Here is a 57,671-nt window from a genome sequence, read left to right as displayed (position 1 = left end):
CTAAGGGTCAGAGATCACCGTTGGAAAACCTGACGGCGCTTGGTTGGTCGGTTGAGCCATTTGCCACCGCACAACCGAAAGAGCGCGCGCGCCATCTGGAGTTGCGCCAAAGCCCGGAAAGCCGCGCTTTGCGCTACGCGTTTTTTGCTGAGCGGGCCGTGTCCAAACCTTCTTTGATCAAAGACGTGGCCGTCCGAGACATAACACGGATCGCCGTTGTTGGAGGTGGGTTGATGGGGGCAGGGATCGCAACTGCCGCCCTGAACGGCGGGCTGTCCGTGACGTTGATCGAGCGAGACGCTGACGCCGCGGCCGCAGCGCACAATCGGGTTGCGGGTCTGCTGCAAGGCGCGGTCAAGAGAGGCAAGATGTCCGAGGCGCAGCTTCGGGATCGCCTTGCTGCGTTTCGTGCGGTGAACAGTTATGCAGACGCTGCGGATGCCGAACTGGCGATCGAGGCCGTCTTTGAAGACCTGTCCGTCAAGCAACAGGTATTTGACGAGCTGGCAAGCCATATGAGCAGCGATGCGATTTTGGCCACCAATACGTCCTATCTGGACCCGCGCGAAATTTTCGCGGACGTCGGCAATCAGTCCCGATGCATCGGGCTGCATTTCTTCAGCCCGGCCCATGTCATGAAGTTGCTCGAGGTCGTGGTAGCTCCGCAAACCTCTGCTGAAGTGGTCGCAACCGCGGTCGCGCTTGGGAAGAAGCTTCGCAAGGTTTCGGTGCTGTCGGGTATCTGCGATGGGTTCATTGGCAACCGCATGTTGGCCGCCTATCGGCGCGCGGCCGATTATCTGCTGGCAGATGGGGCGCTTCCCTATCAGGTGGACCGTGCAATGCGGGCGTTCGGGATGCCCATGGGGCCTTACGAGCTTCAGGATCTGACCGGTCTTCAAATTGCCTGGGCGAACCGCAAACGCAATGCCGCCAACCGCGACCCGAACGAACGTTATGTCACCATCGCGGACCAGCTTTGTCAGCGTGAGCGTTTCGGCCAGCGTGTCGGCAAAGGGTGGTACCGCTACGAAGAGGGCAGTCGTAATCCGGTTCGGGATCCCGAAGTTGAGGCATTGATCGAAGCTTATTCCGACCAGCAGGGCATCACCCGCAGGGATTTTTCGGACGAGGAAATCTGTTCGCGGTTGCTGGCGGTCTTGGCCAACGAGGGCGCTTTGATCATTGAAGAGGGGATCGCGGAAAACGCCGAAGCTGTCGATATGGTTCAAATCCATGGATATGGCTTTCCCCGCTGGAGAGGAGGACCGATGAACTATTGCAACGAAATCGGCATCAGCCGGTGCGCTGCAAATATGCTAACCGTAGTGAAAGAAAGCCCAGGTTCGTGGCGCCTCGCGGGCCAATTGGAAAACAATTAACATGTTGATGGTTACAAAAGTGACCATTAACGCATTCTCGAGTCATGTTTCACAGGGAGGAGACAAAACCATGAAGTTCACCAAGTTGAGCACTCTTTTGGCCTCGGCCGCGCTGGCTGTTTCGGGCACAGTGGCGCTGGCGGCGGATTATACGCTGACGATTTCCAGCTGGGCACCGCCGACCCACGGCATCAACGCGAAGATGTGGCCGAAATTCGTGGAAATGGTCGAAGAAGCCACCGACGGCAAAGTCACTGCTGAACTGAAGCTGGGAATTGCCCCGCCGCCGGCGCAGATGGATCTGATCATGGATGGCGCGGCGGATGCGTCGATCATCTTCCATGGTTACCAGCCCGGTCGTTTCGTCACCACCAAGATGATTGAGCTGCCCGGATATGAGGGCTCGGCCGAAGCGGCCTCGGTCGCGTATTGGCGTACATACGACAAGTATCTCAAGGCAGCGGACGAACATCGCGGTGTGAAAGTGATCGCCCTGCACACACACGGCCCGGCACAGCTTCATTCCAGCAGCTCCGTGACCAACCTCGACGAGGTATCAGGCCTCAAGGTGCGTATCCCGGGTGGTGTGGGCGGAGATGTCGGCACGGCGCTGGGCGCAACCGGAATCCAGGTTCCCGCGCCGAAAGTATACGAGACACTCGCGTCGAAAGCTGCTGATGGTGTGGTTATGCCATTTGAATCCCGTAAGGGTTTCAAGCTGACTGAAGTGGCGCAGAACGTATATGAAGTTCCGGGTGGCCTGTATCGCGGTTCATTTGCGTTCATCATGAACGAAGACACTTTTGCGGATCTTCCCGCCGATGTGCAGGCCGCTTTGGAAGAAAAGGTCTTCGGCGAACCGCTGAGCCGCGAAATCGGTAAAATCTGGGATGAGATCGACGCGATCGGCCGTGAGGCGACCGAACAGACCGAGGGCAACGCGATCAATGCAGCCTCTGCTGAAGATCTTGAAAAGTTCAACGCGATCGCTGCCGATGTGCGTGCCAAGGTCATCGAAGAGGTCAATGGCACCGGTGTTGATGCGCAAGCCGCTTATGACATGATCGTTAACGAAATGGCTGCCCAGTAACACAGCCCGGCTGGCGGGGTTGACCCGCCAGCCATCTTCACCCGTTGGGGGCCAATCATGCAATCTATCGTGACCTTCGCGCGTCGCGTCAGTATCATTCCGACGGTGCTGGCCTGTGTGGCGCTGTTCATCCTGATGGTGATGACCTTTTTTGACGTCATCCTACGCTCAGTCTTCAATGCTCCGATCGAGGCGGCAACCGAACTGACGCGGATTCTGATGGCGATCCTTGTGTTCTCGGTTCTGCCGATGATTTCGGCCGGGAAAGGGCAAATCGCCGTTGACCTGACCGATGGGTTTTTTTCCCGCCTGCGGCTGAGCAGGGCACGCGATGCAATTGTCTATCTGGTGTCTGGCATCATGCTGATCTGGCCGATTCAGCGCGTTTGGGTTCTGGCTGAACGTGCACGGGATTACGGGGACGTCACCGAATACCTGTCGATCCCTGTCTTCTATGTCGGCTGGTTCATCGCCGCCTTCACTGCAATAACGGCCGTTGCGATGGTCATCACCGGTCTTTTGCACATTTTTGCCCCCCAAACCTTGTCGGAGCACGCCTGATGACTGCCGCACTGATCGGTTTCGCCCTTGTCCTGGTTCTTGTGTTGGTACGCTTGCCCATTGTGTTTGCGATGGGCCTCGTGGGGACGCTTGGGTTCGCATATGAACGCGGTGGCAGCATCCTGTCCGAGCGCGGGCTGAAGGCCGCCATGTCGATGGTGGGTCGCCAGATTACCGATACGGCACAGGACTATGGCCTTTCGGTCGTGCCACTGTTCATCCTCATGGGTCTGTTCGTGAACAAGGGCGGGCTCGCGCGCGAATTATACGCGGTTTCAAACGCCTTCCTGGGCCACTTCCGAGGTGGTATCGCCATGGCGACGGTTGCCGCGTGCGGCGGCTTTTCGGCCATTTGCGGTTCCTCGCTGGCAACGGCTGCGACCATGTCCAAAGTCGCGATGCCCGAGATGCGCCGGTACCGCTACGCGGATGAGTTGTCGACCGCGTCGATTGCCGCCGGTGGCACGCTGGGTATCCTGATCCCACCGTCGGTCATTTTGGTGATCTACGGCCTGTTGACCGAAACATCGATCGGCAAACTCTTCGTTGCGGGCATAATTCCCGGTGTACTTGGTATCCTCTTCTATCTGTTCGCCGTGCGCTGGACCGTTTGGCGCAGGCCCGAGGCCGGCCCCGCCGGTGAACGCCACGGCTGGGGCGAACGCCTGTCGGCCCTGCGCTCGGTCTGGGCGGTGTTGCTGTTGTTCTTCCTGGTGATCGGCGGCTTGTACGGAGTGTTCGATTTCCATCCTTTGAACCTGACCTTCAGCCCGACCGAAGCCGCTGGTATGGGCGCGATGGGGGCGTTCCTGATCGCATTGTCGCGCGGCGGGCTGACCCTAAGATCGACCTTTGAAGTGCTGAAGGAAACCAGCTTCACCGCCGCAGCGCTGTTCTCGGTTCTGATCGGCGCGCAGATCTTCTCGAATTTCATCAACCTGGCCGGTCTGCCCGAAGCATTGATCGCCCTGGTCACCGCATATGAGGTGGAGCCCTTCGTCGTGATCCTGATGATCCTCGGGATCTACATCATTCTGGGATGCGTCTTTGAATCGCTGTCGATGCTGTTGCTGACGGTTCCGATCTTTTTCCCTCTGGTCACGTCATTGGGATACGATCCGATCTGGTTCGGCATCGTTGTCGTCGTCGTGACCGAGATCAGTTTGATCACGCCGCCCGTGGGTCTGAACGTGTTCATTCTGAAAGGCGTGGTCGGGGACGTATCGACCGGAACAATCTTCAAGGGGGTCACACCGTTCTGGGTGGCAGACATCTTCCGTCTGGCTCTGATCGTTCTGGTGCCTTGGCTGGTTCTGGTCCTTCCCGAACAAATGGGAGCGATGGGTCACTAATGTTCTCTCTGACTGCGCTTTCGGACGGGTTTCATGCGGATCCCTATCCAACCTACGCCGCGTTGCGCGAAGACACGCCCGTCTGCTGGCAGCCCGATGGTTCGGTGGTCCTGTCGCGGTATGACGATCTGGATCTGGTGTACCGGGATACCGAGCGTTTCATTTCGGATAAAAAGGCGGTTTTCGGCCCCAAATACGGTATCGATAGCCCGCTGTACGAACACCATACCACCAGCCTTGTGTTCAACGATCCGCCCCTGCATACCCGCGTCCGCAAGGTCATGGTCGGCGCTATGAACCCACGGGCGCTGGCGCAGATGGAACCGGGCCTGATTGAACTTGTGGATGGGCTGCTGGACGAGATGCAGGCCAAGGGCTCGGTAGAGTTGATCGAGGATTTCGCCGGTGCCATCCCGATCGAGATCATCGGCAACCTGCTTGGCATTCCCAGATCGGAACGTAGCCCTTTGCGGGATTGGTCTTTGGCTATTCTGGGCGCTTTGGAACCCCAATTGACGCCCGAGCAGGAAGAGTGGGGCAACCGGTCGGTATCTGATTTCAAGGACTATCTTCGGCATGTCATAGAAGATCGCCGGGCCAACCCCGGAGATCCTGCGACGGATGTCCTGACACGGTTGATGCAGGATGACACCGATGGTGGCTTGACCGAGGTCGAGCTGTACCAGAACTGCATCTTCATTCTGAATGCAGGGCACGAGACCACCACCAACCTGATCGGCAACGCATTGGAACTGTTGGAACGGCACCGCGACAAGCGGGCCGATCTTCTGGCCAATCCGGATCTGATCAACACGGCAGTGGACGAGTTTCTGCGGCTGGAAAGCCCAAATCAGTTTGGCAATCGTCTGACCACCGAAGATGTAACGTTCCACGGTCAGACCATTCCGGCAGGTACGGACATTCACCTGTGTATCGGCGCGGCCAATCGCGATCCGCGGCAGTTTGAACAACCTAATGAGGTTATATTGGATCGGCGCCCCAACAAGCATCACGCGTTTGCCGGAGGTCCCCATACCTGCGTCGGCCTGACCCTGGCCCGTATGGAGGGGCGCGTGGCCGTCGGACGGTTTCTTGCGCGATTCCCGACCTATCGCATCACTGACGGCGCCGAACGGGGCGGGCGCATCCGGTTTCGGGGTTTCGCGCGACTGCCAGCGCAAGTCTGAGATGTGCGGTTTGGGTGACAATTCGCCAATTTATTGACCGACCGTACGGTTTATATTATGATTTCGTGAGACGGGCATATGGCCGCGCGAAGTTCACACAACAAATGAGGAGACGCTCATGACAATCCAACAGATTTCCAGCTTCGCGGCCGGTAAATGGGTTGCGCCCGGTGCGGGTGCCCGCAATATTACAAGCGCAGTCACCGGCGAGGTGATCGCCACGGCCGGCAATAGCGCGTTGGATGTGCAGGGGATGCTGGACTATGCGCGCAATGTCGGCGGGCCGGCGCTGCGGCAGATGACGTTCCACCAGCGGGCCAAGATGCTCAAGGCGTTGTCCGTTCATTTGGGTCAGCACAAACAGGAAATGTATGACCTGTCTTTCAGCACAGGTGCGACCCAGTCCGACCACTTGATCGACATAGACGGTGGTATCGGCACGATGTTCGTCTTCGCTTCGAAAGGTCGACGCGAGATGCCGGACGGATATGTCTATCTGGACGGTGAGGTCGAGCAGTTGTCGCGCAATGGCACTTTTCTGGGGCAGCACATCTGCACCCCGTTGCATGGGGTGGCGGTTCACATCAACGCGTTCAACTTTCCTGTGTGGGGGATGTTGGAAAAGCTAGCTCCAACGCTTCTGGCAGGCGTTCCGGCCATCGTAAAACCGGCGACGAACTCGTGCTACGTCACCGAACTATGCGTCCGGCTGATGCTGGACTCCGGCATTTTGCCTGCAGGTGCGTTGCAGCTGGTTTCGGGTGGTCTGGGCGATATGCTGGACCGTCTGACCATGCAGGACGTGGTCAGTTTCACCGGATCCGCGGAAACGGCGTCGAAACTGCGTTCCAACCCGGTCATCCTGGAGAATTCTGTTCGTTTCGTGGCCGAGCAGGACAGTCTGAACTGCTCGATCCTGGGCCCTGATGCCGAGCCCGGAACGCCGGAATTCGACCTTTTCGTCAAAGAAGTCCAGCGCGAGATGACCACGAAGGCCGGGCAGAAATGTACGGCGATCCGCCGGATCATTGCCCCAGAGCCTCAGGTGCAGGCGGTGATCGAAGCTCTGTCCGCGCGGTTGGCAAAAACGGTCATCGGCGACCCGCGGCTGGAAACCACACGCATGGGCGCGCTGGTCTCGAACGGTCAGAAACGCGATGTTCTGGAAAAGGCGGCAATCATCGGGCAGGAAGCCGAGCGCGTTTTCGGCAACCCTGACGATTTTCAGGTTGATGGGGCGGATGCCGAGAAAGGCGCGTTCCTGCCGCCGATGTTGTACCACTGTGCCAATCCGGATGCGGCCCAACGCGTCCATGACACCGAGGCTTTTGGCCCGGTCAGCACGGTGATGGGGTATCGCGATCTTGACCATGCGATCGATCTGGCGAACCGCGGGCAGGGGTCGCTGGTGGCATCGGTCATAACTCGTGACGCGGATGTGGCGCGGCAAGTTGCCCTTGGGGCCGGGGTCTATCACGGGCGGCTGTATTTCAACAATCGTGACTCGATGAAGGAATCCACCGGCCACGGCTCTCCTCTGCCGCATATGGTTCACGGCGGACCCGGACGCGCTGGTGGCGGCGAGGAGATGGGCGGTGTGCGTGGCGTGAAGCACTACATGCAGAGGACAGCCATTCAGGGGTCACCCGATTTGCTGACCGCGATCGGGAACAAATGGGTTCCCGGCGCGACCGAGGTCGCAGGGCCAGCCCATCCGTTCACGCGCCGGTTCCACGAGCTGGCGATTGGCGAGACCCTCCACACGGCGCCCCGTACAATCACGATGGAAGACATCGAACACTTTGCCAATTTCACCGGCGATACGTTCTACGCACATATGGATCAGGCAGCGGCGGAACGGAACCCGTTCTTCCCGGGCCGTGTGGCCCATGGGTATCTTCTTCTGTCATTTGCAGCCGGATTGTTTGTTGAACCGAACGAAGGCCCGGTTCTGGCAAACACAGGTCTTGACGGGTTGCGATTCATGAAGCCCGTCGAGGCGGGTGATACCATCAAGGTGCGGTTGACGGTCAAGGCCAAGACCAAACGGAACGAAGAATACGGCGAAGTCCGCTGGCATGTCACCCTGACCCAACAGGATGATGAAATGGTTGCGGAATATGAGCTTTTGACGATGGTCGCCTACTAGGCCCGGAACCCATTGAATTCGGCAGGTCAGCGTGTTCACGGTTCGAAAAACGAGCGGTGAACATGTCTGATCTTCGGGATGCGTGCCAGAATCCGGGGGCGCAAACAGTGCGGGTTGCCTGCAAAGCACGCTAAGCGGCGCAATCGCGTCAAGATAATGTTCGACAGAATCAAGGGCTGGCTGCGCGCCACGACCCTTTGCGACCGAGGCTCAAAGGTCCTCTCGCCCGCGCCGCCATGAGTTGGCTGTGAAACCTTATCCCGGCGCGCGTTAAACATGCACATCAACCTGAGTTCGCAGATTGGCCGGGCGCGTTCCATCAGGGTGGAAAAACGGCGGTCTTCTTTACCGTTCCATAAACAAAGCTGGTGTCGATCGAGGCAATCCCACCGATCGGGTGAATTCTGTTTCGTATGAATTCTTCATATGCCTCGAGATCCGATACCAACACCCGCAGCTGGTAGTCCATCGCCCCGGTCAGCACGTGGCATTCAAGAACTTCGTCGATCATCCGAACGCGTTTTTCGAAATTCTGTACGTCCGTTTCATTGTGTCGCTCCAACCGGACCCGCACAAAAACGGTAATGCCTATGCCGTATGCGGCGGCGTCCACATCTGCGCTGTAACCCTTTATGATCCCGCGCGCTTCGAGGTTCTTGACCCGGCGCAGACACGGCGACGGAGACAGGTTCACCTCGTCGGCAAGGTCCTGGTTCGTCATGCGCCCGTCCTTTTGCAGCGCCCGAATGATCTGTCTGTCTTTATCGTCCATTTCAACCTTAAAATTGGCAGAATCTGCCAATATAGATCGCTGTCTTGATACTATTTGCAAGCACAAGCCCAAAGTAAAGGTGCAAACTGGCGTCAGCTTGAAACAGGAGCTTGCAATGACTCGTTCAACCGGATTTGCCACCCGCGCCATTCACCACGCTTACAACCCTCTGGAAAATGACGGCGCCCTTACCCCACCGCTGCATTTGACGTCCACGTTTACCTTTGAAACCGCAGAGGCTGGTGGAGAGATGTTTGCCGGTGAACGCGCAGGTCATATCTACAGCCGTATTTCTAACCCCACATGTGACCTTCTGGAACAACGCATTGCGGTGCTTGAAGGGGCCGAGGCCGGACTGGCACTTTCCAGCGGCATGGGGGCGATCACGGCAGTGCTTTGGACCCTGCTGTCGCCGGGGGACGAAGTCATCGTGGACAAAACACTCTATGGCTGCACCTTCGCCTTCATGCGCCATGGACTGGCAAAATGGGGGGTCACGATCACCCATGTCGACATGACAGACCCAGAGAACCTGAAAGCTGCCGTTTCAGACAAAACCCGCGTTGTCTATTTCGAAACTCCGGCCAATCCGAACATGCGCTTGGTGGACATCGCCGCCAGCGCCGAAATTGCGCATTCGGTCGGTGCAACGGTTGTCGTCGACAACACCTATGCCAGCCCCTATCTGACCCGCCCGATCGAGCACGCGGCGGATATCGTTCTGCATTCTGCCACCAAATATCTCGGTGGGCATGGCGACGTGGTCGCTGGTCTGGTTGTCGGCACCGCCGAACAGATCGCCGAAATCCGCCTGGTCGGAATGAAGGATATGACCGGTGCGGTCATGGCCCCTTTCAACGCGATGCTGATCCTGCGTGGTCTAAAAACACTGAACCTGCGTCTGGATCGTCATTGTGACTCTGCCAAAGTCGTCGCTGATTTCCTCGAGGCGCACCCCGCCGTCGGTGAGGTTTATTTTCCCGGGCTGAAAAGCTTTGCTCAGCATGATGTCGCGCAGCGGCAAATGTCCCAACCCGGCGCCATGATCGCGTTCGAGATCAAGTCCGGCCTGTCCGGTGGGATCGAATTCATGAACCGCCTGAACATGATCCAGCGCGCGGTGTCCTTGGGCGATGCCGAAACGCTGATCCAGCACCCTGCATCCATGACGCATTCGACCTATACCCCGGAAGAACGGGCCGCGCATGGGATCAGCGATGGTTTGATCCGTTTGTCCGTCGGGCTTGAGGATGTCGAAGATATCCTCGCAGACCTGGAGCAAGCTTTGCCGTATCCTGCCCGCAGCGCCGCCTGAACCCGGAGACCGCCATGCACATTGATCCCACTCAGTTGAAGATCGTTGAACAACGTCTGCTATGGTTGTCGCATTGGATGATCCACAATGCCAACCAGATCCGACCAAAGGTGGATGGGATCAAGGTTGGTGGCCATCAGGCGTCGTCTGCTTCGATGGTGTCGATCATGACCGCGCTCTATTTTTCGGCCCTGCGCGCTGAAGACCGGGTGGCGGTCAAACCCCATGCCTCGCCGGTTTTCCATGCGATGCAGTATCTCATGGGCAATCAAACGCGCGAGAAGATGGAAAACTTCCGTGGTTTTGGCGGTGTGCAAAGCTATCCCAGCCGGACCAAGGATATCGACGACGTCGATTTTTCTACCGGGTCTGTGGGTTTGGGTGTCGCGATCACCTCGTTTGCTTCGATCATTCAGGATTACATCAAGGCCAAGCGCTGGGGCTCGGATGCTCCGATGGGGCGGATGGTGGCCCTTGTAGGCGACGCAGAACTGGACGAAGGCAATGTGTACGAGGCTTTGCAGGAAGGCTGGAAGAATGACCTGCGCAATACGTGGTGGATCGTTGACTACAACCGGCAATCCCTGGATGGCATCGTCCGCGAAGGGCTGTTCGAACGGATTGAAAAGATCTTCGATGCGTTCGGTTGGGATGTCGTGCGCGTGAAATATGGGGTTCTGCAACGCGCGGCCTTTGAAGAACCGGGTGGCGATCGCCTGCGCGACTGGATCGATGCGTGCCCCAATCAGGAATATTCGGCTTTGACCTTCATGGGTGGCGCAGTCTGGCGGCAGCGTCTCATGGACGATCTGGGGGATCAGGGGGATGTGACCGCCCTGATCGAACGGCGGACGGATGCAGAGCTGGCTGCCCTGATGGAAAACCTTGGCGGCAATTGCGTCGAGACCATGGCCCGGACATTTGCCGCCATCGATCATGATCGCCCGACCTGTTTCCTGGCCTACACCGTCAAAGGGTGGGGCACCCCCATCGCAGGTCACAAGGACAATCACGGCGGGCTGATGAACAACAGCCAGTTCGCCGCGTGGCAGTCGCATATGGGCGTGCCAGAAGGTGAGGAATGGGAGCCGCTTGCGACAGTGCAGGACCCAGCCGCATTCAAGGATTTTCTGGCAAAGGCACCGTTCTTTGCCAAGGGTCCGCGCCGCTATTTCGATGACAAGCTGGACGTGCCACGGATCGAGGTCGACACCAGCCGTGAAATCTCGACCCAGATGGCGTTTGGCAAGATCCTTGACGATCTGTCAAAAGGTGATGGCCCGTTGACCGAACGCATCGTGACAACCTCTCCGGATGTCACCGGCACGACGAACCTGGGGCCTTGGGTTAACAGGCGCAAGCTGTTTGCCCGATCCATGCAAGCCGATGCCTTCATAGAACATCGGATCCCTTCGACGGCGAAATGGGAGTTCACTCCGGAAGGGCAGCATATCGAGCTTGGTATCGCCGAAATGAACCTGATGCTACTTCTGGGAGCGGCGGGTCTGTCGCATTCCCTGTTTGGCAAACGGTTGATCCCGATCGGCACCGTCTATGACCCCTTTGTCAGTCGCGGCCTCGATGCGCTAAACTATGCCTGTTATCAGGATGCACGCTTTATTCTCGTCGGTACGCCATCGGGCGTGACACTGGCACCTGAAGGCGGAGCGCATCAATCCGTTGGTACCCCCCTGATCGGCATGAGCCAGGACGGGCTGGCTGCATTCGAACCCGCCTTTGCTGATGAACTAGCGGTGATCATGGAATGGGCCTTCGACTATCTGCAACGCGACGGTGAAGGGCAACCGGACGAGCGCACATGGCTGCGCGATGAAACCGGCGGTTCCGTCTATCTGCGTCTGACGACCAACCCGATTGAACAGCCTGGAAAGCGTGTCGACGATGAGTTCCGCCAAGGTGCCATCGATGGGGCCTATTGGTTGCGAAAACCGGGGCCCAATTGCGAAGTTGTAATCGCCTATCAAGGTGCCGTCGCGCCCGAGGCAATCAGGGCCGCCGGTATCATCGGCGAGGGCCGTCGCGATGTCGGCGTTTTGGCCGTGACGTCCGCGGATCGGCTGAATGCCGGTTGGACGGCTGCACAACGCGTGCGGTCGCGGGGCAACCCCGCCGCACTTTCCCACATCGAGGCCCTGATGTCTGGCCTGCCGGCGCATTGCAATCTGGTCACCGTGATTGATGGGCATCCTGCAACATTGTCGTGGCTGGGCGCTGTGCGCGGTCATCAGACCATTCCGATGGGGGTCGAACATTTTGGCCAGACAGGAACGATCGGTGATCTCTATCGCCACCACTGCATTGATGCCGATGCCATCATCGAAAAAGTGAATGGTTTGACCCGTGGCAGAGTACTTCTTAGGGCAACAGGGGCTTGAGATCGGGCCAACAAGATCAGGAACGAACCCGCTCGGGCTCTTGTTTGACCCATGTCGCATCGACGACGGTCACGTCATCGAAATGATCGGCAAGATTGTGTGTGTCCGGTGCGTTTCTCCGACGCCCAACGGCAGGCATTTGCCAGCAAGATGTCGAATTGCGTACCCGCGTTGACCCAGGCTTGACGCGGCCCGGCCCTGGCGGTTGCGTCAGGGTCTGACCTGTCAGGGTGTTCCCTTATTGGAAGCTTTTCGGCGAAAATGCCCGTTTTCCCGTCTATACAACCGGGATGGCAGCCGGTAAGGGGCTGTCTTTACCCTTGGATGATCCGCTGATCGCAATTCCGCACAGCGCCTATCACCTGGCCGATACAAAGAACCACCACCGTGAAACAAACCATTGCAGATGCGCTAGCGCGCAAGGGCTATGATACATTGACCCAAGTTCAGCGAGCCGTCACCCAGCCCGAACTGGAAGGGCGCGACATGTTGGTTTCGGCCCAGACCGGATCAGGGAAGACCATTGGGTTTGGTCTGGCGATAGCACACAGGGTGCTCGGCGATGAAGAAACGCTCGGCAAACCCGAAGCGCCGTTGGCGCTGGTTGTCGCACCGACCCGCGAGCTGGCACTTCAGGTGAAACGGGAACTTGGTTGGTTGTATTCCGGAGCGGGAGCGTTTCTGGCCTCGTGCGTTGGGGGCATGGACATTCGGGATGAAAGTCGCGCGTTGGCCCGAGGCGCCCATATCGTTGTGGCCACTCCGGGACGACTTCGCGATCATATCAATCGAGGGTCAATCGATCTGACAGCTATCCGAGCGGTTGTCCTGGACGAAGCGGACGAAATGCTGGATCTGGGGTTCCGCGAGGATCTTGAGTTCATCCTTGATGAAACACCCGCAGATCGTCAGACCTTGTTGTTTTCTGCCACTGTGCCACGCGCAATTGCCAATCTGGCCAAGCGGTATCAGCGCGACGCGGTACGTGTGAGCACGGTCGGCGAACAGACCCAGCACGCGGATATCGAGTATCGGGCCATGACGGTGGCGCCGCGTGATGGTGAAAACGCGATAATCAATGTGCTGCGATATTACGAGGCCCCCAATGCCATCGTTTTCTGCAACACCCGAGCAATGGTTTCGCGCCTGACCGCTCGCCTGTCGAACCGGGGGTTTTCTGTCGTGGCCCTGTCCGGTGAGCTGACCCAGAGCGAACGATCCAACGCGTTGCAGGCCATGCGTGATGGACGGGCCCGGGTCTGTGTCGCAACCGATGTTGCGGCCCGCGGCATCGATCTGCCCAACCTTGATCTGGTGGTCCATGCCGAACTGCCCAACAGCCATGAAACACTGCTGCACCGGTCTGGCCGCACAGGTCGCGCCGGGCGCAAGGGCGTCAGCGCCCTGATCGTCGCGCCATCATCGCGAAAAAAGGCAGAGCGCATTCTGAAATTTGCCAAGCTGACAGCAGAATGGGGATCGGCCCCGTCTGCCGACGACGTGAACGAGCGTGACCAGGTTCGGATGCTGGCATCAGAGGACTGGCAGGTAGAGATTACGGAAAGCGAACGGCCGTCTGTTGAAAAACTGATTGCTCGCTTCACGCCCGAACAAATCGCGGCCGCTTACCTCAGGCAATACAAACTGCGCCATTCCGCCCCGGAAGAGCTGTCGGCGGTCGATCAGACCACCCCAAGACCACGGGCATCCTTTGGGCCCGGCGTCTGGTTTTCATTGTCCGAAGGGCGCAATCAGAATGCGTCCCCCCGTCATATGCTGCCGATGATCTGCAAGGCGGGCGATCTGACAAAAGACGACATCGGTGCCATTCGGATTGCCGAGGACGTAACTTATTTCGAAATCAGTGAAGCCAGTGTCGACCGCTTTTTGACCGCCATTGGTCCAGAGATGAAAATCGAAGAAACCAAAGACCTTGTGCGGTTGGATAAAGCACCGGACCTGTCGTCAACCGGTCGGTCCGGTCTCAAAAGTAAGTTCAAAGGCAGACCTACAGGACACAAAAAGGAAAACTCTCCGGCTGAGCGGAAAGCGCACCGCCGCCAATCCAAGCCCGAGGCTCAGCTTGCCCAGACCGTGCCCGCGACCGAAACCCGCCGAGCGTCGGATGACGACGCAAAAAGCCAGTTCAGGGCTTCGGGCGCAAAACCTAAAAAGCGCAAGCCCGACAGTGTCGAGCAAAAGAGGGGTCGTTCCAAACAAGGCGGAGACGCGCCGAAAGGTCCGCCGCCACCGAAGGGCAAGCCAAACAGCAAGAAGAATCGTGCACGCGCGGCGGCCGTCAAATCCGCCAAGGGTGGCAACGCAGTTCCAAAACGTCGCAAACCCGGACCCAAGGGCAGTTGATTTCCGCCACGGACAAGGTTTGTCCTCTGGCCATTGGCAAGTGACTAGGTGCTGTTGATTTCGGTCCCGGCATACACATGTGCTTAACAGTTGCGTGATTTTTAGGGGTTGGAGCAAACTAAGCTTTGCTCTTCTTGCCATCTCAACCGAATACTGTGGTACAGGACATTCTTTTCGGGGTTTTCATGCGGTTCAGTGTCGGCATTGCTGTATCTATGCTGGTCGCCGTATCCATCGGCGTGTCGACCTTTGTTGTTCATTCGCTGTGGTGGACGACCGCGCGGGACAACAGCCGCATGCTTGCCGCTGAGATCAACAGCCAGATTGCAAACGCGGTCCGTATCGAAGTCGGGGCAACCCTCAGATCCGCCGAAGCCGCATGGTCGGCGGTGCGCACGATTTTTGTACAGAATGTCATCGCAACACGGCAGGCCGATAAACGAGAGTTCGTGTTTCTGTCTCAGTTGCAGGCGCAGCCGAATATTTCCTGGATTTTCTTCGGTTGGCCGGACGGCAATTTTTTCGCGTCGCATCGGTTGGGCGACAGCGGGCTTGAGATGATCGAGATCGACAAGGCCATCCGCGACCGGAACCTGCGAACCGATCGATACATTTTTGTTCCCGGGGATATTCAGTTCGAAGAAAGGACCTTTGTTCCGACCTCTTATGATCCTCGCGATCATGCCTGGTTCAACAATTTCATGTCCCTGGACACGATGGGATGGATCGAAGCGCGCGATCTTCCGGGCAGTGACAAGACCGTATACGCATTTGCGGGGCCGATCGATGTCAACCGGGCACGGCAGGGTGTCCTTGCGGTCGCAATAGAAACCGACCGTTTGTCACGCTTTCTGGCGACGCTTGAGCCCGGCGAATTTGGAGCTGCCTTTATTCTGGATGCTGATGGCAAAGTAATTGCCGTTCCCGACGCAAAAGCGGACGAAGTTACACCGGCGCGCATGGGCGAGGGTGAACTGTACGAGGTTGCCAAGATCTCGGGGGAAAAACTGTTGGGCGATCCGGATGGCAAGACAGCGGGCAGTTCGACGAAGCGCGTGGTGATCGACGGCGTCCCCTATGCGGTGGCCCTGACACCTTTGGGTTTTTACGGGTGGCGCGTCGCTACGGTCATTCCGGAGGCGGCGTTTTTGTCGGGTATCAATGCAACCTTGATAGACCTGATCTATATCCTGATCGGGGTCGTGATCGTCTCAACCGCTCTGGCGATCTGGTTGATCCGTCGAATTGTAGCCAATCCTTTGGCGCGCATTGCCGAGGATCTGAGCAAGATCGAACGCTTCGACGTCGAACGCATTCCACGCCGGCCTTCAAACCTTTCCGAGCTTGCCAATCTGTCTGCGGCAACGGCCAGCATGGCAGCAGGATTGTCCGCGTTCAGAAAATACGTGCCGACCGATCTTGTGAAGATGCTGGTCGCTGAAGGCATCAAAACGCAGCCCGGTGGCGACATGAAGCAGATATCCGTATTGTTTTGCGATGTGACCGGATTCACCGGGTTGTCGGAAAAACTCGGCCCCAAAATCATCCAGTTGATGGAGCCCTTTTTCTCTGCGGCCGCAGCTGCCGTCGCGCGCCATGACGGGACGATCGACAAATTCATGGGTGACGCGGTCATGGCGATCTGGGGGGCACCGCGCAAGGATGCTCTCCATGCCGAAAATGCCTGCCGCGCGGCGCTGGATCTTGTCGCGACCGTGGAAGATGCGGGCATCAAAGACGAGGCCGGAAATTCCCTGCGTGTCAGGATCGGGTTGAACAGCGGTGAAGCACTGGTTGGCAACATTGGGTCAGAGCAGCGGTTGAACTACACGGCGATCGGTGACGTCGTGAATGTGGCCAGCCGATTGGAAGGGGCCAACAAGGAGTATGGTACGCGCATTCTGATCGGTCCCGAGACCCGGCACGAAGCCGCCGATGCAATTGTCGTCCGAGAGCTGGACACGCTCGCGGTCTTTGGCCGGACCGAGGAGCTGGTGGTCTATGAGCTGATTGCGATGGCCGACGGTTTTGAAGGATCCCTTGATTGGATCGAGACCTACGAACAAGGTCTTGCGCATTATCGTTCCGGCCGGTTCGAGCGGGCGATAGCTGCGTTTGAGGCCGCGGACAAAACGCGGGGCGGGGACCCTGTGTCCGTCGCCATGAAGCTGCGCGCAAACAAGCTTTTGACCAACCCTCCCTCGGGGGATTGGCGCGCGGTTACGCATACGAACAAGACGTGAGAGTGCAGGCAATGAGCGCATGCTAACAGCACCCATTAACAGAAAGGTCTGAGTGCCCGGGAGAGGGTTTCGGGTCGTCGTATCGATTTCGCAGCGAAGATGAGAATGAGATCCGGAAATCAGGGTGCAACGGTAGAAAGACTCCTCAAAGATTTCGGCAGAAAGACACTGTTGACATTAGATATTGTATTTTGGATACATTAGGCAGAGGGATCGCGACGACCTGTGCTGTCACTGAATGCTCTGGCGACAAAGAGCCATGCGATTGTCTTTCAAAGTCCTTTTCTGGGAGAAAATCATGAACCTCAAACTTCTGGCCGCAACCACTGCGATCGCCCTGACGGGCGCCGTGGCGCAGGCAAATACACTTGTATATTGTTCCGAAGGATCGCCTGAAGGGTTCGATCCTGCGCTGTACACCGCGGGGACGACCTTTGATGCGTCTTCACATCCGATCTACAATCGGTTGCTTGAATTTGAAACGGGCACGACCAATGTGGTCCCCGGCCTGGCCGAAAGTGTCGAGGCCAGCGATGATGGTCTGGAATACACTTTCAAGCTGCGCCAGGGCGTCAAGTTCCACTCGAATGACGCGTTCACGCCGACCCGCGATTTCAACGCGGATGACGTGATTTTCTCCTTCATGCGTCAGAAAGACGAAAACCACCCTTATCATCAAGTGTCAGGCGGAACCTGGGAATATTTCCAGGGTATGGGGATGCCTGATCTGGTCGAGTCCATCGAAAAGATCGACGACTACACGGTGAAATTTACCCTGTCCAAGCCCGAAGCACCGTTTGTCGCCAATATGGCGATGGACTTTGCCTCAATCGTGTCGGCGGAATACGCTGCGGCAATGATGGAAGCCGGTACGCCGGAAAAACTGAATACGGCACCCATCGGCACCGGACCTTTCTCGTTCGTGGCATATCAAAAAGACGCGGTGATCCGTTACGCGGCCAATGATGCGTATTGGAACGACCCGGCGCAGGTCGAAAACCTGATCTTTGCCATCACGCCGGATGCGTCTGTGCGCTATCAAAAGCTGAAAGCAGGCGAATGTCATGTGATGCCCTATCCGAACCCTGCCGACATTCAGGCAATGAAGGATGATCCGGACATCAACATGCTGGAACAAGAGGGCCTGAACGTTGGTTATCTGGCCTACAACACCACCATGGCGCCATTCGACAATCCGAAGGTGCGCAAAGCGCTGAACATGGCGATCGACAAGCAGGCGATCATCGACGTGGTCTTCCAGGGCTCGGGCCAGGTGGCCAAGAACCCGATCCCGCCTACCATGTGGGGCTACAACGACGCCATCGTGGACGATCCCTATGATCCCGAAGCGGCCAAGGCGATGCTTGAGGCCGAAGGTGTTTCGGACCTGTCGATGAAAATCTGGGCCATGCCCGTCCAGCGCCCCTACAACCCCAATGCCCGTCGCATGGCCGAATTGATCCAGGCGGATTTCGCCAAGATCGGTGTGGGCGTCGAAATCGTCTCGTACGAATGGGGTGAATACCTGTCCCGCTCGAAAGAACTGAATCGGGACGGTGCCGTTCTGCTGGGCTGGACCGGGGACAATGGCGACCCGGATAACTTCCTGGCGGTTTTGCTGGGCTGTGACGGGGTCGAAGCATCCAACCGGGCGCAATGGTGCCATCAGCCATTCGAAGACCTGATCCTGAAGGCCAAGCAAAGCACGGATCAGGCCGAGCGGACCAAACTGTATGAAGAAGCGCAGGTTGTGTTCAAAGAGCAGGCTCCGTGGGCAACCATCGCGCATTCGGTCGTTTACATGCCCATGAGCAACAAGGTGCAAGGCTATAAGGTGCACCCTCTGGGCGGTCACATCTTCTATGGTGTGAGCGTCGAATAAACCACCACTCACAAACCGGAGCCACCTGATTGGTGGCTCCGGCTTTCTTATTGAGGAGGTCGGGCAGAATGCCGGATTTGTCCGAATACCGCCAATTGGCAATGGATATGTCAGTGGACGCAGTGGCCCTGGTGCCGGGTCCAAATTTCACCCGCGCATTGGGCAAATCCTTCATGAGCCACGAGCGCCCTTTTGTCGTGGTGATTCCGGCCATGGGTGATCCGGCGGCGATCGTGCCCAATCTGGAACTCGCCTCATGGGATCTGGTTGGATTTGAGGGTGCCGTATTCGACTGGCGCGATCAGACCGGCTATGACCGCGCATTTTCCGCGCTGGCAGCGCATAGTCCTATCAGATCGTTGGCCGTCGAAGGTCAGGTGATGCGGTTTTTCGTGTCAGACGCGTTTACCCGCGCAATTCCGGATCTGCGGATTGTGGACGGCGAGCGCGAAATCTCAGGCCTTCGCATCATCAAAACCGAAGAAGATATCGCCGCGCTGCAAGCGGCCATCGATATTTCGGAACGCGCGTTGGAGCGTGTGATTGCAGGTGTTCGTGCAGGTCAGACCGAAAAACAGATCGAGCAGGCGCTGATACAGGCGCTTTTTGCGGAAGGCGCCGAGTCGTTGGCCTTTTCCCCCATCGTGGCTGCGGGGGACAACTCGGCACGACCGCACGGAAAGGCGCGCGCCGACTACCGGATCAAAGCAGGCGATGCCTTGCTGTTCGACTTTGGCGCTCGAAAACATGGTTTTGCGGCCGACATCACGCGAACTTTTTTCGTTCAGGACGTCCCGGACGAAGGCCGGGATGTCTACGACACGGTTTTGCGCGCCAACAAAGCCGGGTTCGAAGCCTGCCGCCCCGGCGTGACAGCGCATGACATCGACGACGCCGTCACAGGCGTGCTTGAGGCCTCGCCCTTTGCCGATCGTATCCGGACCAAGACAGGTCACGGTCTGGGCCGGGATGTGCATGAGGCGCCGTATATCATGCGCGGCAACAGCCAGAAAATCCTGCCGGGCATGGTCTGGACCAACGAACCCGGTCTGTATGCATTGGACAAGTTCGGCGTTCGCATAGAAGATGACGTTCTCGTCACCGGGGATGGCTGTCGGTCACTGACCTGCTTTCCCAAAGAACTTACAATCATAGGTCGCTGATGCTTGGCTATTTCCTTACCCGTCTTGGCCTGTTTGTTCCGACATTTCTGGGCGTGACGTTGATTTCGTTCATGTTCATCCGGGTGCTGCCCGGCGATCCGATCATCGTGATGGCCGGGGAACGCGGCATGACGGAAGAACGTTATCAGGAAATGGTCGAAAAGCTGGGTTTCGACAAGCCGGTGTTGCAGCAGTATTGGGATTACCTCACCGGAGTGCTTCAAGGTGATCTGGGCGAAAGCTTTGTCACCAGGAAACCCGTATGGGATGAGTTCTTTTCGCTGTTCCCCGCAACGCTGGAGTTGTCCCTGTGCGCCATGATCTTTGCCGTTGCGCTGGGTCTGCCCGCAGGTGTGATCGCGGCGGTGAACCGAGGGAAGTTCTTTGACCGGGCGCTGATGTCCTCGGCGCTGGTCGGGTACTCGATGCCCATCTTCTGGTGGGCGCTGCTGTTGATCATCATATTCTCGGGCAATCTGGGCTGGACGCCGGTCTCGGGCCGCATCGACCTGTTGTATTATTTTCCCAGCGTCACGGGCTTTATGCTGATCGACAGCCTCTTGTCGGGTCAGGAAGGAGCATTCGGATCAGCCGTGCGCCATCTGATCCTGCCGACGATTGTGCTGGGAACGATTCCGCTGGCGGTTATCGCACGCCAGACCCGGTCGGCGATGCTGGAAGTTCTGGGCGAAGATTACATCCGCACCGCGCGCGCCAAGGGTTTGTCACCTTCGCGGATCAATGGATTGCACGCGCTGCGAAACGCTTTGATTCCGGTTGTTACGGTGATCGGCCTGTCGGTGGGCACGTTGCTGGCGGGGGCCATCCTGACCGAAACCATCTTCAGTTGGCCGGGCATAGGAAAGTGGATGGTCGACAGCATCTTTCGCCGTGACTACCCGGTTGTTCAGGGCGGATTGCTGATGATCGCGGTGATCGTGATGCTGGTGAACCTGCTGGTCGATGTCCTTTATGGCATCATCAACCCCAAAATTCGGAGGCGGTGATGGCCGAACTATCTTCAACCCCGCCCAGAACGGAAGACCGCCCCAGCGCCCTGCGAGAGTTCTGGTACTACTTCAGCGAAAACCGCGGCGCTGTCATCGGGCTTTGGGTTTTTGCAGCCTTTGTGTTTTGTGCAGCTTTTGCGCCCCTTCTGGCCCCCTATGACCCAACCGAACAGTTCCGCGATCATATCCTGCAACCGCCTGCTTGGCAGGAGGGCGGAAGCTGGGCTTTCCCGTTGGGTACCGATCCGCTGGGTCGGGACATGCTGTCGCGCCTGATCATGGGCTCGCGCTATTCCTTCTTTGTTGGAATCGTCGTCGTCTGTGTGGCGGTGTCGGGCGGCGTGATGATTGGCCTGCTGTCGGGCTTTGCCCCCAAATGGGTCGATACGCTGATCATGCGGGTGATGGATATCGTTCTGGCCTTTCCGTCGCTGCTGTTGGCACTGGTGCTGGTGGCCATCCTTGGCCCGTCGCTGACGAACGCGATGATTGCCATCGCCATCGTTTTCCAACCCCACTATGTGCGCCTGACCCGCGCGTCGGTTCTGGCGGAACGTCAGAAGGATTATGTCACGTCGGCGCGCGTGGCAGGCGCTGGCAGGTCACGGTTGATGTTCATCACCGTGCTGCCCAATTGTCTGGCTCCCATCATCGTCCAGGCGGCGTTGTCCTTTTCGACAGCAATTCTGGATGCAGCTGCCTTGGGCTTTCTGGGCATGGGCGCTCAGCCGCCCACTCCGGAATGGGGTACCATGCTGGCCGAAGCGCGCGAATTCATACTGCGCGCCTGGTGGGTGGTTACTTTCCCCGGTCTGGCGATTCTTGTCACCGTTCTTGCCATCAACCTGATGGGTGATGGCCTGCGTGATGCGCTTGACCCGAAACTGAAACGGAGCTGATCGCATGAGGCTTTTGCAGATCCGCAACCTGACTGTTGAATTCGCCACGGCCTCGGGCAAGTTCCGCGCCGTGGACGGTGTCGATCTGTCGGTCGACAGGGGCGAGCTGATGGCCATCGTCGGCGAAAGCGGCTCGGGCAAGTCGGTGTCGATGCTGGCGCTGATGGGGTTGTTGCCCTGGACCGCGACGATCACCGCTGACGAGATGCGTTTTGAGGGGCTGGATCTGGCCGGTCTTTCGGCCCGCGATCGCCGCAAGATCATCGGCAAGGACATGGCAATGATCTTTCAGGAGCCGATGTCGTCGCTGAACCCCTGTTTCACGGTGGGATTCCAGATCAAAGAGGCCCTGCGCATCCATCTAGGTTTGAACCGCAAGGACCGCCACCAGCGCGCGATTGAGCTGTTTGACCAGGTCGGCATCCCGGCCCCGGAAAGCCGTCTGACCACCTTTCCACATCAGATGTCAGGGGGCATGAACCAGCGCGTCATGATCGCGATGGCCATCGCCTGCAAGCCCAAGCTGCTGATTGCGGACGAACCGACCACTGCGCTGGATGTCACCATTCAAGCGCAGATACTCGACCTGCTGGTTCGGTTGCGGGACGAGCACGATATGGGCCTAGTGCTGATCACTCATGATATGGGGGTGGTGGCCGAAACCGCCGAACGGGTTCAGGTGCAATATGCCGGACAAAAAGTCGAAGAGCAGCCCGTGCGTGATTTGTTCCGCACGCCGCGTCATCCCTATACATCGGCCCTGCTGAGCGCCTTGCCCGAGCGCGCGACCTCCAAGATCCTCCCGACGATTCCCGGCGTTGTGCCGGGTCAATTCGATCGCCCCGCAGGGTGCTTGTTCAGCCCCCGATGCCGGTTTGCTGATGCAACTTGCGCTGAAATACCGCCGACCCCCCATGCCGACGCCTTCGGCAAGGCGCGTTGTCACCACGTAGAAAAAATTGCGGCCGGAGAATTGGCATGACCGACCCCATCGTTCAGGCGAAAGATCTGACCCGGTTTTACACGGTGAAGGGCGGGTTGCTGTCCAAGTCAGCGACGGTAAAGGCCCTTTCTGGGGTGGATTTCGAACTGAAACCGGGAAAGACTCTGGCCATCGTCGGAGAGTCCGGCTGTGGCAAGTCAACATTGGCGCGATTGGTCACGATGATTGAAGAGCCGACGTCGGGCAGGCTGACGATTGATGGTGTCGACATTACCCCGTCGCGGTGGAGCAAGATGCGGGAAACGGTGCAAATCGTGTTCCAGGATCCGTATGGATCGCTGAATCCACGTCAACGCATCGGCCAGATCTTGCAGGAACCGCTGATCATCAATCGTCCGGACATGTCCGCCGCAGACCGCGAGACACAAGCGCGCGACATGATCGAGATGGTGGGATTACGCCCCGAGCATTATGATCGCTATCCACATATGTTCTCTGGCGGGCAGCGTCAGCGTATCGCCATTGCACGCGCGCTCATGTTGAATCCCAGGGTCCTGGTTCTGGATGAGCCGGTTTCGGCACTCGACGTCTCGATCCAGTCGCAGATCCTGAACCTGCTTGTGGATTTGCAGGAACGGCTTGACCTCGCCTATCTGTTTATTTCGCACGATCTTTCCGTGGTTCGACATTTTGCAGACGACGTGATCGTGATGTATCTGGGGCGCGCTGTTGAAAAGGCGCCCAAAGAACAGCTGTTCGCCGCGCCGCGCCACCCCTATTCCAAGGCGTTGCTGTCCACGACGCCCCGAGCAGACCCTATGGCCCGAAAAGAACGGATCAAGCTTGAGGGCGAACTGCCGTCGCCAATGAATATTCCAAAAGGTTGCGCCTTTGCGCAAAGATGTTGGCTGGCAACCGATCAGTGCAGGGCAACATTGCCTGAACTGGCCGGAGAAACGCATCAGGTCGCGTGTCTGTACCCCTTGTAATGCAAGTAGGTTTTTGCGTTGGTGTGAGACGGTGGCAAACAGGGCGGCCTCAAGAAAAGCGACGTTGACTTCTTGTCGGAGAACCTCCGTGCCCAGGCGCTGGCAGGAACGGCGCGCCGGCGTGGGCGACCATGCCACATGTTTGTGTCGCTATCGTCGAGACCGCCATCTTCGAACCCGTACGTAAGACAGGACCGTCTATTTCCCCAAGTGCGGCCCGAGCGGCCATATCCCTTGGGCGGCTTGGGCCTGATGACTTCGATGCTCGGACGCGCGTGACAAGAATACTCCGCCCCTCTTCCGGACGGGTCTTGCCCGGAGAAGGGAGGCATGTGCCAGACCGAATGCAGGGGCTACTCTGCCACTTCCGCCGAGGGTTCGTGTTTTTTGAATTGCTGATCGAACAGGTTGCGGAAGGCTCCGTTCTTTTTCATCAACTCGTCCAGATTGCCCTGTTCCACGATCGAGCCATCCTGAACCACGATAATCTTATCCGCTTCCAGAACAGTCGAAAGTCGGTGCGCAATGACGACGACGGTCACATCCTTTGTCAGGGTGTCCAGAGCCTTTTTGACAAGCGATTCCGATTCAGCGTCCAGCGCGCTTGTGGCCTCGTCCAAAAGCAGGATCTCGGAATTTCTCAGTATTGCGCGTGCAATCGCAATTCGCTGTTTCTGACCACCTGACAGGAAGGTTCCGTTTTCGCCGACTTGCGTTTCGTACCCTTCCGGCAGGTCCATGATGAACTCGTGCGCATGTGCGGCTTTGGCCGCGGCAATGACCTCTTCCTCGGTTGCGTCAGGGGCCGAGCAGCGCAGATTGTCCATGATCGACGTCGAAAACAGAAACGTATCCTGACCGACATAAGAGATTTTTTTTCGCAGGGACGCAAAGCTGACCTCGCGCAGATCCTGGCCATCAATCTCGACGCTGCCCTCATCGGGATCGTAGAACCGCATGATCAGCCCGAATATCGTAGATTTGCCACCGCCGGACTGACCAACGAGCGCGGTGGTCTTGCCGGCCTCGAACGTGACGTTCATGTCTTCGATCACAGGTACGGCACCTTGATAGCCGAAAGTCACATCGCGCAACGTTATCTGGCCGGGGCCTTCGATCAGGTCATGGGCTTCGGGGCTTTCCACCATCGTGTCGTCCTGATCCAGCAGGCCGAACAACATGCTGATACCAACCATGCAGGTTTCGATCTGAACGCGCATTTTCGACAGCCGCTTGGCAGGTTCATAGGCCATCAGCAACGCCGTGATAAAGGACATCAACTGGCCAGCGCTGGGTTGTTCCGTACCTGCGATTCCCATCGTGCTGACCACTAGTACACCCGCCACGGCGAGGCCGGCCAGAAACTCCATAAGAGGGCTGGCAATGGACTGCAACTTGGCGATATCGTTCGACCGCTGTTCAACTTTCCGGATGGCGGTGTCCATGCGGTTGATCATCCGGTCTTCGAGCGAGAAGACCTTAATGACCTTGATCCCTGCCGAGGTCTCTTGCAGCACCCTAATGATTTCCGCCAGTGACTTGAATTCGGCCTGCATGATCGTTCGTACGCTCTTCAGCAGATAGCGAACACCCAACAGGGCAATCGGACCCACGACAAAGAACAAGACGGACAGAACGGGCTGCTGATACACCATCACAGCAACCAGCCCGACCAGAGTCAGAGCGTCGCGGACGAACCCGGTGACCAGCACATCGATCAGGTTTCTGGCTGCCTGCGCGCCATGGGTGGTGCGCATCAGAAGGTCCGACGATTCATTGGTCGAAAAGAACGCGACCCCATGTTTGAGCAGTTTGCGGTAAACCTTGTCCTGCTGTTCTGCCACGATCCGATTGCCTGCGCGGGCAAGGTAAATAGCCTGAATATAGGATGCGACCGCTTTGACCAGAAACAGGAGGACAACCCCCAACGCAATTACATGTGCCCAACCCTGCAAGTCGGGGCTGGTCATGGCATCGACAATGTATTCCATCATATATGCGGAGCCGGCCGTGGTGACCGCCACGGCAATCATTGCCAGAACCGCAATACCATACAGCTTGCCTTGCGCGTAAAAGCTTTCACCTACAAGGCGGCCCATATAGCCTGATCGCCACTTGTTCCAGGCGCGCTTTATCATTGCGTTCTCCAAATCGTGAAACTGTGCGCACGCTCAGTTAACCTATATTTTGTCGGGCCTAAAGGACAGATGCCAAGCTGCGGCAGAGCGGCCCATCCCGACTGTCTGAGCTGTACGCCCGCTAAATAATGGCTGGTTGACGATCGGACAAGAGTTGGAAAGCGCAAGGACAACCGGGATTTGCCTCTTTGTACGGTCGCAGGCAGGGTTGGTGGCGTGACAGGATTCGCAAAAAACGCCGTAAAACACGGGCTTTTTTGCCACAAACGAGTCGTATGTCCGGCATGTACCCGCTAACAAAGGGCTGTATTTCCTGACATTGAACACGTGTTGATCCGAAAACCAGACAGGGAACGGGCACAAGTATCGTATCCGATCCTGTCCGGGGCCGGTTGTTGGAAATCGAAATTCAGCGCTGCGGCCAGGTCTCTCGGGCGTTGCCTTCACCCCTCTTCTTGCAAGTATGCAAGAAGGTTAACAATATCTTCGTTCTTTTTCAGGCCGCGAAACTGCATTCGATTGCCCTGAAGATACCCTTTGGGATCCGTCAGGAACGCGCTCAGGGTCTCATGCGTCCAAACGATGTCGGAACTTTCCAGCGCTGTCGAATACTTGAATCCCTCTGCCTGTCCGGCCTTTGTGCCGATAATACCGTGCAGGGACGGGCCAACACCATGGCTGCCTTCTTTCAATTTGTGGCAGGCACTGCATTTGCGAAACACCTTTTTGCCCGCCGTCGCGTCCCCCTGAACATCTGCGGCAGCAACATCCTCTGTGGCTTCCGATGCCGTCGAGGCCTGCTCTTCATCCGTGTTAAAGATCAGCCGGGCCGTAATAGGTACCGTTCGGGTGATGCCGGGCAGGCTTGCCAATTCCATAAGCTTGTCCACGCCGGCGTTCACACCGGCGTCTTCCGTGCTGAGAAACACCATGTCGTTTGTCGAAACAAGCACTGACGTCTCGGACAAGCGTGCGACGAACATTTCCGCGTCAAATTCAACTTCCGTGCCGGCCAGCGAAAGCACGGAAGCAGCTTCCAGAGTGGTGGTTTCACCCACGGCCAGCCCTGAAACCTTCGCCATGTCGAATTCGGCCGTCAGGCGCGCAGTGGGTGCTTGGCGGAATACAAATTCGATCATTCGTTCGTTGCGAATATCTATGTTGGTCTCGACCGAGGACAGGTCGATTTCGATTTCGGCTATGCCCTCCTGTGTCACGTGTCCGCTCAGGCCGGTGAAACTGTTGACCTCGCCCACCGCGTTTTTCTTGATCGTTCCATAGGCCAGATGCGAGTGGTCGGACTCCAGTGTCCAATCTGCTGCCCAAATGGGTGTTGCAACAATTGCCGACGCAAACGTGACTGCCTTCAACAGAAGTTTCATTTCTTTCCTCCGCGGTTTATGTCAGTTTTGGCCCTGCGGGCCGGGTCCGTTTCTGACAAACACACACAGGTCGCGTTTTATTCGATGAGTGCCGAGATGACTTCCGAACAGGCCGTTCGTGACGCCGTACAGATGCACTCAAGACGCGTCTGGCGGTTTGCTCTGGCGTTGTCGGGGGCATCAGATGTGGCGGACGATCTGGTGCAGGCTACATGCCTGCGTGCGCTTGAGCGGCATCATCAGGTAACATCGCATGATCGTCTGGACAGTTGGCTGATGACGATCTGCCGGTCAATCTGGTTGAACGAAGTGCGGTCTCGTTCCGTCCGGCGGGCACAGGCGCTGTCCGTGACCCCGGAAGCGGAACTGGTCGCAACTTTGCCGGATTCAGAAACGAATATTTTTGCGGCTGAAGTGTTTACTCAAGTGATGCAGCTGCCAGAAGCGCAGCGGGAAACGGTCATGCTTGTGTTCGTCGAAGGGTACAGCTATCGCGAAACCGCTGCATTGCTGGACGTTCCCATCGGCACAATCATGAGCCGGCTATCGAATGCCCGGCGGAAACTGAAAACCGTGATGCAGTTTGAGGCGGCAGACACCGCGCGACGGAGTGGCAAATGACGTTTTCCGACGAGACGCTGTTGGCGTATCTGGAAGGCACGCTGGATGAGGCTCAGAGCCGCGCCATCGAGGCCGCGGTTGAGGATGATGTCGAGCTTGAACGCCGCTTGATGGCGCTGGATCCGTTTGCGCCTGTCGTTGGGCAGGTCTTTGAGAAACTGCCCACCGCGGCGCCGAAGGTCGATTTGCCGGAACCCGTGGCGCAAAACACCAATGCTGGGTTTCTGCGCCTTCTGGTCGTGGCCGCGGGCGTCGGGGTTGCAGCCGTCGCCCTGACATTCTGGGCGACGCGTCCGGCGGAACCGGGCTGGGCGCAGCAAGCGGCGATCTATCAGTCGCTTTATGTGCCCGAGACGATTGTCTCGCTGGACAGTTCCGAGGCATCGCTGGACAAGCAGTTCGCGATGGCCGAGGCAGCACTTGGCAGGTCTCTGAACCGTGAAGCGCTGGACTCCCTGCCTGGGCTGGAGTTGAAGCGAGCACAGGTTCTTTCGTTCAAGGGAAAGCCCTTGGTTCAGGTCGTTTTCGCCGATGAGCAGGGTCAACCTTTTGCCTTCTGTGTTATCCGTCAGGGGCCGAACGCCCCGAAGGCAGGGGTCAAACAGGTCATTCTGAGCGGTTTGGCAACAGCGACCTGGGCGCAGGATGGCTATGGTTACATGCTGCTGGGCAGCTCTCCGCAGACCGATTTGAGCAGCGAACTGGATGTTCTGACCCGAACCTTTGCGGGCTGACGGAATACCCCTTGTGAACCAACGGGAATGCCCGAAGAATGCGGGGTATGACGTCGAAGAAACCCTTGCCCCTTCCTGAAGACGAGGCCGAAGATCTTGGCCCCGCCAGCATCTATGACGGCGATCCGTCCGAAGAGGACGACCTGTGGTTCTTGCCGCCGGATGAAGTCGAGGAAGACGAGGGATTCTTTTTGCCCGGGCCGCGACGCGAACAGCGCCTGCTGTTCGATCCGCGTGATTGGCGGGCAGCGCAGTCCGACCTTTCTGCGGAACTTGCAGATCTGGCCCTGACTTTTGGCGCGCTGGATGAACGGTTGCGAGCGGGCCCCGAAGGCTGGACGCATCGCTTGGCATTGATGGAGACGTCCGATCTGGGGTGGTGGACCGGAGACCGGATCAGCGTGGATCGATTGGCCTTGTGGACCGGTTTGCGGATCGGCGCGACTCATGATGACGTGCAGGCCCTGTTCCGGGCCGGATGGGCTGTACGACGCTTGAGTTCGGGCGCGCCGCCTGCTGCCGGCGGTTGGGAACGGGGGCTGACCGCGTTTCTTGACCGACTGGCTCAGGGGGCCGACGCGACCCCGGAATCCATCATTGATCTGGCCGAGGTCATGCAAAACGCCGAAGGGCTGCATCCTGTGACGCAGTCGGCAATTGCGTTTCACGCGTGGCGGGCGGTGTCACAAGGCATCGGACAAGACACGGAAGCAGCCGTCATAGCCGCGCGGCATGCGGCCTCCATGGGGCGTGGCGGTGCGCAGTTTATGCCCTTGGCCTTGTCCGGGCCGAGCGCGCTGCGCGGCTCGGGGGATCCGGCGGAAAAACTGAGCGCATGGATCGGCGGCGCAGGTCAGGCTGCCCTTGCAGCGTTATTGCACCTGGACCGGATCAGCGCGTGGGAGGCGAAAGCCAAAGAGGTCACGCAGGATCTGAGCGGCCGCACCCCACCGCGCCTGATCACTGCATTGACGGCCTGGCCCATGGTATCCGCGCCTTTGGCAGAAGACCTGACCAAGGCTTCCCGCGCGGCGGTACAGCGCAATTTCGACCTGTTCGCGCAGCGGGGTCTGGTTCGCGAGGTCACCGGGCAGGGGCGTTACCGCGTCTGGACGGCGGCGCTGTAATCCATCAGCCAATCGCGAAACGTACGCGCTGCCGGGCGCAGCGCCGTGCGGGAGGGATAGACCAGATGATAAGCTTCCTGCCCCGGGCAGGAGATGTCCGGCAGACAAGGGACCAAGCCCGACAGTTTCATAATGCGATCTGACGCGGGCGCGCGCGCCAAGGCAATGCCGCATCCGCTGGCGCAGAGCTCGGCCGCCATCACCGAATTGTCGGCAAAAAAATACCGTGCCTGGCCTGCTGGCAGCCGCTGGTGTTCGAACCAATGCGGCCAGCTTGCCCGATGGGTCGAAACTTCGATCAAGGTGAAGTCGAACAAGTCCTTTGCCGTCTCGATCCGGGCAGCAATCTCGGGCGGGGCGATGGGATAGAGATGTTCGCGCATCAACTCGTCACTTTCCGAGCCGAACAGCGCGGGGTTTCCGAACACGATCTGAAGGTCAGTGAACCGATTGGCAAAATCCGACATGACATTGCCGGTCGAAAGCGAAAGGTTGATCTGAGGATGCGCCGCCTGAAAATCGGGAACACCCCCGGCCAGAATGCCATGTGCAAACAGCAGCACCGACTGCACGTAAAGCCTTTGCTCGCGGGTTTCACCGAACAGACCGGCGGTTGCCGTTTCCAACATGAGCAAGGATTGCTGTACCGACGGCAGATAGGCGCGCCCGGTCTCGGTCAAAGTGACCGCATGCGCGTGACGGTGAAACAAGGGTGTGCCCAGTCTTGTCTCCAGCGCCTTGACCTGCTGGCTGACGGCGGCAGGCGTCATGTTCAACTGGGTCGCGGCGCGGGCAAAGCTTTCGGTTCGGGCCGCAGCCTCGAATACGCGCAGCCAGTTGAGGGAAGGGACGCGGGCGTTCATTCCGACAGGCTAAGCAGAACTTAGCCTCACCGGCAAGACAATTAGGTCTGAGCTTTTGATCCCCCGCCTTAGGCTTGTAATCAGTGAACAGATGAAATGAGCCTTCTATGTCAGACCCCGCCCTGCTGCCACGAGCCAAGCGCAAGATCTGGAATTACACGCCTCAATTGCCGATTCAGACCGCGCCCTATTGGGATTGGCCGATGAAACCTCTGGCCGCGTTGAAATACCTGCTGCAAAGCTGGAATCCGCTTGCATTGCGGGCGCTGCTGCTGGTCTTTGCGGTCATCAGCTGGACCTATCTGACGCCTTCTTTGAGCAGGATCGAGACCTTCGGCTGGGATTGGGTTGCGGAAATCTGGTTCCGCAATTTCTGTATCCTGATGGTGGTCGCAGGCGGTTTGCATCTGGCCCTTTGGAAGTTCCGCACGCAGCAGGACGAATACCGCTATGACATGCGCCCGATGATGAAGGGCGCCAAGGTGTTCACATTCAAAAATCAGGTCTGGGACAACATGTTCTGGACCTTGGGCCCGGCATTGACGTTCTGGACGTTCTGGGAATGTCTGATCCTGTATTCCTATGCCAATGGCTGGATCACGATGATCACGTTAGACGGCAACCCGATCTGGTTCATCGCCATGACCGTCTTCGTGCCGATCTGGGCCGGGTTCCATTTCTACTGGCTGCACAGGCTGCTGCATGTGGGTGTGCTTTATACAAAAGTCCACGCTTGGCATCACCGCAACATCAATACCGGCCCTTGGTCGGGGCTTTCGATGCATCCGGTCGAAAGTTTCTTTCTGATGTTCGATACGATGATCTTCTTCCTGCTGCCGTCTCATCCGATCCACGCCATTTTCCTGCTGTTCCATCACGGCATCGGCGCTCCGACCTCTCATGCCGGGTTCGAGCATGTGAAGTTCGGCAACAAGGCCAAGTTCCAGGTCGGGGATTTCTTTCACCAGCTGCATCACCGGTTTTTTGACTGCAATTACGGCACCTGGGAAACCCCTTGGGATGAATGGTTCAACACATTCCACGACGGCACCGATGAAGGCAATGACATGGTCAAGGAACGCCGCCGCAAGATCTGGGCCACCGAATAGCCCGTGAAGGCAGATCCCTGCCGGACCCAAGCGGGTCCGGTGGGCGCGTTTGATCCAACAGGCGGTGTGCGTTCAGCGTCCAACGCCGACATAGGTTTCAAAGCCGGATTTCAGCGCCTGTGACTTTGAATAGATATTGCGCAGATCCACCATTCGGGCAGAGTTCATGGAACCGGCCAGCTGGGTCAGGTTCAACGCGCGGAACTCGTTCCACTCTGTCAGCAACACCACAACGTCAGCCCCTTGAACCGCTGCATAGGGATCGTCGCACCATTCGACTCCGGGCAATAATGCATCGCCTTCCGCTTTGCCCTGCGGATCGACGACGCGCACTTTGGCCCCTCCGCCGATCAAAGCGGGAATAATGGACAGTGATGGCGCGTCGCGCATGTCATCCGTGTTGGGTTTGAAAGTGACACCCAGAACCGCCACCGTCTTGCCGTAAAGGCGGTCGTCGCAGGCGTCGCGGATTTTTTCGATCATCCGCTTCTTGACCTCGTCATTCACCCGAATGACGGTTTCCGTGATCTGCATCGGATATGCATGATCCTGCCCGATCCGCGCCAGCGCGGCGGTATCCTTCGGAAAACAAGACCCACCATAGCCCGGCCCCGCGTGCAGGAATTTGTTGCCAATTCGTCCGTCCAGACCGATGCCGCGGGAAACTTCCTTGACATCCGCACCGACCTTTTCACACAGGCCCGCGATTTCATTGATGAAAGTGATCTTGGTCGCCAGAAACGCGTTGGCGGCGTATTTGATCATCTCGGCGCTTTCCAGATCGGTGGTCAGGATCGGGAAGTCACGCAGATAAAGCGGTCGGTAAATCTCGGCCATCACTTCGGCGGCGCGATCGTTTTCCACACCCACCACGACGCGATCGGGGCGCATGAAGTCATCGATTGCAGCGCCTTCGCGCAGAAACTCAGGGTTCGAGGCCACGTCGAATTCGGCTGCGGGGTTGGCGGCCGCAACGACCTCCTGAACTTTTCTGTTTGTTCCCACCGGCACGGTCGATTTGGTGACAATGACCGTGTAACCGGTAACCGCTTGGGCGATCTCTTCCGCCGCCGCCATCACATAGGTCAAATCCGCGTGGCCGTCTCCTCGTCGGGTCGGAGTTCCGACCGCGATGAAAACCGCATCGGCGCCATCAACTGCTGTTTTCAGATCGGTTGAAAAACTCAGGCGACCAGCAGCAACGTTTTTTGCCATCAGCACATCCAGGCCCGGTTCATAGATCGGCACTTCTCCGGCCTTGAGCATGTCGATCTTTTGCTCAGCCTTGTCGACGCAAATCACGTCATGACCAAAGTCCGAAAAGCATACACCGGACACTAAGCCAACATAACCGGTGCCGATTATTGCAATACGCATCCAAAAATCCTTCTTACCAATTACCACGGACGGCGTGGGCACAATCAAAGAAACTGACGCCGGTTTCAATGGCCGTCAGCAGTTGTGTGGTGCATCCCATAGATTCTTGCGGATATTGAGGCAATAAGAACGCAGACGGTGCAAAGCCCTTCGAAACCGCGACCATGTCCGTTTTGTTTAGCGGAGCCGGGGATCAGGAAGACCGGTTGGTGTTGAAATTCGGTTGAACAGAGGGTGTTGTTGATGGCTGGAATAGCTCCTGCCTTAAGTATTGATGAGACGCGGGGGTGATCGCGCGTTCTCGCCACCAACAAGACGGCGTAAGGGATAAAAGGGGCCGCGTGACATGGCCCGGCAAATGACAGGTCGATCAGCTGTCCATTTTAGCGGCGGCTTGCAACAGCCAATTCTGAAACAGCCGGACCGGTGGCGAAACGGGTTTTTCCTTGAGACGCATGAAATAGGTCCAGGGGCTGTTCAGATCAAACCGGAAAGGCTCGATCAGCAGCCCCCGCTCGACATAGGACCGGGCCAGCGACCGGGGCAGGGCGACGCATCCCAGTGACTTGGCGGCCATTTCCATCGCCAGATTCGAGACATTTGTCCGCAAACCGCCCTTCTGGCTCAGATCGGACAATCCGAAATGCCGCGCCGCGTGCTCCCAATAGGAGGGGCGGCCCAGGATATGGATCAGCGGTGCATTCTGCAATTGCTTGGGGTCGGTCAGCGGCTCGCCATCGACCAGAAAGTCGGGCGCACAGACCAAGGCCAGTTTTTCGACCCACAAACGATGGGCGTCGGGCAACACATCGTCGACATGATTGATCGTCAGCGAGATGTCCGAAACATTTGGTTCGACATCAGCCCAGACAGTGCCGTGAACCGTCAGATCAATATCGGGATGCACCGCGTTGAAACCGCGGATCACATCCGGCAACCAGTTCTCGGCCAGACTGACCGGGCAAGATACCACCACTTTGCGGGTATGCGACCGCACGATGACCGATTGCGTGGCAGCGTTGATTTCCTGGAGGGCATGGCGCACTGACGGCAGATAGGCCTCACCCACATCTGTCAGCGACAGCGACCGGGGATGGCGCACGAATAGGGGGCGCTGCAAAAACTCTTCCAACGAGCGGACATGATTGCTGACGGCAGATTGGGTGCAGTTCAACTCTTCGGCTGCAGCGGTAAAGCTCAGGTGCCGTGCCGCCGCTTCGAACGAACGCAGAAAGGTCAGGTGTGGAAGATTCATCATGACGGATGTTTCTCAGGCAAGGCACATTGCAAAGAACTAATAAGCCCAGGGCTTGCTGTCTTGCCCATGAGCGACTCACACGTATGGTTCTGCCTCGAAACGCGATCTGGTCCTAGTCACAAATAATCCGGGGCCATTGCCCCATGATTGTTTTCGTGCCGCTATGCGCAAATTCACATAGGCTTTTTCTTGTATCCGGAACCCGAAAGAAAAACCTCGACTGGACACCGTGACAGATACCTTTCAGACCGTTGCAGATTTTGCGCTGAAGCGTGCCGCGCAGGATTTTCCCGACACCGCACGCAAGGCAGCGGCGTTGATGCTGCTGGATACGCTGGGGATCACCATAGGATCGGGGCCGATGCAGGCCGGACAGATTGCGCGCGAGAGTGCGGTAGCGCTGTTTGGCGCGGGCGATCCGGGGCTGAGCGCGCGCATGCTTTTCGACGGTCGTCGCGTCAGCGTCGCGGGTGCGGCCTATGCAGCGGCCACACAGACCGACAATTTGGACGGACATGATGGATACAATCCGACCAAAGGCCACATCGGGGTTGTCGTCGTTCCCGCACTGGCGGCACTGGCTGAAACCGTTCAAGATTTTTCAGGCCTCGAAGCGCTGGCGGCGGTGATCGTTGGATACGAGGTCGCGGGACGCGCGGGCATTTCTTTGCATGACACCGTCAGCGATTATCACACATCCGGAGCTTGGAACGCGATTGGCGTGGTGGCCGTGGCGGCGCGTTTGCGCGGTTTGAAGGCCGAACAGATGCGGCAGGCCATGGGGATCGCCGAATATCATGGCCCGCGCAGCCAGATGATGCGCGAGATCGCCAATCCCACCATGCTGCATGACGGTTCGGGCTGGGGCGCGTTGGTTGGCATTTCTTCAGCGGTATTGGCCGAGAAAGGCTTTACCGGGGCACCGGCCATCACCATCGAAGCGGCAGACGTTGCCCCCCATTGGCAAGATCTGGGCGATTTCTGGCAAATGGAGCATCAATATGTCAAACCCTACCCGATCTGCCGTTGGGCCCACGCCGCAATTGATGCCACCCGTGCACTCATGCGTGAAAACGACCTGACTCACCGGGATGTTGCCGCGATTCATGTAAACACGTTTCGGGAAAGCGCTTGCCTTTTCAGGGGCATGCCGGATGATACGTCCAAGGCGCAGTATTCGCTGCCATTTGCCGTCGCGACAATGGTTGCGCATGGCCGGATCGGGGTCGAGAACATCACCGGCGCGGGCCTGGCCGACCCGCTGGTCGCCTCGATCGTCGAGCGTATCTCGGTTGCAGAGGCCGCACGCCATTCTGACCGTTTCCCCGAAAGCCGGTTCGCCGATGTCAGCATCACCCTGACCGACGGGCGGATACTCGAGTCGGGCGACGTACATGCACGCGGCGGACCCGAGGCACCAATGGATGAGACAGAAGTGATCGACAAATTCATGGAATTTGCGACACCATCACTGGGTGCATCCCGTGCTGCCGCAATTCGTGACGCGGTTCTGGGGCTGGGCGCGCCAGGTTCGAAATTCTCAGACCTTGGCGCGTTGATCTACGCCCCCGCCGACCAGACGTAAAATCTGCCGAAGCTGCCGTATATACGCATTCCGACCGGCACATCCGCACCCTTGATCCTGATGACGGCGCGGCGACGGTCTTGCCGCCTGCTGCACAGGTTGAATTGGAGCTGGGAACAAGTCTGGGTGATCCAAGACCGGTTCGAGGTGAGTTTGATCCGTTAAACTATCGCCTTGCGCCCTGATCCGGTCAGAGCAGGTCGAACAATCGCCCCGGCAGCGCGTCGTGACGCGGTAGGTTCAGAGCCCGCATAAGGCAGAACATCATCGCCTGATTTGAGGTGACAACCGGCTTGCCCAGCGTTGCTTCAATCCGGTCGATCGCCTCGACCGAACGCATGTCGGTGCAGCTGAGAATTATGGCCTGTGCCTGCGGGTGATCGGCCTGACAGGCCAGTTCATAGACGTCGTCCGGGGTCAGCTCTCCCTGACCGTAATTGCCCAGCTTTCGGCCGACATCGGTGCATCGAACGGTCTCGATTCCGTTCTGGGCCATGAAATCCATCGCCTGAACGTTTATTTCGCCCAGATAGGGCGAGGAAAAGCCGACCTTTGTGGCCCCCAGTGCCTTGATTGCGGCGATTAATGATCCGGCCGCGGTCAGCGACAGCGCACCGGATTCCGATTTTATCTGTTGCGCCAGCTCAGCGTCGAAAGACGGCCCATGGGTCAGGGTGGCCGAGGTGCAGCCGTACAGCACCACATCGGGCCGCACCCCCGAGATCATCCGCAGATCGTGGCTGATATCCGAAGCACCCAAACCTGCCATTTGATCCGAGCCGGGAATTTCATCCACGTCATAGCCGCCCATGCGCTGGAAATGGATGGTGGTGTTTGGCGGTCGCAGCATCTCCATATCCGGTTCCAGATTGGTGTTGGTGAAGGGCACCAGAACACCGATCTTGGCGGCTGTGCGGGTCTCGGTCATGTCAGCGTTCCTTTCAAGACGTCGCGGGCCTTGTCCATCACCTCGGGCGCACAGATCGTGGCGCGCAAACAGTCCGACAAACCATAGCCGCCCATGCCGCGCATCATCAGGCCCTCCGCCCGCAGGGCCGTGTCGGCGCGCTGTGCCTGCGCGGTCGAAGCAAAGCGGATCAGCACGAAATTGGTGTGGCTTTCCGGCACGCTCAGGCCCAGTTCGCGGCATTCCTGCGCAAACCGGTCCCGAATTTCGGCTGTCCGTGCGACCACGTTGCACATATGGGCCTGATCGCGCATCGCCGCCGCCGCCGCTGCCTGCGAGGCAATCGAGATATTGTTGGGATTCAAAAGCTTGCGGACCTCGCCCGAGATTTCGCTTGGGAAACAGCCCCAGCCGGCCCGCGCCCCAGCCAGCCCGTAGGCTTTGGAAAATGTACGCGTGATCACCGTGTCGCCCCGATCCACCAGCGCAAAGATCTGCGCAGGATCGTTCGTGGCATCGGCAAATTCCGCATAGGCTTGATCCACCACCAGCAGTGTATCGCCAGGCAGATCCGATCGCAGACGGACAATTTCGTCATTCGGGATCAGCGTGCCGGTGGGGTTGCCCGGATTGCAGACGAACACAATGCGGGTGGCAGGTGTGACAGCGGCCAGAAGCGCGTCCACCGATACGGTCAAATCGACCTCGGGCGCTGCCACATATTCGGCCTGTGCCTGAGCTGTCGCCGAGGCGACAAAGGCATAGCCATATTGTGTGCCCAGCACCTGATCGCCCGGCCCGGCAAAGGCGCGGATCAGACAGCCAATCAGTTCCATCGAGCCCGCCCCACATAAAATGCGCGCGGGGACGAGCCCGTGCACCTCGGCAATGGCCGAGCGCATTTCGGCCCATTCCGGATCGGGATAAAGGGCCAGATCCGCCAGCGCTGCCTGCCCGGCCGCAACGGCGGCGGGGCTTGCGGGAAAGGCGCTTTCGTTCTGCGCCAGTGAAACCGTGTCTGCGCCGTTCGGATCAGCCAGCGCATAAGCGGCCATGGCGCCAATGTAAGGAACCGGTCGGATCATGCGTCACCCGCGTAAATCCTGGCGCCTTGCGCAGTTACCAACCCGCGTTTGATGTCCAGCGCCAGCGCATCCGGGTCGCGTTCGGCAGGGTCGCCAAATCCACCGCCGCCCGGTGTATCGAAGATCAGATAATCACCGTGTTCCACCCGCAACTCTCCTTTGCCCGGAATATCGTTTGCGCCGTCCCTGAAACAGATGCGACCGGGCGCGCCGGGTCTGCCGCCCATACGGCCAAGCGCCGGGTATTTCAGCCGTTCGACCGAAAGGAAAACGATAAAGGGAGCACCGTTGGACGAGGTCATCTCGATCCGCTGCCCCAGCCCGCCGCGATACTTGCCCGCGCCGCCGGAATCTGGGCGCAGTTCGCGCCGCCAGATCGTCACGGGTGCGACGCTTTCGGTGATCTCGACCTGACTGCCGAACACCCCGGACGGATAGGCCGTGGCCGACAGTCCATCGGCATGAGGTCGCGCGCCGGTTCCGCCATTGTGTACGGGTTCCACCGCGAATTCGCGACCGCCATCACGAGCCACTTCGGGCGCGTGACGCATGGGCAGGTCGAACATGCAACTTGCACCTTCGGCCGGGACCGCATCGGGCAGGGCCTGATGCAGGCAGCCCAGAACCAGATCGGGCGTGACCTGACCCAAGGTATGCCGCATCGCAACCGGCACCGGGCGCTGCGCGTTCAGGATGCAGCCCTTTGGCCCGTCAATGGTAAACGGCTCCAGCGATCCCGCATTGTTGGGAATGTCCGCGCCGACAATGCAGCGCAAGGCAAACACCGTATAGGCGGTGGCATAGTTCAGCGGCACGTTGATGCCCTTGCGCGAACAGCCCGAAGTGCCCGAGAAATCCACATGCATGCCGTCCTTCCTTACGGTCAGGGTGGCGTGCAGTTCCAGCTCATTCTCATAGCCGTCCATCTTCAGAACATTCTTGTAGACACCTTCGGGCACGTCGGCGATGGCCTCCAGCGTGCCGCGGCGCGACGTGTCGATGATGTACGAGCCGAGCGTCCCTAGATCGTCGAGACCAAATTCCTCCATCATCGACAGCAGCCTTGCAACCCCGGCTTCGCAGCAGGCGATCAGTGCATAGATGTCGCCATCGTTGGCGACGGGTTCGCGGCTGTTGGCGCGGATGATGTCCAGCAGCAAATCGTTGGGGGTGCCCTGCTCAACCAGCTTGCAGGGCGGGATCAGCAGGCCCTCGTCATAGATGTCGGAACCTTCGGGGCCCATGCCTAACCCACCCAGATCAACGAGATGCGACGTGCAGGAGGTAAAGCCCACCACCTTGCCATCCTTGAATGCGGGCATCATCAGCAGAAAATCGTTCAGGTGCCCCGAGGCAAGCCATGGGTCGTTCGTCATGTAGATGTCGCCCGGCTTCATGGTTTGAACCGGGAAAGCCCGGCGCAGGTGCTGCACCGCCTCGGCCATGGTGTTGATGTGCCCCGGCGTGCCGGTCACGGCTTGCGCCAGCATCCGGCCATCGGCGTCAAATATCCCGGCAGAGATGTCGCCGCATTCGCGTACGATCGGGCTGAAGGCGGCGCGGATCAGGGTTTGGCCCTGTTCTTCGACCACGGCCAGCAGACGATTCCACATCACCTGCAATCGGGCGGGCGAAAGATCGTGTGAAAGATCGGACGACATCATGCGCCTCCTTTCTGGTCCCGAACGAGGACGAGGTTTCCAATGGCATCCACATGGGCCGAGAAGTCGGCGGACACGAGCGTGGTTGTCTGCGGCTCGGTGATCAATGCGGGGCCGTGAAGGTGGTCGCCGGGCTTCAGATCCGCTCGGGCTACGAAGGCCGCTGGTTTCGACACTCCGTCCACGTCACAGGTGATCGGACAGGTTTCCGGCGCCGAGATTGTCTTCAACCGGGGCGTTTCAGGAACCGCCGGCACGACACTGTCACAGGTCGCGACACGTACCGCCCAATTGAGAATCTCGATCTGCATCCCCGGCACCGGGCGCGAGAATTGCTTGCGGTATTCCTGTTCGAATGCAGAGGTCAGCGTCACGATATCTTCGGCGGTCAGGGGGCGGTCGGGAAGGGTGATCTCGATCTCGTGCCCTTGTCCGTTGTAGCGCATGAAGGCAGTGCGCAGCGTCTGGGTCGGGACATCGCCGGCCCCTTGGAAGACGACCTCTCTAGCCTCGGAAATCATGGCTTCGAACAGCGTGTTGATCCCGTTCAGGTCCATGCTGCCCAGCAACGAATAGCGCGAGCGGACGATCTCGAAAGACACCGGAGCGAACAGGAAGCCGACGGCCGATCCTACACCGGGATCGGGCGGGATCACGATGCGGCAGACCCCGGCGGATCGCGCGACCCGGCTGGCGTGCAATGGCCCGTTGCCCCCAAACGCTATCATTGTTCGTGGGCCAAGGTCCTTGCCGGATTCCACCGCATGCATCCGACCCGCGCTGGCCATGCTTTCGTCGACGATACGGCTGACGCCATCGGCGGCGCCTACGGCATCCAGATCCAGTTTTGACCCGATCACCCGGCTCAGCGCCCGTTTCGAAGCTTCGGGATCAAGCTGAATATGCCCCTCGGCAAACGTGTCGGGTACGATATATCCCAGTGCAATATCACTGTCAGTCACCGTGGGTTCGGTTCCGCCGCGCATGAAGGCGACGGGGCCGGGCTCGGATCCGGCTGATTTTGGCCCTACGGTCAACCGTCCTAGCCGGTCAACCCCGGCAATCGAACCGCCTCCGGCGCCGATCTCGATCATTTCGATGACCGGTATTCGTACCGGCATTCCGGACCCTTTGATAAACCGAGCGGCGCGGGCAATTTCGAACTGGCGCGAGGTCTGGGGACGGGCGTTGTCGATCAGGCATAGTTTGGCGGTGGTACCGCCGACGTCAAAGGACAGAACCTGATCCAGACCGGCGTGGGCGGCGACGCGGGCAGCCAGAATGGCACCACCGGCAGGGCCGGATTCCACCAGCCGGATCGGAAACCGCGCGGCGGTTCGCATGGTGCACATTCCACCACCCGCTGTCATCATCAGGATCGGACAGGTGACGCCCTGGGCCTCGAATTGTCGGACAAACCGGGCCAGATACGTTGCCATCAGAGGCTGGATATAGGCGTTGGCGACTGTCGTGCACAGCCGGTCGAATTCGCGCGCTTCGGGGCTGACGTCCGACGAAATCGAGACGGTCAGATCGGGTCGCCTGTCCGCCAGCGTATCGCGCAGCCTGCGCTCGTGCTCGGGGTTTGCATATGCGTGCATCAGGCAGATGGCGATGGCTTCTGCTCCGCTGGCGTCGATGTCCTTCAACAACGCGTCGACGGCTGTGTCTTCCAGCGAAATCAACACCTTGCCTTCCGCGGAAACGCGCTCGCGGACCGTCAGCGCGCGCTCACGCGGCACCAGCAGATCAGGTTTTTCCAGATTGATGTCGTATTGCGAATAGCGCCGCTCGTAGGCGATTTCCAGAATGTCCCTGAACCCTTCGGTGGTCACGGTTGCCACGACCGCGCCGCGTTTTTCGATCAGCGCGTTGGTGGCCAGCGTGGTGCCGTGAATGAAACCGGTGACTTCGCTCAGACGGTGCCCTGTCTGTTGCATCACGCGCGTCGCGCCTTGCATGGCTCCGTCGGCGGGGTTGTGATGCGTGGTCAGGGTTTTGGTCGAGGCAAGTATCGTCTCTTCGCCAGAGACAAGAACCGTATCCGTGAACGTGCCGCCAATATCGATGGCCAGGCGCAGCGCTTGAGTTGTCATGAGGTTATCCGAAAAATCCGTAATCACAGCGTGATGCATATGGGCCAGACGCCCTGAGATCAGGCTGGGATCACAAGGTCACAGCCGGTGGCACGGCGGTCCATGGGATTTGGAAAACAACTCTTCATACGTAGGTATTCTTGTTCACACCAGCATAGCGCAACAAGCCGGAAAGCGACAAAAATGCCTGCAAACGACAAAATTCGTCACGCCTGGCCGATTGCGGGGCTTGCAGTTGAGGGTCTTGACCCCTCGCACATCACCTGTGGTCGTCTATTTTGTGTGACCCAGCCGATGCAGATGTGTGGTTCGCAAGGGTGATCCTCTGCAAGACCCATTCGAACCACATGCCGTCACTCTGAGATAGGCGGGAGAAAGATCTGCAAGCAACCGCAGGGCAAACTCTGCCTCTTGAACGGCCACGATTGAACGGGAAGGGATGGTTTCTGGGGCAGCCATTCGACTGCCCCGTTGCCGATCAGGCCTGCTGAGCGGGTGAATCGTCATCGATGAGGTCGGGCTCGTCCGGCACGATGATGCGATGCTCAAGATCCTCTTTGGGGGCGAACACCGGGTAGACGTACAGAAACGCACCGATGATCAGATAGCCGATGGTTATCCCGTCGAACTGAGGCATCTGTAGCGTGTAGGAATGGATGATGCCGATCGAAGACATCAGCCCACCTGCGACAGCAAACGCGCCGGCCATCCGGAAGCGCCCGTCAATCACATCGGCCACGATGGCACCCCAGACCAGACCGGTGATGATCGCCCCCTGGCTCAGGGCAAGGTGCCCCTCGTAATGAGCCCCTTCCATCAGAAGGGCCGAGGTCAGATCAGGATCTCCCAAGGATGGCAGCCCTTCGACACCGCTGCTGCGCAGCGCGTTCATCAACGATCCCCATTTGACCATCAGGAAGGCCGAGATATGGGGCAGGATCGCGAAGGATACCGCAGCCATGTGCATCGGTTTCACAGCCCAGGCCGTGTTGGTGATCAGGCTGACTGATACAAAGACCAGTACCGGTGCGGCTGCGGCGATCGGGATCAGCCCCGCGAGGAAGGACAGGAACCCCAGAAAGGCGGCGGCGGCAATTACAACGGCCACACCGACAATATACCCCGCATGGGCATCCAGCCGTTTATAGGCCGGATGGCCGATGTAGACGGTTGTCGGGAATGGCGAACCAAACAGAGCACCCAGCATCGTGCCTGCGCCGTCCGTCACCTGGCAGAGCCCGACAGGGTAATGGTCGCCTGCCGCTTCGGCGGATTCCACGTTGTTCATCGTTTCGATGAAATTGTAGATCTGCACGGGGATCAGCACCAGGAACAGCTCAGGGTTGGCGAACAGGTATTGCACACCGGCGATCAGGTCACCGAAATACGGGATCGGCGGGTAGAACCCGATGCCGCTGACATCAATTTTGGACTCGCCAAGCAGAAGGGCGATCACGGTACCGGCAGCAATCGCGACAAGGCCGGCCGGAACATTGCCCGGCAGGCGGAAACGGCCGATCAAACCCCAGAGGATGAACAGCAGCGACGTAAAGCCGATGATGGGGTTCTCGAACACTTCGGCCAGCGGCACAGAGCCGATGAAGACCAGGGCAATGCCGCACAGCGTCCCCAGCATCCCCGCACGTGGCGTGATCCGCTTGAGATACGGTCCAACCACGGCGCCCAGAGCCGCGACGATGCCGCCCATGAACCCGGCGCCGATGCCTACTTGCCAGGCTAGCATTGGATCATTTGTCGCCCAATAGATGGGTCCGATCACCCCGAACAGGTAGACGAACATAACCGGCGTCGAGATGCCGTAGGGCAACGCGGTTACGTCTTTGCCCTGCGCGTTTGCCGCCCATTTGGCGAGGTAAGTGTAGACAGCGACACCGGCCAAAATCGCGATGGCAGCGCCGGGAACGATGCGGCCAAAGACGATGTCCGCAGGCATTTGAAACACGAATTGGCAGACCCCGGACAGGATCAGCAGGTTGACAAGGTTGTCGGTAAACAGCGCCCAGAAAGCGCTGAAATCGTTGCGGGTAAACAGCTTGTATTCATAGGTCCTCCCGTCCATGACGGTCTCCTCCTCTGATGTGACCGGTTTGGCCCGACAGGTGTCAGGCCGATCTCCCTTTCCGGTCGTGATGGTGGCCCCGCAGGGGTGCCTGGTTTGCCCCGGTCAGGGCGGTCGCGGCAGTTTCAGAGGTCAATTCAGCCATCACCTCGGCCGCCACGAAGGCGGCGATGACGCTGGGCCGCTTGTCGCGGCTACCGCTAGCCCCGATGGGGCATTTCAAATGTTCGATGGACTGTCCGTCACAGTGTTTCTGCGCCCAGTTCCTGAGCTTTATCCGCTTTGTGGCGGACCCGATCATCCCTACATAAGCGGCATCCTTTCGTTCCAGCGCGGCGGTCGTCAGCAGGAAATCCAGCCCGTGATCATGGGTCAGAACGACAAAGGCGCTGCCTGCGGGCGCGCGCCAGATTTCGGCTTCGGGAATCGCGCTGACCCGGGTTTCGACATTGGCTGTGCAAAGCTCGACCTCTTCGGGTCGGGTGTCGACGAGGATGCAGCGCACCGGCAGATGCTGAAACTGATTGGCCAAAGCGCGTCCCACGTGGCCCGCGCCCATGACATAGACGTGTGGCAAAGCCTCGTCGCGCTGGGTCGCGCGCTCTGTGGCGGCCCATTTGTCGGACGCACGCATGCGGGTCAGTTTCATCTCGACCCGCCCACCGCAGCACTGGCCGATTTCGGGGCCAAGCGGCACATCCAGATCCTGATGCAACACCCCGTCGCGCAGCATGTCGCGGGCGGCGTTGATGGCCATGAACTCCAATTGGCCACCACCGATGGTTCCCCACAGTGCCCTGGGTGCCACGAACATCTCGGTCCCTTCGTTGCGCGGCGACGACCCGCGCACGCGTGTCAGCGCAATGCAGATCACACTGTGCTGCGTGGACAGGAATTCGCTAAGGGAACCGGGGGCAGTCATGGCTCAGGGCCCCGCTTGCAGCCGCGCAACTGCCATTAGCACACGTTCGGGGGTGGCTGGCGCGTCAAGGCGCGGACATTCGCGGTAGTCAGCTACAGAGGCTACGGCCATCGACAAGGCCTCAAACACCGAAATGCCCAGCATGAACGGCGGCTCGCCAACGGCCTTGGACCGTTTGATGGTCAACTCGCGATTTTCCGACCAATCGGCAAGTTTCACATTGAAGATACGCGGGCGGTCTGACGCGAGCGGAATCTTGTATGTCGACGGAGCATGGGTACGCAGACGGCCGGCATCATCCCACCAAAGCTCTTCGGTGGTTAGCCATCCCATGCCCTGAATAAACGCGCCTTCGATTTGCCCCTTGTCGAGCACAGGGTTCAGCGAGCGTCCGACGTCGTGCAACAAATCTGTTCGGTCCACGCGGTATTCGCCTGTAAGGGTATCAATCGTCACTTCTGAACACGACGCGCCGTAGGAGTAGTAGTAGAACGGACGGCCTTGTCCCTTGGCCCGATCCCAGTGGATTTTCGGTGTTTTGTAGAACCCGGCCGCCGAGAGCTGCACGCGCGCCAGATAGGCCTGTTTGATGAACACATCGAAGGGCAGAACCTCGTCGCCGATATGCACCTGATTGGCGTGGAAGGCCACTTCTTCGGGGGCGACATTCCAGGTTTCGGCGGCGAATTTCACCAGACGTGCTTTGATCTGCTCGACCGCGTTCAACGCGGCCATGCCGTTAAGATCGGTCCCGCTGGAGGCTGCAGTGGCCGAGGTGTTCGGAACCTTCTCGGTGGTTGTTTTGGTAATCTTGATCCGGCTGAAGTCAACCTGAAAGGCCTCGGCCACGACCTGCGCAACCTTGGTGTTGAGACCTTGCCCCATTTCGGTACCACCGTGGTTCAGATGGATCGAACCGTCATTGTAAACATGAACCAGAGCGCCAGCCTGATTGTACCAGGTCGCGGTAAACGAAATGCCAAACTTGACCGGTGTCAGCGCGATGCCTTTTTTCAGGATTGGCGATGTCTTGTTGAATTCAATTATGTCCTGACGGCGCTGGCGGTATTCCGATGTCTCTTCCAACTCTCCGATCAGCCGGTCGAGGATGCTGTCTTCGACCACTTGGTGATACGGCGTCACGTTACGGTCTTTGGTGCCGTAGAAATTCGCCTTACGTACATCCAGGGGGTCTTTCCCGGTGGCATAGGCAATCTCTTCGATCATCCGCTCTGCCGCGATCACACCCTGCGGGCCGCCAAATCCTCGAAACGCAGTATTCGACACCGTGTTGGTTTTCATTGGATGACTGTTCAGACGGACGTTCGGATAGAAATAGGCGTTGTCCGCGTGAAACAGCGCCCGGTCGGTGACAGGTCCCGACAGGTCTGCCGAGAATCCGCAACGCGCGGCAAAGCTGCCTTCGACTGCTTGAATGCGGCCATCATCGTCAAAGGCGACGTCGTAATCGATCACAAAATCATGGCGCTTACCGGTTGCCGTCATGTCCTGATCCCGGTCAGGGCGGATTTTCACGGCGCGGTTCCACTTTTTGGCGGCCATGGCGGCAACCGCGCAGAACAGGTTCATCTGGCTTTCCTTGCCGCCAAATCCGCCGCCCATGCGGCGAACGTTAACCACAACGGCGTTGGACGGTACCCCAAGGACATGCGCCACCATATGCTGCGCTTCGGACGGGTGCTGGGTGGAGCAATGTACGACCACATCATCGTCTTCACCCGGAATGGCAAAGGCGATGTGACCTTCGAGGTACATGTGGTCCTGACCGCCAACATTCATGCGGCCTTTGATCCGGTTTGGTGCCGCAGTTTGCGCCGGGGCGACGTCGCCGCGTTCCAGCTTGAGGGGGGCTGTGACATGCGGATATCCGGCTTCCTGCGCGGCAATCGGGTCCAGCGCGTGAGGCAGGGTTTCGTAGTTGATCTTTGCCAGTTCTGCGGCCCGGCGCGCGATTTCGCGGGTTTCGGCAACAACGGCAAACAAAGGCTGCCCATGAAACTGAATGGCATCGGTCGGGAAAACCGGTTCGTCGTTTAGGTGGGTCGGGCTGATATCATTGGCCCCCGGCACGTCATCAGCGGTCAGTACGCCGACCACGCCGGGCATTGCCAGAACGTCGCTGAAATCGATACCCAGAAGCTTGGCGTGCGCGACGTCTGAAACGCCGAGATACGCGTGCAGCGCGCCTTGTGGCAGCGCAATGTCGTCCGTGTAGTCGGCCTGCCCCGTGACGTGCTTGACCGCACTGTCATGGTTTACATTGGTGTGAGCCGATCCAATGATGGAAACGTTGTCTTTCATGTTGTCGTCTCCTGATCAGGCACAAGCCAGTTGAACGGGGGTGTCGGTTTCGCGGTCGTTTTTAAGGAAGAACCGGCGCAGAAGGTTTTGGGCGGTCAGCATCCGATAGTCCGACGATGCGCGCCAATCTGTGAGAGGCGCGAAATCCTCGGCCAGCGCTTCAGCGGCGGCTTCGAAACTTTCGCGTGCCCAGGGTTGGCCGTTCAGCGCCGCCTCGGCTGTCGATGCGCGTTTAGGCGTGGCGGCCATGCCCCCAAATGCAATGCGCACATCGCTGATGATCCCGTCTGTGACGCTCATGTGCAGCCCGGCGGCCACAGAAGAAATATCCTCGTCTCGGCGCTTGGAAATCTTGTAAGCCGCATCCAGATCATTGGGTCGGGGCAGGGGCACGCGGATGCTTTCGACAAATTCGTCTGGCAGACGGTCCTGCTTGCCATAGTCGATGAAGAAGTCAGCCAGAGGCAGGGTTCGGCGTTCGGAACCGCGCCGCAGAGTGATTTCCGCGCCGAGCGCGATGAGAACCGGCGGCGTGTCCCCGATGGGTGAGCCGTTGGCGATATTCCCACCTACGGTTCCCATATTCCGCACCTGCCACCCTGCGATGCGATCCCAGTAGGAGGACAGGTGTGGCAGGTGTTCAGACAGAAGGTCCTGGCAATCGGTGTAGCTGGCGCCGGCACCGATCAGGAGGAGAGACCCCTGTCTTTCGACTGTTTTCAGGTCTTCGAGATGACCGGTGAAAATGGCGGGGCCAATGTCGCGCAGGAACTTGGTCACCCACAGGCCCACATCGGTGGCTCCGGCCACGATCGTGGCGTTTGGATAAGCTTGCAGGCATTCGGCAAGATCATCGACGCTGGATGGCAGAATGCTCAGGTTGTTTTCGGGTCCGGAGACCACGCGCCGCCCGTCCTTCAGGGCCGCCAGACGCGCGGTCATGGTTTCGCGTTCGGTGTTCAGATGATCAGATGACGGGGTGCCGTAGCGGCTGACGGCAATGGCCGCTCGGATGATCGGCTCATACCCGGTGCAGCGGCACAGGTTGCCCTGCAATGCGGTTTCAACCTGTACTTCGGTCGGTTCCGGAGTTTGCATCCAAAGCGCATAAAGGGCCATGACGAAGCCCGGTGTGCAGAACCCGCACTGGCTGCCATGGTGATCGACCATGGCTTGTTGAACCGGGTGCAGCCGGCCTTGAGGCCCAGACAGATGTTCAACCGTCACGACATGACAGCCGTCTACAGAGGCAAGAAACCGGATACAGGCATTGACCGGAGCATAGCGCAGGCCCGAGCGCCCAAGCCGTCCGACAAGCACGGTGCACGCGCCGCAGTCGCCTTCGGCGCAGCCTTCCTTCGTTCCTGTCAGTCGGCGTTCCAGGCGCAGGAAATCAAGAAGTGTCTGGCCTGCCGACACGTCTGGGACGGAGACATCCTTGCCATTGAGGACAAATTGGATGTGGGTGCGATGCGTCATGGAATTCTCCCTCTGCCCCTGCCTTCCGGAGGGTGGTCAGTGGAACCATAGGAGCAAAGATTGAGATGGAAAATCGCTGCAAATGGCAAATACTTTCAACAGATCGTTGAAAAAGATGGGGCTATACCGCATTCTTTCGCTGCTGGGAGGATCCAATGTCTTACATCGAAAGTCTGCGTGTTTTTGTCCGCGTGATGGAGCTGGGCAGCATCACCTCTGGCGGGCGAGATCTTCGGTTGACCCCGGCGGTGGCCAGCAAACGGTTGAAAGAGCTTGAAAACCATCTGGGTGTGCGGCTGTTCAACCGAACCACCCGATCGATGACACCAACCGAAGTGGGGACGGTATTCTACGATGAAGCCAAGGCGGTCCTGCTGGCGCTTGATCACGCCGAAGCGCGTGTCGCCAGCTTTTCCGACGCGCCGCGGGGGGCGATCCGCATCACCGCGCCTTTGGGTGTCGGGCGCAGAATCGTTGCGCCTCTGGTGCCGGAATTCTCGGATCGTTACCCGGAAACAGAGATTCGCATGCGCCTGTCCGATCGCAAGGTGGACATTCTGGCTGACGGTCTGGACATCGCCTTTTTCATTGGAGAGCCTGGCGATTCAACCATGAAACTGCGGAAGTTCGCGGATTGTGATCGTGTTCTGTGCGCCTCGCCCGATTACCTGTCGCAGTTTGGGACGCCCAAAACACCGGATGATTTGTTGCACATGCCCCATAACTGCCTGTTGCTGCGTTATCCTAGGTCTCCGGAATACTATTGGACTCTTCGCACTGACATGGGGCCGCGAAAGCTTGAAGTTGGCGGCAAATACGACGCAGACGATGGTGATGTTCTGACCGACTGGGCCTTGTCCGGTCGTGGGATCGTCAACAAGCCGCGCTTTGACGTGCGGGAGTTTCTCGAGGATGGACGGCTGGTCGAGGTCCTGCCCGAGACGCCCCCCTTGCCAACGATTTTCGGGTGTCTTTATCCGCACAAAAAGCTGCAAGATCCCAAGGTGCGCCTGTTCGTCGAACATATCGCACAGCACAGCAAACGCTTTTTCGCATAAAGAAAAACCGGGCATCACGGCCCGGTTCGCTGTCATGGTTTCGCGCGCACGCGCCTATTGGTTTCTGACTTCACGCACCCATGCGATGATGGTTTGGCGTGCCTCTTCATCCATTTGCACTGCCGATGGTGGCGGCATTGCGTGGCTGATCCCGGCTTGCAGATAGATCTGGTCAGCATGTCGGGCCACATCTCCGGGTGTCTCAAGGTAAACTTTCTTCGGGGCCCATTTCATGGTGCCGTACACCGGCTCGCGGGCGTGGCACATCGAGCAATTGCCCAAGACCGTGTCATAGGCATCTTCGAAGCCCGCGGCGGACGCATATTTCTGCTCGTATAGTGTCAGCTCGCGCGCTTCGGCGTCTTCCCATGTCTCGGTGTTTCTCACCGAAGACAGCCAAGCGATCACGACCATTAGCAGAACCGTCACGCCCCAGGTCCAGTGCGGGCCTTTCCCAGTTGCGTGCATCGTGTTGAAATAGTGACGGATGGTGACGCCCGTCAGAAAGATCAGGCTGGCGATGATCCAGGAATACTCGGTGCCGAAAGCAAGTGGATAGTGGTTCGACAACATCAGGAACACGACCGGCAAAGTCAGATAGTTGTTGTGCGTGGATCGTACCTTGGCGATCTTGCCGTATTTGGCATCAGGTGTCCGACCGGCCTTGAGGTCTTCGACCACGATCCGTTGGTTCGGCATGATCTGAAAGAACACGTTGGCCGTCATGATCGTTGCAGTGAAGGCGCCAAGATGCAAAAGCGCGGCACGACCGGTGAAGATCTGGTTGTAACCCCAGGACATGATCACCAGGATCACGAACAACAGCAGCATCAGAACGGTCGGGTGATCGCTCAGCTTGGATTTGCACATCTGATCGTAGAGAAGCCAACCAATGGTCAGCGATCCGCCGGAAATCAGAATCCCCTGCCACAGCGCAAGGTCCACTTTGGTCGGATCAAGCAGGAACAACTCGCCCCCGACCCAGTATATGATCATGAGCAACGCCGCACCAGACAGCCAGGTCGTGTAACTCTGCCATTTGTGCCAGGTCAGGTGCTCGGGCATGCGCGAGGGCGCAACCAGGTATTTGACAGTGTGGTAGAAGCCGCCGCCATGTACTTCCCATTCTTCGCCGTAGGCCCCGTCCCGCAGGGCAGGGTTCGGCTTTAGCATGAGGTCCAGCGCGATAAAGTAGAATGACGCCCCAATCCACGCCATCGCGGTGATCACATGCAGCCAGCGGACGGAAAAGGCGATCCACTCCCACATTACGGCCAAGTCATACATGGCTTTGCTCCTAAGATTCTTTGCTTCCGGTTACTCTATGCGAGTGTGTTTTGTTCTGGTATTGCTGGTAAAGACCAAGCAGTATCAAAAAATGCAAAAAAATGTCCTACCTTGATAACATCAGAACCTTTGTCCGGGTCTATGAATTGGGCAGCATGTCCGCCGCGGGCCGTGATCTGAGGGTTTCGCCAGCCGTCACGTCGGCGCGTATATCGCAACTGGAAGAGCATCTTGGCGTGCGTTTGTTCCAACGCACGACACGCAGCCTGACGCCCACCGAGCAGGGAAAATCTTTCTATCGCGGCGCGGCAGAGATCCTTGAAGCGGTCGAAAGTGCCGAAGCCCAGATCGTCAATCTGACCGAAAACCTGAAAGGGTCACTCTATGTCGCGGCGCCGTTGGGAGTCGGGCGTCGGTTGATTGCGCCGCAGGTCCCGAAGTTTCTTGCCGAGTACCCCGAGGTGAACGTCCGGTTAAGGCTGACCGACCGAAAGGTTGATCTGACAACCGAAGGTCTGGACCTGGCATTTTTTCTTGGTCAGCCAGAGGACAGCAACCTGCGTATTCGCAAGATCGCGGATGTCGAAAGAGTGCTTTGTGCATCCCCGAAATACATCAAAAGGCGCGGGATGCCCGAAAGCGGGGACGCGTTGATCGCTGATGAGCACGAATGTCTCAATTTGCGGTTCCCGGGCGCGACCGAGTTTCAATGGCTTTTGAGGACCGATACGGGGCCAAAACGGTTCCGGGTTTCCGGGCGCTACGAGTCAGACGATGGCGACGTGCTGACAGACTGGGCCCTTGGCGGACATGGTATCGCGTTGAAGCCGATTTTTGAGATCGCTCAACATCTCAAGGCCGGGACATTGGTTCCGGTGGCGGAAAAGACGCCGCCAGAACCGATTCAGATGGCATGTCTGTTTACGCACCGCCGTATGCAGGACCCCAAAACGCGGCTTTTCATGGAATTCATAATCGAACGCATCGGGTCGTCGATTGCGGCGGCAAATACGGCCCGGTAGGTCGCTCAGCTGCCGCGATAGGTCGAGTACCCGAAGGGCGAAAGCAGCAGAGGCACGTGGTAATGCGAATGTTCGGACATTCCAAACCGGATCGGGATGACGTTCAGAAAGCGCGGGTTTTCAGGTGGTGTGCCGCAGGCATCAAGGTAATCCCCGGCATGGAAGACAAGTTCGTAGTCACCTGTTGAAAACTCTGCTTCGGGTAGAATTTGTTCGTTGGTCCTGCCGTCGTCATTGGTGAACAGAGTTTTCAGCAACTGGCGGTCTGCACCTTCAATGCGGAACAGTTCGATTTTCAATCCTTCGGCGGGGCACCCCCGGGCCGTATCCAGAACATGTGTTGTAAGGTAACCGGTCATTTGCGCTACTCCTCAAGTTATACAGTTACTAGTCTGTTTTCGCATCCAGGAGCAAAGGCAGTCTGTGGGAAGCTGCTTTCTGCATTTTTTGAAAAACATCTTTGATTATCTGGGGTATTGATCAATTCAAGAAGAAGGAAACCGATGTGAAGCCTTATCCACGAGACATGACCGGTTACGGTGGGCAAGTTCCCAAAGCAAACTGGCCGAACGACGCCAAAATCGCCATTCAGATCGTGCTGAATTACGAAGAGGGCGGTGAAAACAACGTTCTGCACGGCGATGCCGCATCCGAAGCGTTTCTGTCCGAGATCACCGGCGCCGCCCCTTGGCCGGGGCAACGGCATTGGAACATGGAATCGATCTATGAATACGGCAGCCGCGCGGGGTTCTGGCGCGTGCATCGCCTTTTGCAGGATCTGCCTGTCACCGTCTACGGTGTTGCAACCGCTTTGGCACGTGCACCTGCACAGGTTGCGGCGATGAAGCATGCCGGGTGGGAGATCGCCAGCCACGGTTTGAAGTGGATTGAACACAAGAACATGGGCGCAGAAGAAGAACGTTCCCAGATCCGCGAAGCAATCCGCCTGCACACAGAGGTTACAGGTCAGCCGCCCCGTGGTTGGTATACGGGCCGCTGTTCGATGAATACGGTCGAATTGGCCGCTCAGGAAGGCGACTTTGCCTATATCGCCGACAGCTACGCCGACGATCTGCCATACTGGATCAAGGCAGGGGGCAAGGATCAACTGATCATGCCCTATACACTGGATTGCAACGATATGCGCTTTGCAATTCAGGCGGGGTTCACCAATGGGGAACAGTTCGAAAGCTATCTGAAAGACAGCTTTGACATGCTCTATTCCGAGGGTGAGGCGGGCGCGGCCAAGATGCTCTCGATTGGGTTGCACTGCCGTCTGATCGGTCGCCCCGGTCGCGCCATGGCGCTAAAACGCGCACTTGATTATTTCAGGAAACACGAAGGTGTCTGGTTCGCAACGCGCGAGCAGATTGCCGAACACTGGGCCATTGAACACCCGCCGGTGCAATGTCTGACCCCGTCCAAAATGGATCGACTAACCTTTGTGTCGGAATTCGGCGGCGTGTTCGAGCACAGCCCGTGGATTGCCGAAGGTGCGTACGAACTGGAAATGGGCCCGACGCATGACAATGCCGCTGGTGTCCACAACGCGCTGGCGCGTGTGTTCCGTTCCGCCTCGCCCGAGCAGCGCCTTGGCGTTCTGACAGCCCACCCGGACCTGGCTGGCAAGCTGGCCGCCGCCGGCCGCCTGACCAAGGAAAGCACCGCGGAACAGGCCGGTGCGGGTCTGGACATGCTGACCGATGAAGAACGCGCAACGTTCACGGCGTTGAACGAAGCCTACACGACCAAGTTCGGCTTTCCTTTCATCATTGCCGTCAAAGACAACACCAAGGCCAGCATTCTGGAAGCCTTTCGCCGTCGCATCGACAATGACCGCGACAGCGAATTTGCCGAAGCCTGCCGTCAGGTCGAGCGCATTGCCGAATTGCGTCTGATCGAGAAGTTCGCGCAATGACGGCTGGCTTGAAACTCCGTCCCTTGACGTCAGAGGCATTTGCACCATTTGGCGATGTCATCGAGGCGGCTGGCCGGGTGGACAAGCTTATAAATCAGGGCAGATGCGCCCGCTATCACGACCGGGCCGTGTTGGATTTCCACGATGGGCGCGCGGGTATCAGCGTGTTTCAGTCCGAAGCCTTCAGCCTGCCGATCAAGTTGGAAATGGTTGAACGCCATCCGGATGGCAGCCAAGCCTTTTTGCCTTTGTCGGAGAAACCATTTGTCGTGGTTGTGGCCCCGGATGAAAACGGAAAACCCGGTCGGCCCATCGCCTTCAAAACAGCGCCCGGACAGGGAGTGAATTATCATCGCAACACTTGGCATGGCGTTCTGACCCCGCTTTATGCGCCCGGACTTTTTGCGGTGGTCGACCGAATTGGAGCCGGGCCCAACCTCGAAGAGCATTGGTTCGAGGAGGCGTTTGAAATCACAGAATGAGGCGCGTTGCCGGAAGAGGAGCCGGCTGCGAACCTCAAGGGAGGAAAGACCAAATGTCAGATGCATCCATCGGATCGCCGGAACAACTCCGCGATCCGAATTATACTCCGCCGCTGCTTAAGGCGGTGCCGCTTGGAATTCAGCATGTGCTGGCGATGTTCGTGTCCAACGTCACGCCAGCCATTATCGTTTGTGGCGCGGCCGGTTTCGGCTTTGGCTCGAACAGCCCCGATTTCCCGCAGATGATCTACATGATCCAGATGTCGATGTTCTTCGCGGGCGTCGCCACGTTGTTTCAATCTGTTGGCATAGGCCCGGTCGGTGCCCGGCTGCCGATCGTACAGGGAACATCGTTTGCCTTTATCCCGATCATGATTCCACTGGTGGTTGGCAAGGGCGTTGACGCAATTGCCGTCCTGATGGGCGGGGTCGTTGTCGGTGGCTTGTTCCACGCCTGCCTCGGGCTGTTCATAGGGCGCATTCGCTTTGCTCTTCCGCCGCTGGTTACAGGCCTTGTGGTGACCATGATCGGCCTGGCCCTTGTCAAAGTCGGCATTCAATATGCCGCCGGCGGCGTACCCGCCATAGGCACCGAGGAATATGGCTCGGGTCTGAACTGGTTCATGGCCGGAACCGTAATCGTGGTCACGCTTGGCCTGAAATTCTTTGCCCGGGGCATGTTGTCGGTGTCGGCGGTTCTCATCGGACTGCTGGTCGGATACGCCGTGGCCTTCCTGCTTGGCCAGGTGAATCTGGGCAACGTCGGCAACGCGGCATCCTTTGCACTGCCGAACCCCTTGCATTTTGGCCTTGAATTTTCGGTCGCGGCCATCATCGGTTTCTGTGCAATGTCCTTTGTTTCCGCCGTTGAAACCGTTGGGGACGTATCCGGTATCACCAAGGGGGGCGCTGGCCGAGAAGCTACCGACAAGGAAATACAGGGCGCGACCTATGCTGATGGTCTTGGTACTGCGATCTCTGGTCTGTTTGGGGCGCTGCCGAACACGTCGTTCAGCCAGAATGTCGGGTTGATTGCCATGACCGGAGTCATGAGCCGCATGGTCGTGACCATCGGCGCGGTTTTTCTGATCATTTGCGGGCTTATTCCAAAGATCGGGGCGATAATCTCGTCCATTCCGATTGAGGTTCTTGGCGGCGGCGTGATCGTGATGTTCGGCATGGTTGTTGCCGCAGGGGTTTCGATGCTGTCGGACGTGAACTGGAACCGGCGCAACATGGTGATTTTTGCAATCGCCCTAAGCCTTGGACTGGGTTTGCAGCTGGAACCCAACGCGTTGCAATACTTGCCCGGCACATTGAAGGTTCTGGCGACATCAGGAATCCTGCCCGCCGCCGTCATCGCCATTGTATTGAATCTGGTGCTTCCCGAAGAACTTTCCGACGAAGCGACGGAAGAGGTCTCGGGCGGTATGGCCGGACATGGTCTTGGGTCCATCGAGCAAGACGACCACGTCTGATGCGTTCGGCGTGATACACTGATCGTTCTGGAAAAAACATGAAGCGGCGCGCCTAGGCGCGCCGCGTTTCATTGTTTGGTCACCATTGAATTGAGATCTGCTGTCAAAAGCTCTTCGGCAAAAAGGACCGCTGAGACAATGCCCAAGAAGGTGGCGCCGTCTGGCTTCAGAAATCGACCTCGATCGCGACCCCTTTCCGAACGGCGAGGTCAACCACGGACGCGGCGACCGCAAGATCTTGAAGGCCCACACCCGTGCCATCGAACAGCGTGATCTGATTGTCCGATATCCGGCCCGGATCGGTGCCGTTGACGACCGCGCCAAGCTGCGCCACGTCGCTTTCCTGGATCAGGCCTTCGGCCACCGCGTGCTGCGCTTCGCCGATGCTGACGGATTGCGCGACTTCGTCCGTGAACACGCTGGCCCTGGCCAGAAGGGCGGCTTCGACTTCCTGTTTTCCTTTGGTGTCCGTGCCCATGCAGGCGATATGAGTTCCGGGGCTGACATGGTTCGCCATCAGCGAGGGCGCAAAGGCCGAAGTGATCGAAATGATCACATCCGCTTCAGTCATTTCGTCAAGCTCGACCGCCTGGAACGGAACGCCGGCTTCATTGGCGACCTTCTCGATATTCGGCAGCATTTCGGGGTGGTAGTTCCAGCCAATGATCTTTTCAAAGGCGCGCTGCTCCAAAGCCGCGCGAAGCTGAAAGGCTGCCTGGTGGCCAGCGCCCATCATGCCTATGACCTTGGCGTCCCTGCGTGCGAGATGCTTGATCGATACCGATGATGCTGCCGCCGTTCGAAGGGCCGTCAGAAGGTTCCCGCCGACCATCGCAGATGGCTTGCCGGTGTCGGGGTCGAAAAGAAAAACGGTGGACTGGTGGTTGATCAGCCCGCGTTTTTCCAGATTGTTCGGCCAATAGCCGCCCGCCTTCAGTCCCAGCGTCAGGCCGGCGCGGTCAAACCCCCCTTTGAAGCCGTACAGTGCATCTTCGTGCCCGATGGCTTCACGCACGACAGCGAAGTTGTAGGCGTCGCCGGACGCCATTGCGGCAAAGACCTGTTCGACCGCGTCAAAAGCCGCTTGTCGGGTCATAAGGTCAGCGATCTCACGCTCGGGTACGATCAGCATTTCATTCTCCAATCAAACATTCGTGCGCCCGCGTGCCACCGCCGGAAGGAGAGCATACACGCGGGCGGCTGTCTGGCTGCTTCCGAGCCAGCCCTCCCAAACACGGCAAGTTCGGATCAATAAGCGCGTCCGCGGGCGGATACGGGCCAGACGGTCTCGACCTTGCCGTTGCGAACGCCGACATACCAATCATGTACATTTGCGGTTGGGTCGCAGTGCCCCGGAACCAGCCTGAGCTTGTCGTTGACCTTCAGCACACCGTTCGGGTCCATGACGACGCCGTGTTCGTCCGAACATTTGATGTACTCGACATCATCTCGGCCGAAGATAACGGGCAGACCGCTGTCCACCGATTGCGCCTTGAGGCCCGCATCGACGATCGCCTTGTCCGCCTTGGCGTGGCTCATGACGCTGGTCAGGATGAAGAAGGCGTTTTCCCACTCGCCCTGATCGATCCGGTTGCCGTCCTTGTCCAGGATACGGCCGTAATCGGCATCCATGAAGGCGTAGGACCCGCATTGCAGTTCGTTGTACACGCCCGAGTTGGACTCGAAGTAGTATGAACCGGTGCCACCGCCCGAGACCAATTCGCACTCGATGCCTTCGGCTTTGAGGCCTTCAACCGCGTCCCTTACCATCGCAATTGCGGTGTCGAGCTTTTCCTTGCGCGCTTCATAGCTGTCGAGGTGCTGCATGGCCCCCTGATAGGCCTGTATGCCGGTGAATTTCAGGTTCTCGGCTGCTTCGACCGCTTTGGCGATTTCGATCACGTCGGATGTTGTCGTCACACCGCACCGGCCAGCGCCGCAGTCGATTTCGACGAAGACCTCCAACTGTGTTCCGTGATCCAC

44 protein-coding genes (2 of these 44 running past the window's edge) are annotated in these 57,671 nt (G+C 58.5%); 26 read left to right on the top strand and 18 right to left on the bottom strand.

Going from position 1 to position 57,671, the window contains the following annotated elements; translation table 11 throughout:
* From I9185_RS15180 to paaZ, 6 genes are all read left to right on the top strand, one after another.
* Positions 1-1,382, top strand: the 3' portion of a protein-coding gene (locus I9185_RS15180) for an FAD-dependent oxidoreductase (protein WP_210093464.1). The gene continues 652 nt to the left of window position 1, outside the view; the window shows 1,382 of its 2,034 coding nt (coding positions 653-2,034); the start codon falls outside the window, past its left edge; the stop codon is at positions 1,380-1,382.
* A 70-nt stretch (positions 1,383-1,452) separates the two neighbouring features.
* Positions 1,453-2,472, top strand: coding sequence for a TRAP transporter substrate-binding protein (locus I9185_RS15175; protein WP_171636506.1), 1,020 nt, complete (start codon positions 1,453-1,455; stop codon positions 2,470-2,472).
* 57 nt (positions 2,473-2,529) lie between these two features.
* Positions 2,530-3,033, top strand: a complete 504-nt coding sequence (locus tag I9185_RS15170) for a TRAP transporter small permease subunit (protein WP_210093463.1) — start codon at positions 2,530-2,532, stop codon at positions 3,031-3,033.
* Positions 3,033-4,385, top strand: coding sequence for a TRAP transporter large permease (locus tag I9185_RS15165; RefSeq protein ID WP_171636504.1), 1,353 nt, complete (start codon positions 3,033-3,035; stop codon positions 4,383-4,385). The genes I9185_RS15170 and I9185_RS15165 overlap by 1 nt, the downstream gene beginning before the upstream one ends.
* Positions 4,385-5,572, top strand: a complete 1,188-nt coding sequence (locus I9185_RS15160; RefSeq protein WP_210093462.1) for a cytochrome P450 — start codon at positions 4,385-4,387, stop codon at positions 5,570-5,572. Before I9185_RS15165 ends, I9185_RS15160 begins: the two co-directional genes overlap by 1 nt.
* Before the next feature lie 118 nt (positions 5,573-5,690).
* On the top strand, positions 5,691-7,721 hold the full coding sequence (gene paaZ, locus I9185_RS15155) for a phenylacetic acid degradation bifunctional protein PaaZ (RefSeq protein WP_210093461.1): 2,031 nt from the start codon (positions 5,691-5,693) through the stop codon (positions 7,719-7,721).
* 319 nt (positions 7,722-8,040) lie between these two features.
* Here paaZ and I9185_RS15150 read toward each other — a convergent pair whose 3' ends face one another.
* Entirely contained in the window at positions 8,041-8,493 is a 453-nt protein-coding gene (locus tag I9185_RS15150) for an Lrp/AsnC family transcriptional regulator (protein ID WP_171636498.1), read from the bottom strand.
* A 115-nt stretch (positions 8,494-8,608) separates the two neighbouring features.
* On the opposite strand from I9185_RS15150, the gene I9185_RS15145 reads away from it, so the two are divergent.
* The 10 genes from I9185_RS15145 to I9185_RS15100 all read left to right on the top strand — a co-directional run bounded on the left by I9185_RS15145 (position 8,609) and on the right by I9185_RS15100 (position 23,697).
* Complete coding sequence (locus tag I9185_RS15145; RefSeq protein ID WP_210093460.1) at positions 8,609-9,808, top strand: methionine gamma-lyase; 1,200 nt, start codon at positions 8,609-8,611, stop codon at positions 9,806-9,808.
* Between the two features lie 14 nt (positions 9,809-9,822).
* Positions 9,823-12,204 (top strand): 1-deoxy-D-xylulose-5-phosphate synthase N-terminal domain-containing protein, encoded by a 2,382-nt coding sequence (locus I9185_RS15140; protein ID WP_210093459.1) that lies wholly within the window; start codon positions 9,823-9,825, stop codon positions 12,202-12,204.
* 387 nt (positions 12,205-12,591) lie between these two features.
* Positions 12,592-14,568 (top strand): DEAD/DEAH box helicase, encoded by a 1,977-nt coding sequence (locus tag I9185_RS15135; protein WP_210093458.1) that lies wholly within the window; start codon positions 12,592-12,594, stop codon positions 14,566-14,568.
* Positions 14,569-14,753: 185 nt separating this feature from the next.
* On the top strand, positions 14,754-16,811 hold the full coding sequence (locus I9185_RS15130; protein WP_245223587.1) for an adenylate/guanylate cyclase domain-containing protein: 2,058 nt from the start codon (positions 14,754-14,756) through the stop codon (positions 16,809-16,811).
* A 298-nt stretch (positions 16,812-17,109) separates the two neighbouring features.
* Complete coding sequence (locus I9185_RS15125) at positions 17,110-18,693, top strand: ABC transporter substrate-binding protein (protein ID WP_171724609.1); 1,584 nt, start codon at positions 17,110-17,112, stop codon at positions 18,691-18,693.
* 68 nt (positions 18,694-18,761) lie between these two features.
* A complete protein-coding gene (locus I9185_RS15120; RefSeq protein WP_210093457.1) occupies positions 18,762-19,856 on the top strand; it encodes a Xaa-Pro peptidase family protein in 1,095 nt (364 codons plus the stop codon).
* Positions 19,856-20,863, top strand: coding sequence for an ABC transporter permease subunit (locus I9185_RS15115; RefSeq protein ID WP_171724607.1), 1,008 nt, complete (start codon positions 19,856-19,858; stop codon positions 20,861-20,863). Before I9185_RS15120 ends, I9185_RS15115 begins: the two co-directional genes overlap by 1 nt.
* Positions 20,863-21,765 (top strand): ABC transporter permease subunit, encoded by a 903-nt coding sequence (locus tag I9185_RS15110; protein WP_152460560.1) that lies wholly within the window; start codon positions 20,863-20,865, stop codon positions 21,763-21,765. Before I9185_RS15115 ends, I9185_RS15110 begins: the two co-directional genes overlap by 1 nt.
* A gap of 4 nt (positions 21,766-21,769) precedes the next feature.
* Positions 21,770-22,747 carry an ABC transporter ATP-binding protein gene (locus I9185_RS15105; RefSeq protein WP_210093456.1) on the top strand — a complete coding sequence of 326 codons (978 nt, stop codon included), beginning with the start codon at positions 21,770-21,772 and terminating at the stop codon, positions 22,745-22,747.
* Positions 22,744-23,697 (top strand): dipeptide ABC transporter ATP-binding protein, encoded by a 954-nt coding sequence (locus tag I9185_RS15100; protein ID WP_171636482.1) that lies wholly within the window; start codon positions 22,744-22,746, stop codon positions 23,695-23,697. Before I9185_RS15105 ends, I9185_RS15100 begins: the two co-directional genes overlap by 4 nt.
* A 353-nt stretch (positions 23,698-24,050) precedes the next feature.
* Here the strand turns inward: I9185_RS15100 and I9185_RS15095 are convergent, their stop codons facing one another.
* Positions 24,051-25,835, bottom strand: a complete 1,785-nt coding sequence (locus I9185_RS15095; RefSeq protein WP_171636480.1) for an ABC transporter ATP-binding protein — start codon at positions 25,833-25,835, stop codon at positions 24,051-24,053.
* Positions 25,836-26,278: 443 nt separating this feature from the next.
* Positions 26,279-27,217, bottom strand: coding sequence for a cytochrome c family protein (locus I9185_RS15090; RefSeq protein ID WP_210093455.1), 939 nt, complete (start codon positions 27,215-27,217; stop codon positions 26,279-26,281).
* 96 nt (positions 27,218-27,313) lie between these two features.
* Here I9185_RS15090 and I9185_RS15085 point away from each other — a divergent pair, with 96 nt between their 5' ends.
* From I9185_RS15085 to I9185_RS15075, 3 genes are read left to right on the top strand one after another with little or no spacing between them, the layout of a single operon-like run.
* Complete coding sequence (locus tag I9185_RS15085; RefSeq protein WP_245218156.1) at positions 27,314-27,838, top strand: RNA polymerase sigma factor; 525 nt, start codon at positions 27,314-27,316, stop codon at positions 27,836-27,838.
* On the top strand, positions 27,835-28,572 hold the full coding sequence (locus I9185_RS15080) for a hypothetical protein (protein WP_171724603.1): 738 nt from the start codon (positions 27,835-27,837) through the stop codon (positions 28,570-28,572). Before I9185_RS15085 ends, I9185_RS15080 begins: the two co-directional genes overlap by 4 nt.
* Before the next feature lie 47 nt (positions 28,573-28,619).
* Complete coding sequence (locus tag I9185_RS15075) at positions 28,620-29,699, top strand: helix-turn-helix domain-containing protein (protein ID WP_171636472.1); 1,080 nt, start codon at positions 28,620-28,622, stop codon at positions 29,697-29,699.
* Here I9185_RS15075 and I9185_RS15070 read toward each other — a convergent pair.
* On the bottom strand, positions 29,672-30,562 hold the full coding sequence (locus I9185_RS15070; RefSeq protein WP_209835089.1) for a LysR substrate-binding domain-containing protein: 891 nt from the start codon (positions 30,560-30,562) through the stop codon (positions 29,672-29,674). The genes I9185_RS15075 and I9185_RS15070 overlap by 28 nt on opposite strands.
* Positions 30,563-30,669: 107 nt before the next feature.
* Between I9185_RS15070 and I9185_RS15065 the strand changes: the two genes are divergently transcribed.
* Positions 30,670-31,671, top strand: a complete 1,002-nt coding sequence (locus I9185_RS15065; protein ID WP_210093454.1) for a sterol desaturase family protein — start codon at positions 30,670-30,672, stop codon at positions 31,669-31,671.
* A gap of 72 nt (positions 31,672-31,743) precedes the next feature.
* On the opposite strand, the gene I9185_RS15060 is transcribed toward I9185_RS15065, so the two are convergent.
* Entirely contained in the window at positions 31,744-33,048 is a 1,305-nt protein-coding gene (locus I9185_RS15060) for a UDP-glucose/GDP-mannose dehydrogenase family protein (RefSeq protein WP_210093453.1), read from the bottom strand.
* 370 nt (positions 33,049-33,418) lie between these two features.
* The gene (locus I9185_RS15055; protein WP_210093452.1) at positions 33,419-34,306 is read right to left on the bottom strand and encodes a LysR substrate-binding domain-containing protein; all 888 of its coding nucleotides are present in this window, start codon (positions 34,304-34,306) and stop codon (positions 33,419-33,421) included.
* A gap of 229 nt (positions 34,307-34,535) precedes the next feature.
* Here I9185_RS15055 and I9185_RS15050 point away from each other — a divergent pair, with 229 nt between their 5' ends.
* Positions 34,536-35,891 carry an MmgE/PrpD family protein gene (locus I9185_RS15050; protein WP_210093451.1) on the top strand — a complete coding sequence of 452 codons (1,356 nt, stop codon included), beginning with the start codon at positions 34,536-34,538 and terminating at the stop codon, positions 35,889-35,891.
* 190 nt (positions 35,892-36,081) lie between these two features.
* Here I9185_RS15050 and I9185_RS15045 read toward each other — a convergent pair whose 3' ends face one another.
* The 8 genes from I9185_RS15045 to xdhA form a co-directional block, all read right to left on the bottom strand.
* Positions 36,082-36,819 (bottom strand): Asp/Glu racemase, encoded by a 738-nt coding sequence (locus I9185_RS15045; protein WP_209835085.1) that lies wholly within the window; start codon positions 36,817-36,819, stop codon positions 36,082-36,084.
* Positions 36,816-37,883 carry a histidinol-phosphate transaminase gene (locus I9185_RS15040; RefSeq protein WP_210093450.1) on the bottom strand — a complete coding sequence of 356 codons (1,068 nt, stop codon included), beginning with the start codon at positions 37,881-37,883 and terminating at the stop codon, positions 36,816-36,818. The genes I9185_RS15045 and I9185_RS15040 overlap by 4 nt, the downstream gene beginning before the upstream one ends.
* A complete protein-coding gene (locus I9185_RS15035) occupies positions 37,880-39,544 on the bottom strand; it encodes a hydantoinase B/oxoprolinase family protein (protein WP_210093449.1) in 1,665 nt (554 codons plus the stop codon). The genes I9185_RS15040 and I9185_RS15035 overlap by 4 nt, the downstream gene beginning before the upstream one ends.
* Positions 39,544-41,640, bottom strand: coding sequence for a hydantoinase/oxoprolinase family protein (locus tag I9185_RS15030; RefSeq protein ID WP_171636456.1), 2,097 nt, complete (start codon positions 41,638-41,640; stop codon positions 39,544-39,546). Before I9185_RS15030 ends, I9185_RS15035 begins: the two co-directional genes overlap by 1 nt.
* A gap of 478 nt (positions 41,641-42,118) precedes the next feature.
* A complete protein-coding gene (locus I9185_RS15025) occupies positions 42,119-43,720 on the bottom strand; it encodes a xanthine/uracil/vitamin C permease (protein ID WP_210093448.1) in 1,602 nt (533 codons plus the stop codon).
* Between the two features lie 43 nt (positions 43,721-43,763).
* Positions 43,764-44,642, bottom strand: a complete 879-nt coding sequence (gene xdhC / locus I9185_RS15020) for a xanthine dehydrogenase accessory protein XdhC (RefSeq protein ID WP_171724592.1) — start codon at positions 44,640-44,642, stop codon at positions 43,764-43,766.
* Between the two features lie 3 nt (positions 44,643-44,645).
* Entirely contained in the window at positions 44,646-46,964 is a 2,319-nt protein-coding gene (xdhB, locus tag I9185_RS15015; protein ID WP_210093447.1) for a xanthine dehydrogenase molybdopterin binding subunit, read from the bottom strand.
* 15 nt (positions 46,965-46,979) lie between these two features.
* Positions 46,980-48,443 (bottom strand): xanthine dehydrogenase small subunit, encoded by a 1,464-nt coding sequence (gene xdhA / locus I9185_RS15010; RefSeq protein WP_210093446.1) that lies wholly within the window; start codon positions 48,441-48,443, stop codon positions 46,980-46,982.
* A 155-nt stretch (positions 48,444-48,598) separates the two neighbouring features.
* Between xdhA and I9185_RS15005 the strand changes: the two genes are divergently transcribed.
* Positions 48,599-49,501, top strand: a complete 903-nt coding sequence (locus I9185_RS15005) for a LysR family transcriptional regulator (protein WP_171636446.1) — start codon at positions 48,599-48,601, stop codon at positions 49,499-49,501.
* A 54-nt stretch (positions 49,502-49,555) separates the two neighbouring features.
* Here the strand turns inward: I9185_RS15005 and I9185_RS15000 are convergent, their stop codons facing one another.
* Positions 49,556-50,788 carry a urate hydroxylase PuuD gene (locus I9185_RS15000; protein WP_210093445.1) on the bottom strand — a complete coding sequence of 411 codons (1,233 nt, stop codon included), beginning with the start codon at positions 50,786-50,788 and terminating at the stop codon, positions 49,556-49,558.
* Between the two features lie 101 nt (positions 50,789-50,889).
* Here I9185_RS15000 and I9185_RS14995 point away from each other — a divergent pair, with 101 nt between their 5' ends.
* The gene (locus I9185_RS14995) at positions 50,890-51,810 is read left to right on the top strand and encodes a LysR family transcriptional regulator (protein ID WP_171724587.1); all 921 of its coding nucleotides are present in this window, start codon (positions 50,890-50,892) and stop codon (positions 51,808-51,810) included.
* 5 nt (positions 51,811-51,815) lie between these two features.
* Here I9185_RS14995 and uraH read toward each other — a convergent pair whose 3' ends face one another.
* On the bottom strand, positions 51,816-52,169 hold the full coding sequence (gene uraH, locus I9185_RS14990; RefSeq protein ID WP_171636440.1) for a hydroxyisourate hydrolase: 354 nt from the start codon (positions 52,167-52,169) through the stop codon (positions 51,816-51,818).
* Between the two features lie 146 nt (positions 52,170-52,315).
* On the opposite strand from uraH, the gene puuE reads away from it, so the two are divergent.
* Genes puuE through I9185_RS14975 form a run of 3 tightly spaced genes read left to right on the top strand, consistent with a single transcriptional unit; the run spans position 52,316 to position 55,688 of the window.
* Positions 52,316-53,728: an allantoinase PuuE gene (gene puuE / locus I9185_RS14985; protein ID WP_210093444.1), complete on the top strand. Its 1,413-nt coding sequence runs from the start codon at positions 52,316-52,318 to the stop codon at positions 53,726-53,728.
* Positions 53,725-54,210: an ureidoglycolate lyase gene (locus tag I9185_RS14980; RefSeq protein ID WP_210093443.1), complete on the top strand. Its 486-nt coding sequence runs from the start codon at positions 53,725-53,727 to the stop codon at positions 54,208-54,210. Before puuE ends, I9185_RS14980 begins: the two co-directional genes overlap by 4 nt.
* 53 nt (positions 54,211-54,263) lie before the next feature.
* Positions 54,264-55,688 (top strand): nucleobase:cation symporter-2 family protein, encoded by a 1,425-nt coding sequence (locus I9185_RS14975; protein ID WP_210093442.1) that lies wholly within the window; start codon positions 54,264-54,266, stop codon positions 55,686-55,688.
* A 166-nt stretch (positions 55,689-55,854) separates the two neighbouring features.
* On the opposite strand, the gene bhcD is transcribed toward I9185_RS14975, so the two are convergent.
* Positions 55,855-56,820 carry an iminosuccinate reductase BhcD gene (bhcD, locus tag I9185_RS14970; protein ID WP_210093441.1) on the bottom strand — a complete coding sequence of 322 codons (966 nt, stop codon included), beginning with the start codon at positions 56,818-56,820 and terminating at the stop codon, positions 55,855-55,857.
* A gap of 116 nt (positions 56,821-56,936) precedes the next feature.
* Positions 56,937-57,671, bottom strand: partial view of a 3-hydroxy-D-aspartate aldolase BhcC gene (gene bhcC / locus I9185_RS14965; protein ID WP_171724583.1) — the 3' portion only. It continues 429 nt past the right edge of the window; only the last 735 of its 1,164 coding nucleotides appear in the window; its start codon lies beyond the right edge, outside the window; the stop codon is at positions 56,937-56,939.

The organism is Ruegeria sp. HKCCSP346 (assembly GCF_017872595.1).
Lineage (GTDB): Bacteria > Pseudomonadota > Alphaproteobacteria > Rhodobacterales > Rhodobacteraceae > Ruegeria.
The sequence above is the reverse complement of the archived record's forward strand: the minus strand, read 5'-3'. Positions and strand labels throughout refer to the sequence as shown.

Excerpts from the sequence above, each read along its gene's own strand:
- bhcD (WP_210093441.1), bottom strand. The coding sequence starts at position 56,820 with ATGCTGATCGTACCCGAGCGTGAGATCGCTGACCTTATGACCCGACAA.
- I9185_RS15025 (WP_210093448.1), bottom strand. The coding sequence starts at position 43,720 with ATGGACGGGAGGACCTATGAATACAAGCTGTTTACCCGCAACGATTTC.
- uraH (WP_171636440.1), bottom strand. The coding sequence starts at position 52,169 with ATGACCGGTTACCTTACAACACATGTTCTGGATACGGCCCGGGGGTGC.
- I9185_RS15065 (WP_210093454.1), top strand. The coding sequence starts at position 30,670 with ATGTCAGACCCCGCCCTGCTGCCACGAGCCAAGCGCAAGATCTGGAAT.
- I9185_RS15140 (WP_210093459.1), top strand. The coding sequence starts at position 9,823 with ATGCACATTGATCCCACTCAGTTGAAGATCGTTGAACAACGTCTGCTA.
- xdhC (WP_171724592.1), bottom strand. The coding sequence starts at position 44,642 with ATGACTGCCCCCGGTTCCCTTAGCGAATTCCTGTCCACGCAGCACAGT.
- I9185_RS15060 (WP_210093453.1), bottom strand. The coding sequence starts at position 33,048 with ATGCGTATTGCAATAATCGGCACCGGTTATGTTGGCTTAGTGTCCGGT.
- I9185_RS15130 (WP_245223587.1), top strand. The coding sequence starts at position 14,754 with ATGCGGTTCAGTGTCGGCATTGCTGTATCTATGCTGGTCGCCGTATCC.
- xdhA (WP_210093446.1), bottom strand. The coding sequence starts at position 48,443 with ATGACGCATCGCACCCACATCCAATTTGTCCTCAATGGCAAGGATGTC.
- I9185_RS15175 (WP_171636506.1), top strand. The coding sequence starts at position 1,453 with ATGAAGTTCACCAAGTTGAGCACTCTTTTGGCCTCGGCCGCGCTGGCT.
- I9185_RS15080 (WP_171724603.1), top strand. The coding sequence starts at position 27,835 with ATGACGTTTTCCGACGAGACGCTGTTGGCGTATCTGGAAGGCACGCTG.
- I9185_RS15170 (WP_210093463.1), top strand. The coding sequence starts at position 2,530 with ATGCAATCTATCGTGACCTTCGCGCGTCGCGTCAGTATCATTCCGACG.
- I9185_RS15075 (WP_171636472.1), top strand. The coding sequence starts at position 28,620 with ATGACGTCGAAGAAACCCTTGCCCCTTCCTGAAGACGAGGCCGAAGAT.
- I9185_RS15120 (WP_210093457.1), top strand. The coding sequence starts at position 18,762 with ATGCCGGATTTGTCCGAATACCGCCAATTGGCAATGGATATGTCAGTG.
- I9185_RS15095 (WP_171636480.1), bottom strand. The coding sequence starts at position 25,835 with ATGATAAAGCGCGCCTGGAACAAGTGGCGATCAGGCTATATGGGCCGC.
- paaZ (WP_210093461.1), top strand. The coding sequence starts at position 5,691 with ATGACAATCCAACAGATTTCCAGCTTCGCGGCCGGTAAATGGGTTGCG.
- I9185_RS15150 (WP_171636498.1), bottom strand. The coding sequence starts at position 8,493 with ATGGACGATAAAGACAGACAGATCATTCGGGCGCTGCAAAAGGACGGG.
- I9185_RS15115 (WP_171724607.1), top strand. The coding sequence starts at position 19,856 with ATGCTTGGCTATTTCCTTACCCGTCTTGGCCTGTTTGTTCCGACATTT.
- I9185_RS15035 (WP_210093449.1), bottom strand. The coding sequence starts at position 39,544 with ATGTCGTCCGATCTTTCACACGATCTTTCGCCCGCCCGATTGCAGGTG.
- I9185_RS15160 (WP_210093462.1), top strand. The coding sequence starts at position 4,385 with ATGTTCTCTCTGACTGCGCTTTCGGACGGGTTTCATGCGGATCCCTAT.
- I9185_RS15070 (WP_209835089.1), bottom strand. The coding sequence starts at position 30,562 with ATGAACGCCCGCGTCCCTTCCCTCAACTGGCTGCGCGTATTCGAGGCT.
- I9185_RS15045 (WP_209835085.1), bottom strand. The coding sequence starts at position 36,819 with ATGACCGAGACCCGCACAGCCGCCAAGATCGGTGTTCTGGTGCCCTTC.
- xdhB (WP_210093447.1), bottom strand. The coding sequence starts at position 46,964 with ATGAAAGACAACGTTTCCATCATTGGATCGGCTCACACCAATGTAAAC.
- I9185_RS15100 (WP_171636482.1), top strand. The coding sequence starts at position 22,744 with ATGACCGACCCCATCGTTCAGGCGAAAGATCTGACCCGGTTTTACACG.
- I9185_RS14995 (WP_171724587.1), top strand. The coding sequence starts at position 50,890 with ATGTCCTACCTTGATAACATCAGAACCTTTGTCCGGGTCTATGAATTG.
- I9185_RS15125 (WP_171724609.1), top strand. The coding sequence starts at position 17,110 with ATGAACCTCAAACTTCTGGCCGCAACCACTGCGATCGCCCTGACGGGC.
- I9185_RS15030 (WP_171636456.1), bottom strand. The coding sequence starts at position 41,640 with ATGACAACTCAAGCGCTGCGCCTGGCCATCGATATTGGCGGCACGTTC.
- I9185_RS15040 (WP_210093450.1), bottom strand. The coding sequence starts at position 37,883 with ATGATCCGACCGGTTCCTTACATTGGCGCCATGGCCGCTTATGCGCTG.
- I9185_RS15085 (WP_245218156.1), top strand. The coding sequence starts at position 27,314 with ATGACTTCCGAACAGGCCGTTCGTGACGCCGTACAGATGCACTCAAGA.
- I9185_RS14980 (WP_210093443.1), top strand. The coding sequence starts at position 53,725 with ATGACGGCTGGCTTGAAACTCCGTCCCTTGACGTCAGAGGCATTTGCA.
- I9185_RS14975 (WP_210093442.1), top strand. The coding sequence starts at position 54,264 with ATGTCAGATGCATCCATCGGATCGCCGGAACAACTCCGCGATCCGAAT.
- I9185_RS15000 (WP_210093445.1), bottom strand. The coding sequence starts at position 50,788 with ATGTATGACTTGGCCGTAATGTGGGAGTGGATCGCCTTTTCCGTCCGC.
- I9185_RS15145 (WP_210093460.1), top strand. The coding sequence starts at position 8,609 with ATGACTCGTTCAACCGGATTTGCCACCCGCGCCATTCACCACGCTTAC.
- I9185_RS15110 (WP_152460560.1), top strand. The coding sequence starts at position 20,863 with ATGGCCGAACTATCTTCAACCCCGCCCAGAACGGAAGACCGCCCCAGC.
- I9185_RS15055 (WP_210093452.1), bottom strand. The coding sequence starts at position 34,306 with ATGATGAATCTTCCACACCTGACCTTTCTGCGTTCGTTCGAAGCGGCG.
- I9185_RS15105 (WP_210093456.1), top strand. The coding sequence starts at position 21,770 with ATGAGGCTTTTGCAGATCCGCAACCTGACTGTTGAATTCGCCACGGCC.
- I9185_RS15165 (WP_171636504.1), top strand. The coding sequence starts at position 3,033 with ATGACTGCCGCACTGATCGGTTTCGCCCTTGTCCTGGTTCTTGTGTTG.
- I9185_RS15090 (WP_210093455.1), bottom strand. The coding sequence starts at position 27,217 with ATGAAACTTCTGTTGAAGGCAGTCACGTTTGCGTCGGCAATTGTTGCA.
- I9185_RS15005 (WP_171636446.1), top strand. The coding sequence starts at position 48,599 with ATGTCTTACATCGAAAGTCTGCGTGTTTTTGTCCGCGTGATGGAGCTG.